The 56,710-nt window shown below is 59.0% G+C and carries 47 protein-coding genes and 2 pseudogenes (1 of these 49 cut by a window edge); 27 read left to right on the top strand and 22 right to left on the bottom strand.

Annotated features, from left to right (window positions below):
- The 4 genes in view from ccoP to VNT00_RS09445 are tightly spaced (at most 36 nt apart) and all read left to right on the top strand, a layout consistent with a single transcriptional unit that may run on beyond the window.
- Positions 1–670: the 3' portion of a cytochrome-c oxidase, cbb3-type subunit III gene (gene ccoP / locus VNT00_RS09460; protein WP_325586787.1), read on the top strand. It extends 254 nt beyond the left edge of the window; 670 of the gene's 924 nt are visible here — the last part of the coding sequence; the start codon falls outside the window, past its left edge; the stop codon is at positions 668–670.
- 21 nt (positions 671–691) lie between these two features.
- Positions 692–2,191, top strand: coding sequence for a cytochrome c oxidase accessory protein CcoG (gene ccoG / locus VNT00_RS09455; RefSeq protein WP_414650916.1), 1,500 nt, complete (start codon positions 692–694; stop codon positions 2,189–2,191).
- Between the two features lie 36 nt (positions 2,192–2,227).
- Entirely contained in the window at positions 2,228–2,464 is a 237-nt protein-coding gene (locus VNT00_RS09450) for a hypothetical protein (protein WP_325586785.1), read from the top strand.
- Positions 2,465–2,489: 25 nt separating this feature from the next.
- Positions 2,490–2,738: a hypothetical protein gene (locus VNT00_RS09445; RefSeq protein ID WP_325586783.1), complete on the top strand. Its 249-nt coding sequence runs from the start codon at positions 2,490–2,492 to the stop codon at positions 2,736–2,738.
- A 95-nt stretch (positions 2,739–2,833) separates the two neighbouring features.
- Here the strand turns inward: VNT00_RS09445 and VNT00_RS09440 are convergent, their stop codons facing one another.
- Both VNT00_RS09440 and VNT00_RS09435 read right to left on the bottom strand, forming a co-directional pair.
- On the bottom strand, positions 2,834–3,562 hold the full coding sequence (locus tag VNT00_RS09440) for a helix-turn-helix domain-containing protein (RefSeq protein ID WP_325586781.1): 729 nt from the start codon (positions 3,560–3,562) through the stop codon (positions 2,834–2,836).
- Between the two features lie 251 nt (positions 3,563–3,813).
- Positions 3,814–4,737 (bottom strand): LysR family transcriptional regulator, encoded by a 924-nt coding sequence (locus tag VNT00_RS09435; protein WP_325586779.1) that lies wholly within the window; start codon positions 4,735–4,737, stop codon positions 3,814–3,816.
- Positions 4,738–5,005: 268 nt separating this feature from the next.
- Here VNT00_RS09435 and clpB point away from each other — a divergent pair, with 268 nt between their 5' ends.
- Positions 5,006–7,597: an ATP-dependent chaperone ClpB gene (gene clpB / locus VNT00_RS09430; protein ID WP_325586777.1), complete on the top strand. Its 2,592-nt coding sequence runs from the start codon at positions 5,006–5,008 to the stop codon at positions 7,595–7,597.
- A gap of 109 nt (positions 7,598–7,706) precedes the next feature.
- Here the strand turns inward: clpB and VNT00_RS09425 are convergent, their stop codons facing one another.
- Together VNT00_RS09425 and glnE are read right to left on the bottom strand one after the other, a co-directional pair.
- Positions 7,707–8,387 carry an epoxyqueuosine reductase QueH gene (locus VNT00_RS09425; protein ID WP_325586775.1) on the bottom strand — a complete coding sequence of 227 codons (681 nt, stop codon included), beginning with the start codon at positions 8,385–8,387 and terminating at the stop codon, positions 7,707–7,709.
- Between the two features lie 130 nt (positions 8,388–8,517).
- Positions 8,518–11,295: a bifunctional [glutamate--ammonia ligase]-adenylyl-L-tyrosine phosphorylase/[glutamate--ammonia-ligase] adenylyltransferase gene (gene glnE, locus VNT00_RS09420; RefSeq protein ID WP_325586773.1), complete on the bottom strand. Its 2,778-nt coding sequence runs from the start codon at positions 11,293–11,295 to the stop codon at positions 8,518–8,520.
- A 103-nt stretch (positions 11,296–11,398) separates the two neighbouring features.
- On the opposite strand from glnE, the gene VNT00_RS09415 reads away from it, so the two are divergent.
- Positions 11,399–15,163 (top strand): YhdP family protein, encoded by a 3,765-nt coding sequence (locus tag VNT00_RS09415; RefSeq protein WP_325586771.1) that lies wholly within the window; start codon positions 11,399–11,401, stop codon positions 15,161–15,163.
- An 84-nt stretch (positions 15,164–15,247) separates the two neighbouring features.
- Here the strand turns inward: VNT00_RS09415 and gdhA are convergent, their stop codons facing one another.
- From gdhA to trxA, 3 genes are all read right to left on the bottom strand, one after another.
- Positions 15,248–16,588 (bottom strand): NADP-specific glutamate dehydrogenase, encoded by a 1,341-nt coding sequence (gene gdhA, locus VNT00_RS09410; protein WP_325586769.1) that lies wholly within the window; start codon positions 16,586–16,588, stop codon positions 15,248–15,250.
- A 160-nt stretch (positions 16,589–16,748) separates the two neighbouring features.
- Positions 16,749–18,005 carry a transcription termination factor Rho gene (gene rho / locus VNT00_RS09405; protein WP_325586767.1) on the bottom strand — a complete coding sequence of 419 codons (1,257 nt, stop codon included), beginning with the start codon at positions 18,003–18,005 and terminating at the stop codon, positions 16,749–16,751.
- 91 nt (positions 18,006–18,096) lie between these two features.
- Positions 18,097–18,423, bottom strand: a complete 327-nt coding sequence (trxA, locus tag VNT00_RS09400) for a thioredoxin TrxA (RefSeq protein WP_325586765.1) — start codon at positions 18,421–18,423, stop codon at positions 18,097–18,099.
- A gap of 27 nt (positions 18,424–18,450) precedes the next feature.
- On the opposite strand from trxA, the gene VNT00_RS09395 reads away from it, so the two are divergent.
- The 6 genes from VNT00_RS09395 (at position 18,451) to VNT00_RS09370 (ending at position 27,052) form a co-directional block, all read left to right on the top strand.
- On the top strand, positions 18,451–18,783 hold the full coding sequence (locus VNT00_RS09395; RefSeq protein WP_325586763.1) for a hypothetical protein: 333 nt from the start codon (positions 18,451–18,453) through the stop codon (positions 18,781–18,783).
- A 1-nt stretch (position 18,784) separates the two neighbouring features.
- Entirely contained in the window at positions 18,785–20,746 is a 1,962-nt protein-coding gene (locus tag VNT00_RS09390; protein WP_325586762.1) for a DNA topoisomerase IV subunit B, read from the top strand.
- Between the two features lie 3 nt (positions 20,747–20,749).
- A complete protein-coding gene (gene parC, locus VNT00_RS09385; RefSeq protein ID WP_414650915.1) occupies positions 20,750–23,053 on the top strand; it encodes a DNA topoisomerase IV subunit A in 2,304 nt (767 codons plus the stop codon).
- A 195-nt stretch (positions 23,054–23,248) separates the two neighbouring features.
- Positions 23,249–24,289, top strand: coding sequence for a CDP-6-deoxy-delta-3,4-glucoseen reductase (locus VNT00_RS09380; RefSeq protein ID WP_325586760.1), 1,041 nt, complete (start codon positions 23,249–23,251; stop codon positions 24,287–24,289).
- Positions 24,290–24,433: 144 nt separating this feature from the next.
- Positions 24,434–25,687: a D-amino acid dehydrogenase gene (locus VNT00_RS09375; protein ID WP_325586758.1), complete on the top strand. Its 1,254-nt coding sequence runs from the start codon at positions 24,434–24,436 to the stop codon at positions 25,685–25,687.
- A 9-nt stretch (positions 25,688–25,696) separates the two neighbouring features.
- Positions 25,697–27,052, top strand: coding sequence for an extracellular solute-binding protein (locus VNT00_RS09370; protein ID WP_325586756.1), 1,356 nt, complete (start codon positions 25,697–25,699; stop codon positions 27,050–27,052).
- A gap of 163 nt (positions 27,053–27,215) precedes the next feature.
- On the opposite strand, the gene VNT00_RS09365 is transcribed toward VNT00_RS09370, so the two are convergent.
- From VNT00_RS09365 to VNT00_RS17920, 4 genes are all read right to left on the bottom strand, one after another.
- Complete coding sequence (locus tag VNT00_RS09365; protein ID WP_325586754.1) at positions 27,216–27,626, bottom strand: hemerythrin domain-containing protein; 411 nt, start codon at positions 27,624–27,626, stop codon at positions 27,216–27,218.
- Positions 27,627–28,001: 375 nt separating this feature from the next.
- Positions 28,002–28,346, bottom strand: a complete 345-nt coding sequence (locus VNT00_RS09360) for a BrnA antitoxin family protein (RefSeq protein ID WP_325586752.1) — start codon at positions 28,344–28,346, stop codon at positions 28,002–28,004.
- Positions 28,276–28,542 carry a BrnT family toxin gene (locus VNT00_RS09355; protein WP_325586849.1) on the bottom strand — a complete coding sequence of 89 codons (267 nt, stop codon included), beginning with the start codon at positions 28,540–28,542 and terminating at the stop codon, positions 28,276–28,278. The genes VNT00_RS09360 and VNT00_RS09355 overlap by 71 nt, the downstream gene beginning before the upstream one ends.
- Positions 28,543–28,731: 189 nt before the next feature.
- Positions 28,732–29,418 (bottom strand): hypothetical protein, encoded by a 687-nt coding sequence (locus VNT00_RS17920; protein WP_325586750.1) that lies wholly within the window; start codon positions 29,416–29,418, stop codon positions 28,732–28,734.
- Positions 29,419–30,085: 667 nt separating this feature from the next.
- Between VNT00_RS17920 and VNT00_RS09345 the strand changes: the two genes are divergently transcribed.
- From VNT00_RS09345 to VNT00_RS09310, 8 genes are all read left to right on the top strand, one after another.
- Positions 30,086–31,228, top strand: coding sequence for a DegT/DnrJ/EryC1/StrS family aminotransferase (locus VNT00_RS09345; protein ID WP_325586847.1), 1,143 nt, complete (start codon positions 30,086–30,088; stop codon positions 31,226–31,228).
- Between the two features lie 106 nt (positions 31,229–31,334).
- Positions 31,335–32,387, top strand: a complete 1,053-nt coding sequence (locus VNT00_RS09340; RefSeq protein ID WP_325586748.1) for a Rieske 2Fe-2S domain-containing protein — start codon at positions 31,335–31,337, stop codon at positions 32,385–32,387.
- Positions 32,388–32,460: 73 nt separating this feature from the next.
- On the top strand, positions 32,461–32,667 hold the full coding sequence (locus VNT00_RS09335; RefSeq protein WP_325586746.1) for a phosphopantetheine-binding protein: 207 nt from the start codon (positions 32,461–32,463) through the stop codon (positions 32,665–32,667).
- Positions 32,668–32,681: 14 nt separating this feature from the next.
- Entirely contained in the window at positions 32,682–33,770 is a 1,089-nt protein-coding gene (locus VNT00_RS09330; protein WP_325586744.1) for a 3-oxoacyl-ACP synthase III family protein, read from the top strand.
- The gene (locus VNT00_RS09325; RefSeq protein ID WP_325586742.1) at positions 33,767–34,540 is read left to right on the top strand and encodes an SDR family NAD(P)-dependent oxidoreductase; all 774 of its coding nucleotides are present in this window, start codon (positions 33,767–33,769) and stop codon (positions 34,538–34,540) included. Before VNT00_RS09330 ends, VNT00_RS09325 begins: the two co-directional genes overlap by 4 nt.
- Positions 34,541–34,548: 8 nt before the next feature.
- Positions 34,549–35,184 carry an acetyltransferase gene (locus VNT00_RS09320; RefSeq protein WP_325586740.1) on the top strand — a complete coding sequence of 212 codons (636 nt, stop codon included), beginning with the start codon at positions 34,549–34,551 and terminating at the stop codon, positions 35,182–35,184.
- 5 nt (positions 35,185–35,189) lie between these two features.
- Positions 35,190–36,209: a ketoacyl-ACP synthase III gene (locus VNT00_RS09315; RefSeq protein ID WP_325586738.1), complete on the top strand. Its 1,020-nt coding sequence runs from the start codon at positions 35,190–35,192 to the stop codon at positions 36,207–36,209.
- A gap of 118 nt (positions 36,210–36,327) precedes the next feature.
- The gene (locus VNT00_RS09310) at positions 36,328–37,122 is read left to right on the top strand and encodes a phytanoyl-CoA dioxygenase family protein (protein WP_325586736.1); all 795 of its coding nucleotides are present in this window, start codon (positions 36,328–36,330) and stop codon (positions 37,120–37,122) included.
- Positions 37,123–37,244: 122 nt separating this feature from the next.
- Here VNT00_RS09310 and VNT00_RS09305 read toward each other — a convergent pair whose 3' ends face one another.
- From VNT00_RS09305 to VNT00_RS09290, 4 genes are all read right to left on the bottom strand, one after another.
- Positions 37,245–37,823, bottom strand: coding sequence for a class I SAM-dependent methyltransferase (locus VNT00_RS09305; RefSeq protein WP_325586734.1), 579 nt, complete (start codon positions 37,821–37,823; stop codon positions 37,245–37,247).
- 115 nt (positions 37,824–37,938) lie between these two features.
- Complete coding sequence (locus tag VNT00_RS09300) at positions 37,939–41,535, bottom strand: O-linked N-acetylglucosamine transferase family protein (protein WP_325586732.1); 3,597 nt, start codon at positions 41,533–41,535, stop codon at positions 37,939–37,941.
- Between the two features lie 191 nt (positions 41,536–41,726).
- Positions 41,727–42,935 carry a FliC/FljB family flagellin gene (locus tag VNT00_RS09295; protein WP_325586730.1) on the bottom strand — a complete coding sequence of 403 codons (1,209 nt, stop codon included), beginning with the start codon at positions 42,933–42,935 and terminating at the stop codon, positions 41,727–41,729.
- Between the two features lie 241 nt (positions 42,936–43,176).
- A complete protein-coding gene (locus VNT00_RS09290; protein WP_325586728.1) occupies positions 43,177–45,216 on the bottom strand; it encodes a hypothetical protein in 2,040 nt (679 codons plus the stop codon).
- A gap of 507 nt (positions 45,217–45,723) precedes the next feature.
- Here VNT00_RS09290 and VNT00_RS09285 point away from each other — a divergent pair.
- The 3 genes and pseudogenes from VNT00_RS09285 to VNT00_RS09275 form a co-directional block, all read left to right on the top strand.
- Positions 45,724–45,912: pseudogene (locus VNT00_RS09285) on the top strand (HigA family addiction module antitoxin); the annotation flags it as partial.
- A gap of 58 nt (positions 45,913–45,970) precedes the next feature.
- Positions 45,971–46,222: pseudogene (locus VNT00_RS09280) on the top strand (type II toxin-antitoxin system RelE/ParE family toxin); the annotation flags it as partial.
- Positions 46,223–46,224: 2 nt separating this feature from the next.
- On the top strand, positions 46,225–46,542 hold the full coding sequence (locus VNT00_RS09275) for a helix-turn-helix domain-containing protein (RefSeq protein WP_325586845.1): 318 nt from the start codon (positions 46,225–46,227) through the stop codon (positions 46,540–46,542).
- Between the two features lie 17 nt (positions 46,543–46,559).
- On the opposite strand, the gene VNT00_RS09270 is transcribed toward VNT00_RS09275, so the two are convergent.
- Positions 46,560–47,105, bottom strand: coding sequence for a hypothetical protein (locus VNT00_RS09270; protein WP_325586859.1), 546 nt, complete (start codon positions 47,103–47,105; stop codon positions 46,560–46,562).
- Here VNT00_RS09270 and VNT00_RS09265 point away from each other — a divergent pair.
- Positions 47,015–47,380, top strand: coding sequence for a BrnA antitoxin family protein (locus VNT00_RS09265; protein WP_325586726.1), 366 nt, complete (start codon positions 47,015–47,017; stop codon positions 47,378–47,380). The two genes, VNT00_RS09270 and VNT00_RS09265, sit on opposite strands and share 91 nt — an antisense overlap.
- 11 nt (positions 47,381–47,391) lie before the next feature.
- On the opposite strand, the gene pobA is transcribed toward VNT00_RS09265, so the two are convergent.
- Positions 47,392–48,573, bottom strand: coding sequence for a 4-hydroxybenzoate 3-monooxygenase (gene pobA / locus VNT00_RS09260; RefSeq protein ID WP_325586724.1), 1,182 nt, complete (start codon positions 48,571–48,573; stop codon positions 47,392–47,394).
- 293 nt (positions 48,574–48,866) lie between these two features.
- Between pobA and VNT00_RS09255 the strand changes: the two genes are divergently transcribed.
- Positions 48,867–49,766: a helix-turn-helix domain-containing protein gene (locus tag VNT00_RS09255; RefSeq protein WP_325586722.1), complete on the top strand. Its 900-nt coding sequence runs from the start codon at positions 48,867–48,869 to the stop codon at positions 49,764–49,766.
- Between the two features lie 110 nt (positions 49,767–49,876).
- Here VNT00_RS09255 and VNT00_RS09250 read toward each other — a convergent pair whose 3' ends face one another.
- The 3 genes from VNT00_RS09250 to VNT00_RS09240 all read right to left on the bottom strand — a co-directional run bounded on the left by VNT00_RS09250 (position 49,877) and on the right by VNT00_RS09240 (position 53,725).
- Positions 49,877–50,713 (bottom strand): fumarylacetoacetate hydrolase family protein, encoded by an 837-nt coding sequence (locus tag VNT00_RS09250; protein WP_325586720.1) that lies wholly within the window; start codon positions 50,711–50,713, stop codon positions 49,877–49,879.
- Positions 50,714–50,783: 70 nt separating this feature from the next.
- On the bottom strand, positions 50,784–51,953 hold the full coding sequence (locus tag VNT00_RS09245; protein WP_325586718.1) for an ABC transporter substrate-binding protein: 1,170 nt from the start codon (positions 51,951–51,953) through the stop codon (positions 50,784–50,786).
- 35 nt (positions 51,954–51,988) lie between these two features.
- Positions 51,989–53,725 carry an FAD-dependent monooxygenase gene (locus VNT00_RS09240; RefSeq protein WP_325586716.1) on the bottom strand — a complete coding sequence of 579 codons (1,737 nt, stop codon included), beginning with the start codon at positions 53,723–53,725 and terminating at the stop codon, positions 51,989–51,991.
- A gap of 190 nt (positions 53,726–53,915) precedes the next feature.
- Between VNT00_RS09240 and VNT00_RS09235 the strand changes: the two genes are divergently transcribed.
- Positions 53,916–54,824: a LysR family transcriptional regulator gene (locus tag VNT00_RS09235; protein WP_325586714.1), complete on the top strand. Its 909-nt coding sequence runs from the start codon at positions 53,916–53,918 to the stop codon at positions 54,822–54,824.
- 66 nt (positions 54,825–54,890) lie between these two features.
- Here VNT00_RS09235 and VNT00_RS09230 read toward each other — a convergent pair whose 3' ends face one another.
- Both VNT00_RS09230 and VNT00_RS09225 read right to left on the bottom strand, forming a co-directional pair.
- Positions 54,891–55,556, bottom strand: a complete 666-nt coding sequence (locus tag VNT00_RS09230; RefSeq protein ID WP_325586713.1) for a 3-oxoacid CoA-transferase subunit B — start codon at positions 55,554–55,556, stop codon at positions 54,891–54,893.
- Positions 55,557–55,567: 11 nt separating this feature from the next.
- Complete coding sequence (locus VNT00_RS09225; protein ID WP_325586711.1) at positions 55,568–56,266, bottom strand: 3-oxoacid CoA-transferase subunit A; 699 nt, start codon at positions 56,264–56,266, stop codon at positions 55,568–55,570.
- 229 nt (positions 56,267–56,495) lie between these two features.
- Here VNT00_RS09225 and VNT00_RS09220 point away from each other — a divergent pair.
- On the top strand, positions 56,496–56,710 hold a 215-nt coding region (locus VNT00_RS09220), incomplete at its 3' end, for a helix-turn-helix domain-containing protein (protein WP_325586709.1).

The following is a 56,710-nucleotide window of genomic DNA, read 5'->3' as shown; positions in this document are numbered from 1 at the left end:
TGGCAAGTATGCCGGCACGCTGGACTACAGCAGCGCCAAGGCGGTCAAGCAGGCGCAAATCGAACTCAACGACAAGATCAAGCCGTTGTACGAGCGCTATGCCGGCATGCCCATTCCACAAGTCGCCCAAGACACCGAGGCGCGTGAAATCGGGCAGCGCCTGTTCCTGAACAATTGCGCGCAGTGCCATGGTTCGGACGCCGCCGGCGGGCCCGGCTTTCCCAATCTGACCGATGCCGACTGGCTGTATGGAGGCGCGCCCGAGCAGATCATCCAGACCATCACCAAGGGCCGTCATGGCGTCATGCCGGCGTGGAGTGCCCAGATCAAGCCCGACGAGGCGGCCGCCATTGCGCAGTACGTGCGGTCCTTGTCCGGGCTGGCCAGCGACCCCTTGCGCGCCGTGCCGGGCAAGCGCGGCTTCGAGACGTATTGCGTCGCATGCCACGGCGCCGAGGGCAAAGGCAATACGGCGCTGGGCGCGCCCAACCTGACCGACAACGTGTGGCTTTACGGCAGTTCCGAGGCGACCATCGTCAAAACCATACTGAACGGGCGCAGCAACGAAATGCCGGCCCAGGAAGAGCGCCTGACCGCCGATCAGATCCGTATGCTGGCGGCCTGGGTCTGGGGACTGTCCAATCAGGGTGGCGCGGCATCGGCCGACTAGGTCAACGGAGCGACGAGCATCATGAGCAGTGAATTTCATGGCGATCCCGAAGGCGCGGCCGGCGTGCCGCCGGCATGGCAGCCGCCGGAAATGCCGAAGCGCGCGGCGGGCGGCGCCTCGCCCCAGGTCGAGGTGGCCCTGGCCGACGTGCGCAGCAAGATCTACCCGCGCTCGGTCTCGGGCATATTTGCCCGGTGGCGCATTGTCATGGTGTATGTCACCCAGATCATTTTCTACGGCCTGCCCTGGCTGCAGTGGGGAGGGCGGCAGGCCGTGCTGTTCGATCTGGGGGCGCGCAAGTTCTATTTGTTCGGCATGGTGCTGTGGCCGCAGGATGTCGTGTACCTGGCGGTTCTGCTGGTGGTCTCCGCGTTTTCGCTGTTCCTGTTCACCGCTATGGCGGGGCGCCTGTTTTGCGGGTATGCCTGTCCGCAAACGGTATACACCGAAATCTTCATGTGGGTCGAACGCAAGATCGAAGGCGATCGTCTGGCGCGCATCCGCCTGGACGAGCAGCCCTGGGGCTGGCGCAAGCTGCGCGTCAAGGCCGCCAAGCATTTCGTATGGATTGCCATCGCCCTGTGGACCGGCTTTACCTTCATCGGGTATTTCTCCCCCATCCGCGAACTGGGCGCGGGCCTGCTGGCGGTTTCGCTGGGGCCCTGGCAGTGGTTCTGGATGCTGTTCTACGCCTTCGCTACATGGGGCAATGCCGGCTTCATGCGTGAGGCGGTTTGCAAATACATGTGTCCGTATGCGCGCTTCCAAAGCGTCATGGTCGACGACGACACCTTCGTGGTCACTTACGACCATGTGCGCGGCGAACCGCGCGGCGGCCGCTCGCGCCGCATCGACCACAAAGAGGCAGGCATGGGCGACTGCGTGGACTGCAGCCTGTGCGTGCAGGTTTGCCCAACGGGCATCGACATTCGCGACGGCCTGCAGTACATGTGCATAGGCTGCGGGGCGTGCGTGGACGCCTGCGACCAGGTCATGGAGAAAATGCACTACGACAAGGGGCTCATACGCTACACCTCGGGCCGCGCCATTGTCGATCGCCTTACGCAAAGCCAGGCGCGCCGGCGGCTGATGCGTCCGCGCGTGCTGGCCTATATTGCGCTGCTGGGACTGATTGTGATCGGCTTTGCGGTGTCCCTGGCCTTGCGCACTACCTTGCGTGTGGACGTCATTCGCGACCGTGGCGCGCTGGGGCGTGAAGTGGCGGGCGGGCTTATCGAAAACGTGTACCGCCTGCAAATCATCAACACCGGCGAAAACCCTTTGGAAATCAAGCTGAGCGTCAGCGGGCTTTCCGAGCTGTCCATCGCCACGGTCGACCGGGGCGGCGACCATGTGCATGTCGAGGGCTCGTCCAATCGCCTGGTGCCTGTCCTGGTGCGGGCTCCGGCCGCCGACGTAACGCCTGGCCTGCATGAAATCAATATGCTGGCCGTTGCCCGTTCCCCCGACGGCAAGGAAGTCGTGGTGACCGAGAAGTCCAGCTTTTTCGTGCCTCGGTAACGTAAGGCCTGTTAACTGTTAATGGAGATAATGCCCATGTCTTCCCTTGGTTCTTCCCGCCCGTGGTGGCGTGAATTATGGCCATGGCTGCTGATCGCCGGCCCCGCCTTGACCATCGTGGGCTGTATTGTCACCATCGTGCTGGCCGTCCGGTATTTCGGCGATCAGCCGTTGACCGACGGCGCAGTGAAAAGAGGGCTGAAAGTAGAACATATCACTGCCGCGCCGCCGGCCCATGCGGTGGCGGTTCCGCCTTCGCGGCAGCCGCAATAAACGAGACGAACAGGAGGAAACACGGATGAACCGGCATGCCTTGATGTGGATACTTTGGCCTTCGTTCCTGATCGGCGCGGCGACCAGCGCAACAGTCTTCGCCATGATCGACCCGCTCGATCTGGTGCTGTTCGGCACGGTACAGATCAGCCGCCAGGCGGCCTACGCCTGCGGATTCTTTTTCTTCTGGCTGATGGCCGCGCTGTCCAGCGCATTGAGTTTGTTCATGGCCCCGCCTTCCGGAGCCAGGCCCGCGGACGGCTTCGAAGATTGAAAGCGCGGCGCCGGACGGCCCGGCGGCAAGGCTCGCAACGCTACAAGGCAAGTTCAGGCGCAGAAGTCAGGTGTGCGAATCAACCAAACGGCACACTAGCCGCAATCGGTGCCTGCCAGTTCCCGCAGGGCCGGCATGTCGAGCAACTGGACTTCGCGCTGTTGCACGCGCAGCAGGTTCTCGCGGGCGAAGCGCGAAAACAGGCGGCTTACGGTTTCCAGGGTCAGGCCCAGGTAGTTGCCGATCTCCTCGCGGCTCATGCGCAGCACGAACTCGCTGGACGAATACCCCAGCGCCGCGAGGCGCTGCGAGATGCTTAGCAAAAACGCCGCCAGGCGCTGCTCGGAGCGCAGCACGCCCAGGGACATGACCAGTTGCTGCGACCGTTTTATTTCATGGCTGGTGAGGCGCCGTAGCTGGTGCTTCAGCGAGGGAAGCTCGCTCATGATGCGGTCCATGTCTTCGATATGAGCCACGCAGACTTCGGTGTCTTCCAGCGCGACGGCATTGGACAACTGGTGTTTCTCAAGAAAGCCGTCCAGGCCGACGATTTCGCCCGGAAGCAGGAAGCCGGTTATCTGCACCTGGCCGTTGGCGTCTTCGAGCAGTGTCTTTATGGAGCCGTAGCGTATGCCGTACAGGGCCTCGGCCTTGTCGCCCTGTTGGAACAGCGCCTTGCCTTTGGGGATACGGATGCGTTCGTTGACGATTTTATCGAGCTGGGCGACTTCGTTTTCCGCCATGCCGGTAGGCAGGCAAAGCGTGTTCAACATGCAGGCCGAGCAACGAGGGGCTTCAGGAGCCAGCGAAATTTTCTTGGGCATACACGTCCTGGGAAACCGCCGGAAGCAACGGGAAACGGGTGGTTTTCATATTCCGGCACTGCCCCATTGTACCTCTTTGCTTTAAGGAGCTAGTCAGTTTGGCGTGACGGCCCGCAAATCATGCGGATTCCGTCCCGAGGGCCCGATTTCGTCCGGCCGGGGGCCCGAAAAAGGCGGGGCCGTGCCGCCAGGAGGGCGCAAAACGGGGCGATTTGACGGGCGGGTGGTGCAGGGAAGGGGGGAAGGGCCGATCATTGCGGATACGGCTGGCTTTCTTCCCAGTAAGCGGGCTTGGCATAGGTGGATTTGAGCAGGTCGACGAACGCCTTTACGCGCAAGGGCAGGTGTTTGCGCTCGGTCAGTATGGCGAATATGCCGTTGGCGGGGGCGGCGTATTCGTCCAGCACTGTGACCAGGCGGCCGGTTTTCAGGTCGTCGCGCACTTCCCAGAGCGAGCGCCAGGCCAGGCCGCAGCCGGCCAGAGTCCAGTCGTGCAATACCGAGCCGTCGCTGCAGTTCAGGCTGCCCTTGACCCGTATGGCCCGGACGTGGCCGTCCTGCTTCAGCAGCCAGCCTTTGGACTGGTTGCCCTGGTCGCCGAACGAGAGGCAGTTGTGCTGGGCCAGGTCGTCGGGCGAGTTGGGGCGTCCGAACCTTGCCAGATAGCTGGGCGACGCCACGATGACGCGCCGGTTGTCCGCCAAGCGGATGCCGATATGCTGCGAGTCGTCCAGGTCGCCGATGCGGATGGCGCAGTCGTAGCGCTCTTCGATGAGGTCGACCAGCCGGTCGCTGAGGTTGAGCGTGACCGTGACATTGGGGTGGGTGCGCAGAAAGCCGGGCAGAAGGGGGGCGACATGCCGGCGTCCGAAGCCGGCGGGGGCGCTAAGGCGCAAGTGGCCGCTGGGTTTGGCGCTGCCCTGGCTGATGCGGGTTTCGACTTCGGCCAGCTCGCGCAGAATGCGCTGGGCTTCTTCCAGCAGGGCTTCGCCTTCGGCGGTCAGGGAAAGCCGCCGGGTCGAGCGCAGCAGAAGCTTGATGCCCAGCCTGGATTCCAGGGCGCTGATGCGCCGCCCCATCATGGCTGGCGCAATGCCTTCCAGGCGGGCCGCCGCCGACAGGCTGCCCAGGCTGGCAACCGCCACGAAGCTTTCGAGTTGCTTGAATTTGTCCATAGACAATCGTTTTTTCCTCCCAAAGGGATTTTAAACAAATAGTTAAACAATGCGCCGGCTTTTTGCGCTATTTTTGGAAAGCCGTGGGCCGGGGTTTTCATACCGCAAGGATGACGTCGGGCCTGCGTGCTTCAGGCGGAGGCCGGGGGTTTCGACGCCAAGGCCGGGGGGAGTAAAGTAGTTGGTATTTCATATCTTGAAATTTTGCTGATTGGCCGCAAATAATGTTCATTCGGGCGGGATGCCCCCACTTCCAAAAGACATAACCATGCGATTCGATAAACTGACTACGAAGTTTCAGCAAGCCGTTGCCGACGCGCAGAGCCTGGCCGTCAAGCACGACAACCAATATATAGAACCGGTGCACGTACTGGCGGCCCTGCTGGCCGACTCCGACAGCGGCACTGGCAGCCTGCTGGCGCGCGCCGGCGTGGCCGTTAACCGGCTGGGCCCGGCGCTTAATTCGGCCATCGAGCGCCTTGGCCAGGTGCAGGGCGCCGAAGGCAATATCCAGATCGGCCGCGAGCTGCAGGCCGTGCTGGCGCGCACCGAAAAAGAGGCCGCGAACCGCGGCGATACGTATATCGCCAGCGAGCTGTTCCTGCTGGCGCTGGCCGACGACAAAGGCGAGGCCGGCACCATCCTGCGCGAGGCGGGCCTGCAGCGCAAGGCGCTGGAGGCGGCCATCGAGGCCGTGCGCGGCGGCGCCACCGTTTCGGACGCCGAAGGCGAATCCAACCGCGAAGCGCTCAGCAAATACACCACCGACCTTACCGAGCGCGCCCGCCAGGGCAAGCTGGATCCGGTTATCGGCCGCGACGACGAAATCCGGCGCACCATCCAGATCCTGCAGCGCCGCTCCAAGAACAACCCCGTGCTCATCGGCGAACCCGGCGTGGGCAAGACCGCCATTGTCGAAGGATTGGCCCAGCGCATCGTCAACAACGAGGTTCCCGAAACCCTGAAGGGCAAGCGGGTGCTGGCGCTCGACCTGGCCTCGCTGGTGGCCGGCGCCAAGTTTCGCGGCGAGTTCGAAGAACGCCTGAAGGCCGTGCTCAAAGAGCTGGCCCAGGACGAGGGCGGCATCATCGTCTTCATCGACGAGCTGCACACCATGGTGGGCGCGGGCAAGGCCGAGGGCTCCATGGACGCGGGCAATATGCTCAAGCCGGCCCTGTCGCGCGGCGAGCTGCATTGCATCGGCGCGACCACGCTGGACGAATACCGCAAGTACATCGAAAAAGACGCCGCCCTGGAGCGCCGCTTCCAGAAGGTCATGGTCAACGAACCCGACGTGGAGTCGACCATCGCCATTCTGCGCGGCCTGCAGGAACGCTACGAGCTGCACCACGGCGTGGCCATCACCGACCCGGCCATCGTTGCCGCCGCCGAGCTTTCCAACCGCTACATCACCGACCGCTTCCTGCCCGACAAGGCCATCGACCTCATCGATGAAGCCGCGGCGCGCATACGCATGGAAATCGATTCCAAGCCCGAGGTCATGGACAAGCTCGACCGCCGCATCATCCAGTTGAAGATCGAGCGCGAGGCCGTCAAGAAGGAAACCGACGAAAGTTCGCTGCGCCGCCTCAAGGCCATCGAGGACGAACTCGAAAACCTGCAGCGCGAGTACAACGACTACGAAGAGGTCTGGAAGGCCGAGAAGGCGGCTGTGCAGGGCTCGCAGTCCATCAAGGAAGAAATCGAGCGCACGCGCGCCGAAATGGCCGAGCTGCAACGCAAGGGCCAGTTCGACAAGCTGGCCGAGCTGCAGTACGGCAAGCTGCCCGAGCTCGAAGGCCGGCTGAGCGCCGCGGAATCCGGCAAGGAAGGCGAAGCCGCGAGCAAGCCGCGCCTGCTGCGCACCGAAGTCGGCGCCGAGGAAATCGCCGAGGTCGTGGCGCGCGCCACGGGTATTCCCGTGGCCAAGATGATGCAGGGCGAACGCGCCAAGCTGCTGGGCATGGAAGACTACCTGCACCAGCGCGTGGTGGGCCAGGACGAGGCCGTGCGGCTGGTGTCCGACGCCATCCGGCGTTCACGCGCGGGCCTTTCCGACCCGTCCCGGCCCTATGGCTCCTTCCTGTTCCTGGGGCCGACCGGCGTGGGCAAGACCGAGCTTACCAAGGCGCTGGCCAACTTCCTGTTCGACTCCGAAGAGCATTTGATCCGCATCGACATGAGCGAGTTCATGGAAAAGCATTCCGTGGCGCGCCTGATCGGGGCGCCTCCGGGCTATGTCGGCTACGAAGAGGGCGGCTATTTGACCGAGGCCGTGCGCCGCAAGCCCTATAGCGTGATCTTGCTGGACGAAGTCGAAAAGGCGCATCCCGACGTCTTCAACGTGCTGCTGCAGGTGCTGGACGACGGCCGCCTGACCGACGGGCAGGGCCGTACCGTGGATTTCCGCAATACGGTCATCGTCATGACGTCGAACCTGGGTTCGCAGCATATTCAAAGCATGGCGGGCCAGCCCTACGAGGTCATCAAGGAAGTCATCTGGGACGAGCTGAAAACCGCGTTCCGGCCGGAGTTCCTGAACCGCATCGACGAGGTGGTGGTGTTCCATGGCCTGGAGTCCAAGCATATCGAATCGATTGCGCGCATCCAGATCCAACGCCTGGCCGAACGCTTGGCGCAGCACGAAATGCGCCTGGAAGTCACCGATGCGGCGCTCGCCCAACTAGCGCGCGCAGGGTTCGACCCCGTGTTCGGCGCGCGTCCGTTAAAGAGGGCCATACAGCAGCACATCGAAAACCCGATCGCCAAGCTGATTCTGGAAGGCAAGTTCGGGCCCAAGGATGTGGTGCCGGTGGACTGGAAGAACGACAAGTTCGTTTTTTCCAGGACGCTGCAGTAAGCAGCCGGGGCGGCGGCGTCGCCGTATGGCAAAAGCGGTGGAAGCATGGCTTCCACCGCTTTTTTTTGGCCTTGGGCGCGGGCGGCCGCCTGGCTCGCTTATTGCGAGTTCATTTGGTTTTGGGCGGGTCGAGGTCGAGCTCGTCCTTGCCGTAGAACTTGACGCCGATGGTGACGGCCTCGCGCCCCTGTTCGCGGCGGTGGCGGTTGGTGTCGCGCAGCGAATAAATGCAGCCGCAGTATTCTTGTTGGTAGAACTCTTCGCGCTTGCTGATTTCTATCATGCGGGCCGAGCCGCCGCCCTTGCGCCAGTTGTACGTCCAGTAGACGAGGTCCGGATACCTGGCCGCCGCGCGTTCGCCGCAGCCGTTGATTTGCTTCATGTCCTTCCAGCGCGAAATGCCCAGCGAGCTTGTGATGGTGTCGAAGCCGTGCTCGTGCGCATACAAGGCCGTGCGTTCGAAACGCATGTCGAAGCACGCGGTGCAGCGCGCGCCGCGCTCGGGTTCGTTTTCCAGGCCCTTGACGCGCTCGAACCAGTTTTCCTTGTCGTAGTCGGCGTCGATGAACTCGATATTGTGTTCCTGCGCAAAACGGATGTTCTCGTTCTTGCGGATCTCGTATTCGCGGTCGGGATGGATGTTGGGGTTGTAGAAATAAATGGCGTAGTCGATGCCCGAGGCGGTCATGGCTTCCATGACTTCTCCGGAGCAGGGCGCGCAGCATGAATGCAGCAAGACCTTCTTGCGCGACTCGGGCAGGCTGAGGACGGGGCGTTGAAATTCGGACATAGCCGGTATTTTAATCCCCATCCCCGATAATCCCAAAGCCGGCGGCGTTCCCCAGGTTCCTGCATAACTCCCCGGAGGCGGGTTCAGGCCCAGGCCGGGGAAGGCTCCGCGGACGGGGGTACGCTTGGACTCAATCACCTATTACCGAGTCCCAGAGCGCGTTGACGGCGGCGCGCTCGTCGGGGTAGCGGTCCGGCGCGATCCGCGCTTTTTCCGCGCCCTGCAGCCGCAGTGCGTGCTGGGTCTTGCGGAACACCCGGTAGGCATCCGCGCAGCGTTCGGCCAATTCGGGGGAAATAAGCCCGGCCTTCGCGGCGAGCCGCAGCAGGGCGATATTGCCCAGGTTGTCCAGCAGTTCGGGATGCCGGGCGGAATGGCACAGCACCAGATACTGGATGACGAACTCCAGGTCGACCATGCCGCCGCGGTCGTGCTTCAGGTCGAAATTGCCCGACTGGTTGGGATGGCCGGCGCTGATCCTGGCCCGCATGCCGCGCACTTCTTCCTTGAGCTTGGTGGGATCGCGCGGCATGAGCAGGACGTCGCGCCGTATGGCCTCGAAGCGGGCGCCCGCCTGCGCATCGCCGGCGGCGAAGCGCGCGCGGGTAATGGCCTGGTGCTCCCAGGCCCAGGCATGCGCTTTCTGGTACTGGGCGAACGCATCCACCGACGCGGCCAGGACGCCGGCATCGCCGTCGGGGCGCAGGCGCAGGTCGATTTCGTACAGCCTGCCCGACGAGGTCATAGTCGACAGCCACGAGGCCATGCGCCGCCCCAGCCGGGCGTAGATCTCGGCGGCGTCGTCGCGGCCGTCGTCGTAAAGAAAGACCAGGTCCAGGTCCGAGGCGTAGCCCAGCTCCTTGCCGCCCAGCTTGCCGTAGGCGATGATGGCGAAGCGCGGCGGCTGAAGCGTGTCGAGGCTTCGGCCTTTGGGCTGCACCAGCGGCCAGACGCGATGCAGGGTTTCGGCCAGCAGCATGTCGGCCAGGGCCGAAAGCTGGTCGGCCAGTTTTTCCACGCTCAGTTCGCCCGCCAGGTCCTGTGCCAGCAACTGGAAGCTGATCTGGCGCTGTTGGTCGCGCATCAGGTTCATTTGCTGCTCGATATCGGGCTGGCCGTTGGGCAGCACGCAGGCGTCCATTTCCTGGTGCAACTGCTGGGCCAGTTGGGCGAAGTCGGGCGGGGTCATCAGCGAGCGCCATTCGATCAGGCCGTCCAGCAGCAGCGGGTACTGGCGCAGGTATTGCGAAGCCCAGGGGCTGGCGCCCACGATGCGGGCCACGCGTGCCAGGGTTTCCGGGTATTCGGCCAGCAGGGCAAGATAGGCGCTGCGCTGCGCGATCTGTTCGATGAGGTCGAACAGGCGGATGGCGGTTTGCTCGGGGTAGTCGGTCTTGGCCGCCGCGGCGACGGCCGATGGCAGCAGGGTTTCCAGGCGCTTGCGGCTGGTGGCGGGCAGGCTGCGTATGCGATGGCTGTCGAGCATCGACTCGATGCGCCGGGCCAGCGAGTCCGCGTTGCCGCCGAATACGGTGTCGAGCTGCTCCCGCAGGCTGGAGCATTCGGTTTCGCCAGCGCCGCCCCCGTTGTGGCCATCGTGGTCGGTTTCGCCCATGCCGGCAATGCGAAACGCGTCGCGGAACGTCTGGTTGACGAAAGCGCGATGCTCGGCCAGGGTGTGTTCGAAATCGTCCGGATCCATGCCCATGGCCTGCGCCAGGTCTTTGCGCAGTTGCGGCTCGTGTGGCAGCAGGTGGGTCTGCTCGTCCTCGCGGTATTGCAGCATGTGTTCGGTGCGCCGCAGGAAGGTGTAGGCGGCTTCCAGGCGCTGTTCGATGTCGCTGGAAACGACGCCCGCGGCTTCCTGCTTGTGCAGGGCCTTGAGCAGGTTGCGCTGCTGCAGCGAAGGCATGCGTCCGCCGCGGATGAGCTGCGTCAATTGCACGACGAACTCGATCTCGCGGATTCCCCCGTCGCCCAGCTTGACGTTATGGGTGGTGTCGATGCCGTTGCGGGCCATGGCGCGCCGCTGCCAGTCCTGGCGGATGCGTTCGCGCAGGGCGCGCAGGGCGGAAAGCGAGTCGAAGTCGAAGTACTTGCGGTACACGAAGGGGGTGCGCAGCGCCTCCAGCTGGGCCAGTTGATCGCCGGGATCGCTGTCGGCATAGGCTTTGCAGGGTATGGGCCTGGCCTTGAGCCAGGCGTAGCGCTCCCATTCGCGGCCCTGGGTGATGAGGTAGTTCTCCAGCGCGTCCAGGCTCCAGGCCAAAGGCCCCGAGTCGCCGTCGGGGCGCAGGCGCAGGTCGGTGCGAAACACCTGGCCGTGCGCATCGATTTCGGACAGCACCGGCATCATGCGCTGCGTGACCCGGCCATAGAACTCGTGATGGCTGATCTTGCGCCGCCCGGTGGTTTCGCCTTCTTCGCCGTACAGCATGATAAGGTCGACGTCGGACGAGACGTTCAGCTCTTTGCCGCCCAGTTTTCCCATGCCGATGACCAGCATTTCCTGCGGCTTGCCGGTGCTGGAGTCCATGGGCATGCCATGGGTCTCGGCCAGATCGGCGACGACGCTCTGATAGGCGCGAGCGATTGCCAGGTCGGCGAACAGGCTCATGGCCGACACGACCTCGGCAAGGGGCGCTTCGCCGTTGATGTCGCGAACCAGCAGCGTAAAGAACACGCGTTCGCGCGCCTGGCGCAGCAGCCGGCGGGTTTCGTCGATGGACGGGGCCGTTTCGCCGGGCTTCTCCCGCAGTTCGTCGAGCCAGGCGTGGATGACGGCCGGGGTGACGGGCTGGGTGCAGGCCTGGGCCAGCCACTGTTCGAATGCCGAGTTGGCCACGATCTTGCGGCGCAGCGCACCGGACCAGCGCAGGGCGCGATCCAAGGGGGAAGGGTGGGGCATGATGTTTACAAATAGTGAGGACGAGTGGCGGGATTTCAGGTATAAGTCTTGTACAAGTCGTCAAAGATACTGCAAATCCTCCTGCCCTGGCTAATTTCGATCCGTGCTGCAACTCAACACCTATATTCGCCTGCTCATCCGGATCGTATTGGTCGTGTATTTTCTTGCGGCGGGGGCGTTTCTGGGGGTGCGCTACTGGGTTCTACCCAATATCGACCAATGGCGGCCTCAACTCGCGCAGCAATTGTCCTCGGCAACGGGCATGCAGGTTCAATTGGGCCAGGTCAAGGCGAACTGGTCGGGGCTGAACCCCAGCCTGCAAATCCGCGACATCGATTTCACCGACCCGCACCAGCGCCAGGTTCTGCACCTGCCGCGGATCCGGGCGGTTTTAAGCTGGCGCAGCCTGTTTTCCCGGTCTTTGCAGTTCGTTTTGCTGGAAGCCTCCGGCCTGAACCTGCAGGTCCGCCGGGACGCAAACCATAAACTGTGGATCATGGGCCAGTCGTTCGAGCTGGACAAGCCGGATGCGGCCAGCGATGCCGGCGCAGACGGCGGCCTTGTGCTTTGGCTGCTGCGCCAGCCCCATGTGGCGCTGACCGACGCGGTGGTTCGGTGGGAAGACGCTACCCGTTCGAGCCAGTTTTTGGTTCTCGACCATGTCAACCTGGTTTTTCAAGGCGCTTCCGCTACGCCCAGCCTGGCGCTGCGGGCCGTACCGCCCAAGGGCTTGGGCGAGGCGTTCGAGCTGAGGGCAAACGTCGATCTGGGCACGCGCGACCCTTCGTCCCTGGCGCTGCAGGATTTGCAGGGCAGGCTTTACGTGCGTGTCGACAAAATGGTTCCCAAGAGCTGGAGCCCCTGGCTGCGCATTCCGCCGGGGCTGGAGTCCGGCGAAGTGTCCGCGCAGTGGTGGCTGGCTTTCCAGCACGGCCAGGCTGAAACTTTCACGTCGGACATCAACGTGAACCATGCGCGCTGGTCCCTGGACGCCACGACCGATGTGCAGGCGGAATCGGCCCGATGGTATGTAAGCGGCAAGGTTTCCGACTATGCCCGGCTTTATGCGGCCGTGTTCAAGGCTCCCGCAACCGGGGAGGCTGCGGGCGACGAATCCGCGGCGGCGAATACCTCGGGGGGCGATATCGATGTGGCCTTGCAGGCCAGCGACCTGCAGGTACGCGTCGACGATATGTTTGCCCACCCCATGCGCTTCGACCATATTGCCTTGCGCGCCGGGCTGGGCCTGCACGATGACCGCGATTTGCAGGCTGACGTCAAGCAATTGCGGCTGCTCAACCCCGATATGGATTTGGCCTTGCATGGAAGCTGGCGGCAAGGCGGATCGGGCGCGGCCGGTGTGGCCGACATTGCCGGCGAGTTCAAGCGGGCCTCGATGGATGCCATCGACCAATACATGCCCAATACCGTGAACATCGATGCCCGCGAGTGGCTGGCCAAGGGCCTGGTGGCCGGACAGATCGAAAACGCCAGGGTGGTGCTGAAAGGCGACCTGGAAAAATTCCCGTGGGGGAAGGAGCCTGCTGAAGGCGACTTCCTGATCGCGGGCGATTATGTCGACGGCATCATCGATTACCTGCCCGCCGAGGGAGCGCACCGCGGCTGGCCCCGCTTGACCGACATGCACGGCAAGGTGGCGCTGCATCGGGCGGATTTGCGCATCGTGGCCGATCAGGCGCGCATCTGGCCCACCGACAAGGCTCCCATCGTACTGCGCGATGTCCGGGCGCAGATTCCCAACCTCGAGCACCATTCCGTGCTGACCATACAGGGGCAAACGGCGGCGGCGGCCCAGACCTATCTGGCGCTGGCCGAACATTCGCCCCTGGGCAAGATGCTGGACGACCAGCTCGACGAAGCGACGGCGCAGGGCGACTGGGAGGTTCCTCTGTGGCTGCGGATTCCGCTGCTGAACAGCCGCGACAGTACGGTTCATGGAGCCATCAGATTCTCGGGGGGCTCGTTCAAGCTCATGCCTGAAATGCCTGCGCTGGACGATGTGGAGGGCAGCTTGCTGTTTTCCGATACGGGTGTCAGCGCCGACGGCCTGAGCGCCAACGTGCTGGGCGGGCCCGCCGTATTCAGCGGCGGTGTAGGCGGCAACCTCAAGGGCCTGTCCGTGAGGGGACAGGCAAGTTCCGATGCCTTGATGGATTATGTCGGCCTGGAAGGCATGAAGCGCCTGAAAGGCCAACTGCCTTATACGCTGACCTGGCGTCATGCCAAATCCACGGGTTCGGTGTTCACGGTGGATTCCACGCTGCAGGGGATGGCCCTGGATTTTCCCGTGCCCTGGGGCAAAGAGGCCGGGCAGGCCTTGCCGCTGCGCGTGCGCTGGGCCAGGGCGCAAACCAAAGGCCGCATGGCCCTGGATATTGCACTGGGACCGACCATCAAGGTGCGCCTGCTGCACAAGGATGGTGACAAGAAGGGCCCGTATTTCCTGGCCGGCAGCCTGGCGGTGGACACGGATGCTTCCTTGCCCGCCAGCGGCATGGACATCGCCGTCTGGGCGCCGTTCATCGACCTGGATGCCTGGAACGACGTGATCGACGATTTTTCCAAGCCCTTGCCGGGCAGTTCGCCGCCGCGCAGCCGCCCGCTTTTGCCGGACGTGCGGCAGGCGCAGGTTCAGGCCAAGCAACTGCATCTGAAGGGGCTGGCGCTGGATGCGGCCACGCTTACCGCGACGCTGCCCGAGCCGGGGCGCTGGCGCTTCGACATCGATTCCACGCAAACCACGGGAACCGTGTTCTGGAACGAGGCGCAGGGCAAAACGCCCGGCAGCGTCGATGCGCGTTTCCAGCGCCTGGAGCTGGGCTCGGCGGACAAGGCCGAGGTGAATCCCGACAACCCCGATGACGAGGCGCAGATACCGGACGACGCCCTGAGCGATATTCCCGCCGTGGACCTGCAGGTGGACAAGCTGGTGTTGTACGGCCGCCTGGCCGGCAGTCTGGTGCTGCGGGGTGTGAGCCAGGAGCGGGGCAGCTTGTGGCGGCTGGACAAGTTGAGCCTGGACAGTCCCGCGGCGAAAATCAGCGGCACCGGCCAATGGCGCCTGAAAGGGCCGGATCGAGGCGTCGTGCTGGACGCCCGGGCGGATATAGGCAATCTTGGCGATTACATGGACCAGCTGGGATTTTCAGGCATCGTGAAGAACGGGAAGGGCGCCTTGAAGGGGAAATTCACCTGGCGCAACATGCCCTGGAAATTCGACATCGCCGACTTGAACGGCCAGGTGGACGCCAGCCTCGAGGCGGGGCGTTTCAGTTCGGTCAGCTCCCGTTCGGCGCGCCTGCTGGAACTGCTGTCCCTGCAGTCCATTCGGCGCCTGGCGACGCTGAGCATCAATCCGGCCAATGTTTTCAAAGAGGGCTTTCCGTTCGACAAGCTGTATGGAACCTTGCACATCCAGAACGGCACCATGGCGGTCAACAACTACCACGTCGATGGGCCCGCGGGCAATATCAGCATAGGCGGAGACATCGATCTGCAGCACGAGAGGCTGAACTTGCAGGCCATGGTGGTGCCCAACCTGGACATGAGCGGCGCGACGATTGCGGCGGGCATCGCCATCAACCCCATCGTGGGGCTGGGCGCGTTTGTGACGCAATGGCTGCTGCGCAACCCCCTGTCCAAGGCCATGGCCGTGCACTACCACGTATCGGGCGATTGGGACGATCCCAAGCTGGACGAGGTGTCCAGCGAGCCCGAGAAGGCCGCCAAGGCGCAGGCTCCGGCCAAGGCGGAATCCGCCAGGCCGGCGGAGAAGGCGGCCGGAACGCCTTCCGTCGGGGATACGGCGGATAGCTCACCGGCTGGAGCGGCGCAAGCCGCAAAATAAAAACCGGCTTGCGGGGACGCCGCAAAGCCGGTTCCGGTGCGGCCCAGGGACTTTACATGCCCAGGGCCTTGGTAATTGCCGGGCTTAGTAAACGCCCTGGGCCAGCATGGCGTCGGCTACCTTGACGAAGCCGGCGATGTTGGCGCCGTTCAGGTAATTGACTTCCTTGCCCTGGGCGCCGTAGCGCACGCAGTTTTCATGGATGTTGCGCATGATGGCGCGCAGGCGGCCATCGACTTCTTCACGGGTCCAGGAAAGGCGCAACGCGTTCTGGCTCATTTCCAGGCCCGAAACGGCCACGCCGCCGGCGTTGCTGGCCTTGCCCGGCGCATACAGCACCTTGGCGCCGATGAAGGCGTCGCAGGCGTCCAGGCTGGTGGGCATGTTGGCGCCTTCGGCCACGCAGCGCACGCCGTTCTTGATGAGCATCCTGGCGTCTTCCAGTTCCAGCTCGTTCTGGGTGGCGCAGGGCAGGGCGACGTCGACCGGCACGTGCCAGGGGCGCTTGCCGATTTCGTAGGTAAGCTTGTGTTCCTTGGCGTAGGTTTCGATGCGGCCGCGGCGGTTGTTCTTGAGTTCGATGAGCGCTTGCAGCTTGTCGTGGGTGAAGCCCGCGGGATCCACCACGCAGCCGTGCGAATCGGAAACCGTCACCACCTTGGCGCCCATCTGCAGGCATTTTTCGATGGCGTATTGCGCCACATTGCCCGAGCCTGAAACCGAGACCGTCAGGCCATCGAGCGACTGGTTGGCATGCTTGAGCATTTCTTCGGCGAAATACACCGTGCCGTAGCCGGTGGCTTCGGGGCGGATGAGGCTGCCGCCAAAGGTGATGCCCTTGCCGGTGAAGACGCTGGCTGCCGAATTGGAGAGCTTTTTCATCATGCCGGCCATGAAGCCGACCTCGCGCGCGCCCACGCCGATGTCGCCCGCGGGCACATCGGTATCCGGACCCAGGTGGCGGTACAGTTCGATCATCAGGGCCTGGCAGAAGCGCATGACTTCCCCATCGGACTTGCCCTTGGGGTCGAAGTCGGAGCCGCCCTTGCCGCCGCCCATGGGCAGGGTGGTGAGGGCGTTCTTGAACGTTTGTTCGAAAGCCAGGAATTTCAGGATGGAAAGATTCACCGAGGGGTGGAAGCGCATGCCGCCCTTGAAAGGGCCGATGGCCGAGCTGTGCTGGATGCGGAAGGCGCGGTTGGTCTGCACTTTGCCCTGGTCGTCGACCCAGGACACGCGGAACTGGATGGCGCGTTCGGGTTCGACCAGGCGCGAGAGCAGGCCTTGTTCGGCGTAGCGGGGATTTTGTTCGATGAACGGCCACAAGCATGTCATGACTTCTTTGACGGCCTGCATGAATTCGGGCTGATTCGGGTCGCGGGCTTGAACTTGGTCCAGAAACTGATTGAGCGTGGGTAGTGTCATCGAAGGTACTCTATGTTGTTTGGTTCGTGCCGGTGGATGAAAGTCCGGCCGGGGTTGAGGGGCGTCTGCCGTGTTCGTCCGGCTTGCGGCAGCGTGGAAAGTCCGGAGCGTGCAGGCAAAAAGCCTCTCGAGCGAGAGGCTTTAGCGGGCTTGCGCCCGGTTACTTTTTCATCATGTCGAAGAACTCGGCGTTGTTCTTGGTAGCGCGGATCTTGTCCAGGATGAATTCCATGGCGGCCACTTCGTCCATTTCGTGGATGAACTTGCGCAAGACCCAGACCTTCTGAAGCAGTTCGGGCTTGATGAGCAGCTCTTCGCGGCGCGTGCCCGATTTGTTCAGGTTGATGGCCGGGTAAACGCGTTTCTCGGCCAGGCGGCGTTCGAGGTGGACTTCGGAGTTGCCGGTGCCCTTGAACTCTTCGTAGATGACTTCGTCCATGCGGCTGCCGGTTTCAATGAGCGCCGTGCCGATGATGGTGAGCGAGCCGCCTTCCTCGAGGTTGCGGGCCGCGCCGAAAAAGCGCTTGGGCCGCTGCAGCGCGTTGGCATCGACACCGCCGGTAAGCACCTTGCCCGAGGCCGGCACCACGGTGTTGTAGGCGCGGGCCAGGCGGGTAATGGAGTCGAGCAGGATGACCACGTCTTTTTTCAGTTCGACCAGGCGCTTGGCTTTTTCGATGACCATCTCGGCGACCTGCACGTGGCGCGTGGCGGGTTCGTCGAAGGTCGACGCCACGACTTCGCCGCGCACCGTGCGCTGCATTTCGGTGACTTCTTCGGGGCGTTCGTCCACCAGCAGGACGATCATGGTGGCGTCGGGGTAGTTGGTGGTGATGGCGTGCGCAATGTGCTGCATCATGACCGTCTTGCCCGACTTGGGGCTGGCCACGATGAGGGCGCGCTGGCCTTTGCCCATGGGGGCGAAGATATCCAGGATGCGGCCGGTGGCGTTTTCCTCGCTTTTGATGTCGCGTTCGAGCGTCATGACCTGATTGGGGTGCAGTGGCGTCAGGTTCTCGAACATGATGCGGTGCTTGATGGCCTCGGGCTGCATGCCGTTGACCTTGTCGACCTTGACCAGGGCGAAATAGCGTTCACCGTCTTTGGGAACCCGCACTTCGCCCTCGATGGAGTCGCCGGTGTGCAGGTTGAAGCGGCGGATTTGCGAAGGCGAAATATAGATGTCGTCGGTGCTGGCCAGGTAAGAGGTGTCGGGCGAGCGCAAAAAGCCGAAACCGTCGGGCAGAACCTCGAGCACGCCGTCGCCGAAAATCTGTTCGCCTTGCTTGGCGCGGCGCTTCATGATGGCAAACATGATTTCCTGTTTGCGCAGGCGGCTTGCGTTGTCGATTTCCAGGCTGGCGGCCATTTCCAGCAGCTGCGAGACGTGCAGAGCTTTTAGTTCAGTGAGGTGCATGAGAAAGGAGAGGGGGGGAGTTGGGCCGGGGCGGAAGAGTCGAGCCCCAAACTGGCTCGCAAGCCCGGGAAGGGCTTGCGCACAAAAGTGGTTAAACGGATTCGTCGAGGAAGCTGGCGAGCTGCGACTTGGACAGGGCGCCGACCTTGGTGGCGGCCGCCTTGCCGTCCTTGAACAGCATGAGTGTGGGAATGCCGCGCACGCCGAACTTGGCGGCCGTGTCGGGGTTTTCGTCGACATTGAGCTTGGCGATGGTGACCCGGCCCTGGTATTGCTTGGCGGCTTCGTCAAGAAGCGGCGCAATCATTTTGCAGGGGCCGCACCACGCCGCCCAGTAGTCCACAAGAACCGGGCCGTCGGCCTGAAGCACGTCGGCCTCGAAGGAGGCGTCGCTCACGTTTCGGATTAATTCGCTCATGATTTGGATGATGTAGATTGAAAGTGAATGCTTGCTGCAAACCACACGTACAGCTATACGATATACGAAGAAGAGGCAGGGCCGCAACACAAGGCGTATTGGCGTGCCGCCGGGCTGGTTCGCATGCTTGGCTTCGGGGGGCCGAACCGAACTGCGCGAACCTGTTCAGCAGCGTTCTGGCAATTGTGGCCGGGCGGCATGATTTTACTTGTTGACGACAAGCATACCATTGTCGGCGGCGGCCTGCATTACCCTTGCCTTTTACCTGTGTATTTATGGACACATTTTAGCCGATCCGCAGCGGGATCGCGCGACATCCGTAAAATAAGGTTTTCGATCCACGAATTTTTTTGGGGATAACTTGGCTACACCACGCTACGACGAAGCTTCAATCCGGGTTCTGAAAGGGCTGGAACCGGTACGCCAGCGGCCCGGCATGTACACACGAACCGAGAGCCCCTTGCATATCGTGCAAGAGGTCATCGACAACGCGGCCGACGAGGCGCTGGCCGGGTTCGGCCAGCAGATCGACGTCACGCTGCACACCGACGGCAGCATTTCGGTCGAGGACGACGGCCGGGGCATTCCGGTCGGCCTGCATCCCGAAGAGCAGGTGCCGGTCGTGGAAATCGTGTTCACCCGCTTGCACGCCGGCGGTAAATTCGACAAAAAGGCCGGCGGCGCCTATGCGTTCTCGGGCGGCCTGCACGGCGTGGGCGTGTCGGTTACCAATGCCCTGTCCACGCGGCTCGAAATCACCGTGTGGCGCGACGGCCATGAATACCAGCTGGCATTCGCCGACGGCGAGGTCGAGCGGCCATTGCGCGAAACCGGCACGGTGCCGCGCAAAAAGACCGGCACGCGCGTGCGGGTCTGGCCCAACCCCAAGTATTTCGACAGCGCCGTCGTGCCGGCGGCCGATCTGGTGCATTCCCTGCGCAGCAAGGCCGTCCTGCTCAGCGGCGTCAAGGTCTCGCTGACCCTCGAAAAAACCGGGGAGGCCCGCCAGTGGCTGTATGCCGACGGCCTGCGCGGCTACCTGAATGAAGCGCTGGGCGATGCCGAGAAAATCGTGCCGCTGTTCGAGGGCCGCCAGTACGCGGGCGACGATGACGAGTCGTTCGCCGAAGGCGAGGGCGCGCAATGGGCCGTGGCCTGGACGGTGGACGGCAACGTGGTGCGCGAGTCGTACGTCAACCTCATTTCGACGCCGGCGGGCGGCACGCACGAAGCGGGGCTGCGCGACGGTCTGTATAACGCGGTCAAGGCCTTTGCCGAGTTGCACGGCCTCATTCCCAAGGGCGTCAAGCTATTGCCTGACGACGTGTTCGCGCGGGCCAGCTTCGTGCTGTCGGCCAAGGTGCTCGACCCGCAGTTCCAGGGCCAGATCAAGGAAAGGCTCAACAGCCGCGATGCCGTGCGCCTGGTCGGCGGCTACGTCAAGAACGCGCTCGATCTTGCCTTGCATGCCAATGTCGAGGCGGCCAAGAAGCTGGCCGAAAGCGCCATCCGCCAGGCCCAGGCGCGCACGCGCTCGGCCCAGAAGGTCGAGAAGCGCAAGAGTTCGGGCGTGGCGGTGCTGCCCGGCAAGTTGACCGACTGTGAATCCACCGACTCCTCCCGCACCGAGGTGTTCCTGGTGGAGGGCGATTCGGCCGGCGGTTCCGCGAAAATGGGGCGCGACAAAGAGTTCCAGGCGGTCCTGCCGCTACGCGGTAAGGTGCTCAATTCCTGGGAGGTCGAGCGCGACCGCCTGTTCGCCAACAACGAAATCCACGATATTTCAGTGGCCATCGGGGTGGATCCGCACGGGGCGGACGATAACGTCGATTTGTCGGGCCTGCGCTACAACCGCATCTGCATCCTGTCCGATGCTGATGTCGACGGCTCCCATATCCAGGTCTTGCTGCTTACCTTGTTCTTCCGGCATTTTCCCAAGCTCATCGAGGCCGGCCATGTGTATGTGGCGCGTCCGCCCTTGTTCCGGCTGGACGTTCCGGCGCTGGGCAAGCGGCCGGCGCGCAAGCTGTACTGCCTGGACGAGGGCGAACTGAACGCCGCCCAGGACAAGCTGCGCGGCGAAGGCGTGCGCGAAGGCTCCTGGAGCATCAGCCGCTTCAAGGGCCTGGGCGAAATGAGCGCCGAGCAACTGTGGGACACCACCATGAATCCCGATACCCGCCGCTTGATGCCGGTGGGTTGCGGCGAGGCGGGGGTGGAGGCCACCGTGCGCATGTTCGACATGTTGATGGGCAAAGGCGAATCCAGCCAGCGGCGCAGTTGGCTTGAAGAAAAAGGCAATCTGGCCGAGGTGGATATTTAAATTATGGATGCAACACAAGCAGGTTTGTTCGACAGCCCGAGCGACGGCGAAAGCCTGACGCTGGCTGCCTATGCCGAGCAGGCATATCTGGATTACGCGGTTTCGGTGGTGCGCGGCCGCGCCTTGCCCGAGGTGGCCGACGGCCAGAAACCCGTGCAGCGGCGCATACTTTACGCCATGGACGCCATGGGACTGGGCCCCAACGCCAAGCCGGTGAAGTCGGCGCGGGTGGTGGGCGACGTGCTGGGCAAGTACCATCCGCATGGCGACCAGGCGGCCTACGACGCCATGGTGCGCATGGCCCAGGACTTCACCTTGCGCTATCCGCTCATAGACGGACAGGGCAATTTCGGTTCGCGCGACGGCGACAACGCCGCCGCCATGCGGTACACCGAGGCCCGGCTGACGCCGTTCTCGCGCATATTGCTGGACGAACTGGACGAAGGCACGGTCGATTTCATTCCCAATTACGACGGCAGCCAGAAGGAGCCCCAGCTTCTGCCGGCACGCCTGCCTGTCATGCTGCTGAACGGCGCGTCGGGTATCGCCGTGGGCATGGCCACCGAAATTCCGTCGCACAATCTGCGCGAAATCGCCCAGGCCTGCGTGGCCCTGCTCAAGAACCCCAAGCTGGACGACGAAGAACTGTTCCGGCTGGTGCCGGGGCCCGATTTCGCCGGTGGCGGGCAAATCATCTCGGCGCCCGAGGACATCGCCCACATCTACGGCACCGGGCGGGGCTCGATCAAGGCGCGGGCGCGCTGGCAGTTCGAAGACATGGCGCGCGGCCAGTGGCAACTGGTGGTCACGGAATTGCCGCCGGGCACGTCCTCGCAGAAAATCCTCGAAGAAATCGAAGACTGCACCAACCCCAAGGTCAAGACCGGCAAGAAAAGCCTGACCAGCGAGCAGCAGCAGGTCAAGGCATTGATGCTGGGGCTGCTGGATGCCGTGCGCGACGAATCCGGCAAAGAGGCCGCGGTGCGCCTCGTGTTCGAACCCAAGACCAGCCGCATCGATCGTGACGAATTCGTCAATACCCTGCTGGCCCGGACCAGCCTGGAAGGCAGCGTGTCCATAAACCTGGTGTGCATAGGCACCGATGCGCGTCCCGGACAGCGCGCCTTGCGGCAGGTACTGGCCGACTGGCTGGCCTACCGGACCCACACCGTCACCCGCCGCACCCAGCACCGCCTGGACAAGGTCACGGATCGCATCCATGTGCTGGAAGGGCGGATGGTGGTGTACCTGAATGTCGACGAAGTCATCCAGACCATCCGCGAGTCGGACGAACCCCGGGCCGCCCTGATGCAGCGCTTCGACCTTTCCGAGCGCCAGGCCGAGGACATCCTGGAAATGCGCTTGCGCCAGTTGGCGCGCCTGGAAGGCTTCAAGATCGAAAAAGAGCTGGCCGAGCAAAAAGAAGAGCAGGCCAAGCTTGCCGAACTGCTGGCCAACCCCGCTTCGCTCAAGCGCCTGATGATCAAGGAAATCGAGGCCGATGCCAAGCAATATGGCGACGACCGGCGCACCCTGATCGAGACGGCCGAGCGCGCCGTGGTGGAAACGCGCGTGGTGGACGAGCCGGTTACCGTCATCATGTCGCAAAAGGGCTGGCTGCGCGCCCGCCAGGGGCATGGACACGATGCCTCCCAGTTCAACTTCAAGACCGGCGATGCGCTGTACGACGCCATCGAATGCCGCAGCACCGACAACCTGGTGGCGCTGTCCAACACCGGGCGGGTCTACACCGTGGCGGTATCCAGCCTGCCTTCGGCGCGCGGCGACGGCCAGCCCATTACCTCCATGGTCGATGTCGAGCACGGCACGCGCATCGTGCACATGGTGGCGGGCGCCGACGCGCAGCGCTACGTGCTGGGCACGCAGGGCGGTTACGGCTTCCTCACCACGCTCAAGGATCTCACCACCCGCCAGCGCGCGGGCAAGCAGTTCGTGTCGGTGGAAGAGGGCGATGCCCTGCTCAAGCCGCTGGCGCTGAGGGCGGACGATGCGCAACTGGCCATGCTCAGCAAGAAAGGCCGTTTCCTGGTCATCGATCTGGCCGAACTGAAGGTATTGTCGGGCGGCGGGCGCGGCACCATCTTGATGGGCCTGGATGCGCCGGACGTCATTGCGCAATGGGCGGCCTTGGGGCCGGCGGGCCTGGTTGCCAGCGGGGTGTATCGCAACAAGGAAACGGAAATCGCCCTTGGGCCGCAGGACCTGGCTGAGTACGCGGGCAAGAGGGCGCGCAAGGGCAAGACCTTGTCCGTCAAGGTCAAGCAGCCTGTTTTGCGAGCGGCCTGACCGCCGTCGCGCCCGAGGGGCATGCCGCCGGGGTGTTCCACGGGCAAAATATGCTTTCTTGATGGGCTGCGACGGGGCGCGGGCGAGGCCTGGGCAGCCCTTGCGCGGGCGGGGCTGCCTGGCGGCGGCCAGCATTGGCCGGCAAAGGCTTAAAATGGAAAGGTTTGTTGTGTTGAACCCTGTTTAAAGAATGTCATGAGCTTCAAGGTTACTGTTCAGTCCACACGCCACGAATTCACGGTTCAGCCGGGGGCCTCGGTGCTCGATGCCGCCATGGAGGCGGGCATAGTCCTGCCCTACAGTTGCCGCAGCGGCGCCTGCTCCACCTGCAAGGGCAAGGTGGTGTCCGGATCGTTCGAGGCAGGATCGTGCCCGGCGCAAATCCTTTCCCCCGAAGAGCTGGCCGAGGGCTATACCCTGTTCTGCCAAGCCAGGCCGACTTCCGACATGGTCATCGAAGCGCGCGAGATCCGCATGGCCAGCGATATTCAAATCCGCAAAATGCCGGTGCGCGTCATGGGACTTGAAAAGCTCGGCGACGACGTGGCGGTCGTGACGCTGCAGATGCCGCCGGCCGAGCCCTTCCGGTATTACGCCGGGCAGTATATTGAGTTCATCCTCAAGGACGGCCGCCGCCGCAGCTATTCCATGGCGAACCCGCCATCGGCCGACAACAAGGTACAGCTGCATGTGCGGCACATGCCCGGCGGCGCTTTCACCGACCATGTGTTCGGCGTCGGCGCCACGCAAATGAAGCTGCGCGAAATCCTGCGGGTCGAGGGCCCCTTTGGCTCGTTCTTTTTGCGCGAAGACAGTGACAAGCCCATAGTGTTCCTGGCCAGCGGCACCGGGTTCGCGCCCATCAAGGCCATTGTCGAAAACATGATGCGGCAAAACATGACGCGCAAGGCGGTGCTGTACTGGGGAGGGCGGCGGCCCGGAGACCTGTACCTGGATGCCCAGGCCAGGCAGTGGGCCGAACAGTGGCCGGGTTTTTCCTATGTGCCGGTGGTCTCCGACGCCTTGCCCGAAGACGGCTGGACAGGCCGCAGCGGCTTCGTGCACCTGGCCGTGCTCGAGGACCTGCCCGACCTTTCCAACCACCAGGTGTATGCTTGTGGAGCACCCGTCATGGTGGAAAGCGCGCGCCGCGATTTCGTCCGGCAGGCCGGCCTGCCCGACGAGGAGTTCTTCGCCGATGCGTTCACCAGCGCAGCGGATGCAACGCCGGCATAGCAAGCGCTTTGGGCGGGCCCAAATGGGACGGGACGGAAAGGCAGACTGGGCAAATCCGAGTCCCTGACGCGCAAATCCCGTCGCCTTGGCGGACGGGCGTGGCGGGCGATCGGCAAAAGCCATTGATGTGTAAAGGTTGGAACCATGAAAGTAGCGGTATTGGGTAGCGGGATTATCGGAACAGCAACCGCTTGGTGGCTGAACCAGGCAGGGCACGACGTGGTGGTCATCGACCGGGAGCCCGGGCCGGCCCAGGAAACCAGCCGGGCCAACGGCTGCCAGATATCGGTGTCCTATGCGGAGCCCTGGGCCAATCCCCAGGCGCCGCTGCAGTTGCTCAAATGGCTGCTGCAAAAAAATGCGCCCCTGTCGTTCCGGCCCCAGTTCGACTTGCGCCAATGGGGTTGGGGGCTGGCCTTTCTGCGCGAGTGCCTGCCCAGCCGCCTGGCTCCCAACATCAAGGCCATGGTGGCCATGGCCGAATACAGCCTGCACACCTTGCAGGGCATGCGCGCCGACCTGGGCATCGAGTACAACCATCTGGAACGCGGCATTCTCAATTTCTACCGGGACGACGAGGCGTTCGACGCTTCGCAGCGGGCGGCCGGAGTCATGCGCAACTTCGGGGTCGACCGCCGCATCGTTGGGCCGGACGAGATCGTGGAGATCGAGCCGGCGCTGGCATCGATCCGGCACAGCATCGTGGGCGGCGACTACACCCCCGAGGACGAAAGCGGCGACGTCTACCTGTTCACGACCGCATTGGCCGAGCACGCCCGCCGGGCCGGCGTGGAGTTCCGCTTTTCCACCCAAGTCAACCGTTTGCTGGCGGCGGGGGGGCAGGTGCAGGGGGTGGAAGTGGTCAAGCCCGATGGTCTGTTTCAGACCATTACCGCCGATGCCTACGTGGCCGCCCTGGGGTGCTGGACACCGCATCTTGTGGCGCCATTGGGAGTGCCTTGCCGGGTGTATCCGGCCAAGGGCTATTCGGCCACCTTCGATATCGTGGACGAATCGGCGGCTCCCAGCGTCAGCCTTACCGACAGCGCCCACAAGGTGGTCTACAGCCGCCTGGGCAAGCAATTGCGCATGGCCGGCGTGGCGGAGCTAAGCGGCTATTCCCGGGCCCTGAATACAAACCGTTGCGAAAATATGTCAGCTTTGGCGCGCGGTTTGTTCCCAACCGCCCTTGATTTTGATAATGTTCAGTTCTGGTCGGGCTTGCGTCCGTCAACCCCTTCCAATGTCCCGATAATTGGCCGAACACGTATCTCCAACCTGTACCTGAACACCGGCCACGGCACACTGGGCTGGACGATGGGCGTGGGTTCCGGGCGCGCGCTGGCCGATATTGTTTCAGGCAATACCCCCGAGCCTGTTTTTCCTTTTATAGGTTGATAGCAATTCATGAAGATACATCGGCTTTTTAGCGTGCCCAATCTGGCGCGCACGCTGTCGCTGGCCAGCGTATTTACGTTTGCAGGCATGCCGCAGGTCTACGCCGCCACCGACATTCAGGTCTGGCATTCGCTGAATGAGCACAACGCCGGCGTTTTTGAAAAGCTGGTCAAGCAGTTCAACCGCGACCAGGACGACGTCAAGGTCACGGTCAAGGCGTTCGACACCAACAACGCCATCGAATCAGCCCTGGCGGAAAGCGCCAAGAGCAAGAAAACCCCCAATCTCGTGCAGCTCGACAACAACCGCAACCCGGATGCCATCGCGCAGCGCCACTACATTCAGCCTCTATACAGCCTGCTGGCCAAATACCCCATCAAGGACGCCAAGTGGTTCGTGTCGCCTGACGCCGGGTTCATGCGCGACGGCAAAGGCCGCATGCTGGCCTTGCCGTACATGGTCGAAGTGCCCGTCATGTTCTACAACGTCAGCGCCTTCAAGAAGGCGGGCATCGTTCCGGCGCAGCCGCAGCGTTCTTGGCCCGGCCTGCAGGACCAACTGGTCAACCTGGCCAACAAGGCCACGCGCAACTGCCCGCTGGTCACCGACGAGCCGGTTTCCATCAACCTGGAGAACCTCGCCGCGGTCAACAACCAGCGCTACGTAGCCGTGGAAACCGTGGCGGTGCATAGCAACAGCAAAGGCAAGAAAGCCAAGGTCAAGACCAAGGTCGAGCCCGCTTTCATCTTCGATTCCGTGTACGTGAAGCATTTGTCGCTGATGATCAGCTGGGTGCGCAGCGAACTCATGCTCAAGCCTGACCAGGAGGGCGTGGCGGTCAAGCGTTTCGCCAACAACGAATGCGCCGTGCTGATGTCCGATTCCAGCCATCTGGGCGCCTTCCGCGACAAGAACGTCCTGGATTTCGGCGTGTCGGGACTGCCTTATTACCCCGAAGTCACGTCCAAGCCCGGCAATCCCTTTGTCGACGGCGCCGGCTTTTGGACGACCAGCGGCCATTCCGCCGCCGAGGACAAAGCCACGGCGCAATTCCTGGCCTGGTTGTCGCAAACCAAGAACGCCGCCACTTGGTACCAGAACACCGGCTACCTGCCGCTGACCCAGCAGGCGTTCAACAGCACCGACGCTTCGTACTACAAGAACCTGGGCGACTGGCGCAACCTGGTTGCCGTGTACGCCAACCCCCAGGTGCTGACGTCGCGCAGCTTCAATGTCAGCAACTACCCGCAAATACGAGCCATGTTCCACCAGCAGCTCGATCGCGCGCTGAATGGCCAGGAACCCGCCGTGCCGACGCTTAGCGCCGCCTCGGCCGAAGCCGACCACTTGATGCAGGCAAAATAAGCGGCTGGTTTTATGTGGCAATGCAAGGGCCGATGATGTCCCTTGCATGTGGCCGCCCTGATTGCCGGTTGCTGGGCGGTGCGGCGTTCAGCTCAAGCCGAATCTTGATATGCCTGGAGCCAGGTTCAGGCCTCGATTCGGGTTCAGTCTCGGGGACTCGGCCTCAGGCCGCTTCAATGGCAGGGTAGAACTCCGCGTTCTCTCTTTGCATGCGCTGGTACACCATTTTCAGCACCGTATTCGCATCGTGGCGAAAGCCTTCCGCTTCGCGGGCCACCTGCGTGGGCGTGTTCCAGCGCCGCGAAAAGGCCGTATAGGCCTGCGCAATGTCCTTCATTTCATCCTGGTAGGCGCGCCCCATGGCGGCCAGCTCGGCATGCGCGTTTTTCTGCAGTGAGGGGTAAAGGACCCGATCTTCGATGGCCAGGTGAACCTTGATGATGGAACTCAACGCAACAACCTGGCCGGCGATAAGCTCGGCGTTTTCCGCAATGCCGGCCTTGGCATAGTTGCGCAGGGCGGCAATGCCCTCCAGAATTTTCTCGTGCTGGGCCTTGAAGCTGTCGATGTCCATGCTTGTTCCTTATGTTGCGCCGTCGAGTACTACGAATCCGGAAAAAAACGATTGCGCGCTTGTTTTCGTTTCATGTGTTTGTACCCTGGATAGGCAGGGCGTCGGATCGTATTTCGTTAAAGATGTATATTAAATATATCTTTATTGAATGGCAAGCGCTGCGGAATTCTAATGGGCTTAAGTGTGCCGTGTTGAAGCGGCTGCTTGCTTCGAAAGTTCGATTCCTTGCCCGAAGGCGTAGAACAGCGCCTGAAAGCCGCTACCCCTGCTCAAATTGGAAATCTGGTCGCTGAATATCCTGGATGCTGCGATCATGCCCGACAGCAAGTAGGGCTTGTTCGCATCGGGCGTGATGCTGTTGGCCGTGTTACTCGATTACCTGGACGATCGGGTTTTAAGCCAGTCTTTCAATGCCAGATCCATGCGTGTTTGCCAGCCTGCACCGCCTTCACGGAATTGCTTCAGCACGTCGCGTGAAAGGCGAATTGTGATGCGTTCTTTGGTAATGTCAGCGGGCGGGCGGCCAATTCGGGATTTTGGTTTCGCTTGCTTCCATTGCGTGTCAGTTAGCGGCATGGCGTCGGGATCCGTGGCGGCCGCGGCGGTAATGGCAAGGTCTTCGTCAGGCGTTGGAATAATGGTTTGAGGTTTAAGTTTCGGCATAGCGTTTGATTTCTCTAATGTTTGCTTTACGCAAACTGATGATGCGCCGGTTGTCATCGCGTTCTACGAATACGATGTAATGCAGGCGATGGCCGATGTAACCCAGGCCTGCTATTCGCAATTCTCCGTAGTCTTGCCGACAGTCAGGCCACATAACTGATGTTGACCACTCGAATCTGCCAGCATCGGCAAGTGAGACGCCATGTTTTCCCAGATTTTGCCTGTCCTTACGAGGATCAAAGATAATCCTCATGGCTTTATTGTATGCACAATAAGTTTCGAGAGCAATCCCGCTTGCCATGACCTGATTGCATACATTGATTATTCCGGTTGCCAAAACGATATTCACAATACAGCAGGCAATGAGAGAGTGTGTCTGGTTGTCGACAAATATGTCTATGCGGAAACTTCCTGTTTTTTTGGATTAATGTCAGATTGCATATTACAAGGCGGCTGGTGTTGGGCTGCGCCTGGCCGGCTTATCGCCAACACGGCTTGTCATTGAGCCTCGCGTTTTTTCCTGCACGTTAAAATCAGCCGCTGATTCCGGTAACCTGTATGGTGTTTTGATTTTTCGATGAACTGTTTTAAATGCAATCATGAAATCCAGCGTTCGGACAAGTTTTGCCCGAACTGCGGAAAAGACCTGCGTCCCAAGCTGCGGCGGCAGCCCGCGCAATCCCCCGAGAAAGAGCCCTTTATCGGAGACGGCGCCCGGTTCCATGGGCGTACCCACCCAGAGCAAACCCCGCGCCTTGCGTTTCCCAACGCCGAAACCGATGCCGCCTACGAGCGCGCGCTTCAGGCACGCATTGCCAAGAACCGCAGCCAGCGCACCACACTTGTCGTCGCCCTTGCCGCCGTGGTGCTGGTCGTGACTTACGCCGCCGGCATACTGACCGGCTTTTGGCCATGGGTGGCGGCGCTGGCCGTTTGTGCTTTGCTGTTTCTTCCCGTAGACAGCCTTCTGCGGGAAAGCGAATACCGAAGCCTGCCTCATGCCGTGATGGACAATGGCCGCCCGCGCTGCATACATTGCGGCAACAAGGGCATTTACATTCGCGGCCGCTACAGATCGAATTTGAAGACACACGAATGCACCCGCTGCAATCGGGAACTGTTTGTTCACTATGAGTAAGGGGTGAATGCCGTTTGTGTTCAGGGCGGACGGTGTTGCTGTTTAGCTAGGAGCACAACGGGGGGCTGGAGGACGTATACAAACTCATTCAACCGTGTATAACTCGGAATGCCTGCAAGACCGTGAACTGCGCTGTACATTCGCAAGTTGGGCGCATCACGTGCTGCTGCCGTGCGTATCGTCCCAGGTGCTGGTTCCACCTGGGACGATTGACTGGAATTACGGAAATGTTGGCAGACCGATCACGATTCTGGACGCATCAGGGAAGAATGGCAGGGCGTCAGGAAGGCTAGCAAAATGTTTTTCATTGGGGAGTGACGAGTTTCGACACGCTTGCTGTGACCTGCAGAGGTGGTAAACAGGTGCAATTGTTTATGTGGGAGCGCGTTTCTTTAGCCACTTCAGCGTACTTCTCTTAAGAAATCACGCTCCTCCTTTTAAATGGCGCTCAAAATCGGGGAAGATTGAGCTTTGCAAGCGGCAATAGCTAAGCGCATTTCCCCTCATTCCTGCCTGTTCACCCCATAGTTCCACCGATTGCCCGGCGGTGGCCCTTGCTATGCTTTGGCTATTCTTTCCAAAATCCATTGCGCCAATGAATAGCATTGTTCCAGCAAATAATTTCGATATTCAAAGCTTTGAATCGGCTGGCAATGGCATGGAAGAAGCTGTGGGCGGGCGCCGCATCAATGTAACCCAACCATATTTGCCTCCCTTGGAGGAGTTCATCCCTTATTTGCGGCAAATTTGGGACAGCAAAATGCTGACCAACGGCGGCCCCATGCATCAACAGCTGGAGCAGGCGCTTTGCGAATACCTGGGGGTTGAATATATATGCCTGTTCAATAATGGCACGACAGCCTTGCTAACCGCGCTGCAATCACTACGGATAACGGGCGAGGTCATTACCACCCCGTATTCGTTCGTGGCGACTGCGCATTCATTGCTGTGGAATGGGATTAAGCCGGTATTTGCCGATATCGATCCGGACACTTTGAACCTCGACCCCAAAAAGATCGAAGCAGCCATCACCCCCCATACTACGGCGATCATGCCGGTGCACTGCTATGGCAATCCATGCGATGTGGAGGCGATCCAAGCCATTGCCGATAACTATAACCTTCGTGTCATTTACGATGCGGCTCACGCCTTTGGTGTGGAAGACGAGGGCGGAAGTATTTTGCGGCATGGCGATTTAAGTGTATTGAGCTTTCATGCGACCAAGGTATTCAATACCTTTGAAGGGGGCGCCATTGTGTGCCCGGATGCCAAGACAAAGCTGCGTATAGATAGATTGAAGAACTTTGGGTTTGTGGATGAACTTACCGTGGTTGCCGCCGGCATTAACGGCAAGATGAGCGAAGTGAATGCTGCGTTTGGTTTGCTGCAGCTAACGCACGTGGATCGGGCAATTAGGCGCCGCCGGGAAATTGCCCGCATTTACGATAAGCAATTAAGTGGGGTTATCGGAATTCTTCCTGTTGGTGATGCAGGGCAGGCAAAGGCCAACTATTCATATTATCCCATACTGGTTGAAGACGATTATCCACTAAGCCGAGATCAGTTGTTTGAAGCGTTATTGGACAAAAATATCTACGCTCGGAGATATTTTTATCCCTTGATAAGCGAGTTTCCGATGTATAGAGGCATGGCCTCGGCTTCATGTGAGAACTTACCAATAGCGGACAGGTTGGCGAAAAAAGTATTGTGTTTGCCGATTTATCCAAACTTGAATCAACTTGAGATTTCGAAAATATCGAGTATCGTACGCGGGCCGATGGATGAGTCAAAGAAGAACTGAGTGTATTCGATGATTGGAATAATGAAAGACTGTCAAATTTTATAGGGCTATATATTTTAATATTTGCTTTTAGTGAGTATATGGCTGAAGGAAGGTTGATAGCTAAGTGGCAATTCAATACACAGATATGGCATGCGAAACGATTTCGATTGCAAATAAACTTGTAAGTAAGTATTGGCATCCAATTTGCTTAAAAAGTGAAATCTTTAATAATAATGATTTCATGAGATTTGAGATCCTAGGTTTTGAGTTAATTGTCTACAATGATAACGGCCATATTATTGTTTTTGATAATTTATGCCCGCACCGAGGGGCTCGGTTTTTCATGGATGATGCAGGCAAAGAGCCGATACGTTGTAAATACCATGGCTGGGGATATTCCAATGGTCGCTTGAATATAGCGAATAAGAAGAGCTTTACGAGGTGTGATGTTACTGCGGCGGATCTCAATAAATTTCATGTGGATTTTTGCGGGGATTTTATTTTTTTTGCTGTGGATCCAATACAGTCGTTAAAAAAGCAGCTAGGAGGCCGTATATACGATTCTCTTGCAGAGATATCTTCTCAATTGAGTGGTTGCAGCGATGTAAATAGATATTTTTTTGAAAGCGCTTGGGCCATTGCGCTTGAAAATGCGTTAGAGCCATACCATATTCCGCTTATTCATGTTGATACATTAGCGACATTACAACTTACTGAAGGGGAAAATTTTTTCCTTGGCAATAATTCTATCTGGCATTCTCGGATAGGTAATGAAAGATTGGATAAGCGCTTAAGAAGCATGAAAAAGTATTTTTCTACTGGAAATGCGCTTGAAGGCTATTCGAGTATTTTTATTTTTCCATTTTCCATGCTTTCTTCTACGTATGGGTTTTCGTATTCGCTACAGAATTTTTTTCCATCTTTACAGGATAACCAAACTTACTTTACCAGTAGGCTTTACTCAGCGTTAGCTGCAGATTCTCGTTATCAAGAAGTTGTGGATGCATTCATCCAATCAACGGCTAAGATGAATCGAAAAATTTTTGAAGAGGATCACCAGGTGTGCAAACGTATTCCAGCTCGAACTTGGACGAGCAAGCCGCCTAAATATTTCAGCGACCTTGAGGAAAAAGTCTTGCATTTTAGAAAGTCCTGCTCTGTTTGGGCAGATATATAAGCCTGACTTTTCTCTTGGTGTTTTGACGTCATAACCGTTATGAACGTCTACTTTGTTTTTATGGAAATCGATCATGACAGATTCAATTTTAAGCTTAATCGAAGAGGCCATGGAGGCCGATGAGGGGTGCATCCAATTGGGACAGCCCTTGGAGTGGGATTCGTTGGCGGTAGTTGCTTTCATGGCGCTCGTGGACGAACGCCTGAATAAAAGCCTTTCAGCAGACAAGCTGAATCGTTGCGAGACAGTCGATGCTGTGGTGGAGTTGGTAAGCGCTTAAAGGTAAAAGAGGCTATGCAGAACACAACTGCGGCGTTGGGTGCGGGTCAAGCGCGCTGGGTAAAAAATGTCAGGATATCTGGAATGGCTTGTGCCGTGCCAGAGACTGTACACGAAGTTTTGGATCTGGCTGACCAGTTTGGTATCGATGCAATAAAAAAAATTATCGCCAGCACTGGAGTCGAGCGCCGGCGCGTTGTTGCAGACGGATGTGCTTCCGACTTGTGCGCTGCCGCTGCACAACGCTTATTCAGCGATCTAGATGTGGATCCTGGTAGTGTCGATGCATTGATTTTCGTGTCGCAGACACACGACTACACATTGCCTGCCACAGCGTGTGTGTTGCAGGAACGACTTGGATTGCCTGTAAGTGCGGCGGCGTTCGATGTCGCTCTTGGATGTTCCGGTTATGTTTATGGCTTGTGGCTAGCCGCGTCGTTATTGTCTTCAGGTGGTAGCCGGCGTGTATTGCTATTGGTAGGCGACACAGTTAGCAAACTTGTTGCGAAAACAGATCGTTCCGTTGCTGCCCTTTTTGGGGATGGCGGCTCGGCGACTTTGCTGGATCATGATGAAAGCGCGGCACCTCTCCCTTTTGTTTTAGGAACTGATGGCCGTGGCGCGAATCATCTTATCGTTCCAGGAGGGGCTTTTAGAGACCGTCAAGGTACGCAAAAGACGCTGGATGACTCCGATGTCCGCGGACGGTTTGATCTATATATGAATGGTGCGGAAATTTTCGCGTTTACGCTGAAGCGTGTTCCGGAGCTTGTTGCCGCACTGCATGGCGCTACAAATACTTCCAGCCATGAAATCGATAAATATGTATTTCACCAGGCAAATCGTTTTATGTTGCAGCATCTGGCCAAACGGATGAAATTGCCTGTAGAAAAGGTAGTGCTGAATGTGCAAAATTTCGGCAACACAAGCTCGACCTCCATTCCCTTGGCCATGAGCACAGCATGCGTTGAGCAAGGTGGCCGCACCAACGGATGCTATATGTTGGCGGGATTTGGGGTTGGATATTCCTGGGCTGGTTGTGTCGCGCAGTTGAATGATATGTGGATTAGCCCGTTGACCATTATGCCGAAGGTGGGCCAATGACGGAACAGAGCAGCAACACTCCTTTTTCGCTGATGGATCGGCACATATTGGTAACTGGGGCATCTTCAGGTATTGGACGCCAAGTAGCAGTTTGGCTTAGCGAGCAGGGTGCGCGAGTCGTGCTGACTGCGCGTGATTCTGAACGTTTGCATGCAACGCATGACATGCTCGAGGGTGAAGGGCATCGCATCGCTCCCTTCGATTTTCTGTCTGACATCGATGTGTCGATGTGGCTAAAGGAGCTTGCAAAAGATGCTTCGCCTTTAGATGGCATGGTACATGCGGCTGGAGTTCAAACACCTAGGCCTATTCGGGCAAGCTCATTGAATTATTGGAACACTCTGATGAGCACGAATGTGACTTCGGCGTTCTCATTGATCAAGGCTTTTCGCCAGAAGGGGGTTTGCCGCCAAGGTTCGAGCATCGTTCTACTGTCATCGGTAATGGCGCAAGCGGCGGAGCCAGCGTTGCTAGGTTACTGCGCCAGCAAAGGAGCCATTGAATCCATGGTCAGGGCCGCCGCTCTAGAACTGGCTCCCGAGGGCATTCGAGTGAATGCTGTCACCCCTGGGGCTGTGCGGACCGAAATGGTCGATTCACTTAAAGGTTTGGTGGGTGAGGGCGCGATGAGAACAATAGAGGAAAAGCACGCGTTAGGTTTGGGAAGCCCATTGGATGTGGCGTATGCCGTTCACTATTTATTATCTCCCGCTGCACGATGGGTTACTGGAACTTCTCTTGTGGTTGATGGCGGGTACTTGGCCGCGTAGGGATAGGGATGAAAAAGCTCTATATCGTGGGTGCAGGAGGCTTTGGCCGCGAAGTGTATGCGTGGCTGTGTGATTGGTGTAATGTCAATCCGGACTGGATTATTGTTGGCTTTGTTAACGATATTGCCAGTGCGCTTGACGAATTCCCTGGGCTCCCGCCGATTGTTTCAACAATTGATGGTTTCCAGCCGCAGGAGAATGCGTGGCTTGTATGCGCAATAGCAGATCCTGTTGGGAAAAAAGACGTGGTTAAGCGACTTCGTGGAAAAGAAGTACCGTTCTTCACGCTGATCCATCCGTCGGTAATTGTGGGGCAGCGCGCCAAAATTGGAGAGGGCGTCGTGATTTGCCCTCGAACTGTTGTGTCGTCTGATCTGCATATTGGTGACTTTGCCACCATTAATTCAGCATGCACTATTGGGCACGATACCTCTATCGGGGCTTATAGCACGCTTAGTGGACATTGCGACGTAACCGGGGGCGTCGTCTTAGACGAGGGAGTGTTCATGGGGTCACATGCAGTGGTGCTACCCAAAGGGCATGTTGGACATGGTGCGAGTGTGGGAGCTGGAAGTGTAGTCTTGCGTAAAGTTGCGCCTGGGGAGACTGTTTTTGGCGTGCCGGCTAAACGGATTTCGAGGTGAGATAGATGGGTTTGCATGCGCGTATCCAGGCGATCGAGTACGTATTGCCAACAAATACTTTAACCAATGAGGATTTGGCTCGCGAGTATCCGCAATGGGATGTAGAGAAAATTTTCGGCAAGACTGGCATACATACCCGGCATGTAGTAGATGCTGGCCAGTGCGCCTCTGATTTGGCGTTTGGTGCGTGTGAAAAACTTTTCAAGAACTCATCAATAGGACGAGAACAGATAGACTTTTTGATTCTGTGCACACAAAGCCCCGATTATGCGTTACCAGCGACAGCCTGCGTGCTGCAAGACCGCTTAGGTCTTCCTGTGACATGTGGCGCCTTCGATTTTAACCAGGGTTGTTCTGGCTTTATCTACGGGCTTGGTATAGCGAAAGGCCTGATCGAGTCTGGCCAAGCTTGCAATGTGTTGTTGGTCACCGCGGAAACGTATAGCAAATACATTCACCCTGGCGATAAAAGTGTTCGTACATTATTTGGCGATGCCGCGGCGGCAACCTTGGTCAGCGCTGTGAAGGGCGATGCTCCATTTTTAGATCGCTTTCGGTATGGTACTGATGGATCCGGAGCAGATAATTTGATAGTGCCTATGGGCGGTCATCGTCAGCCTGTTATGCGTAGTACCGCTCCGATAGAGCATACGGATAGTAGCGGAAATGTACGCACAGATGCTCATTTATATATGAATGGGCCGGCTATTTTTGAGTTTTCGATGTCGCGCGTGCCTCAGTTATTTTCTTCATTGTTCGGTGAAAATTGTCGTGTTGACGACATCGATTTTTTTGTGTTTCATCAAGCCAATAAATTCATGTTGGAGGCTTTGCGCCGTCGTTTGCATATCCCTACGGAAAAATTTGTTGCGGAATTTTCCCACTGTGGGAACACGGTTTCGTCCACAATTCCCATTGCATTGAAAGAGCACCATGCCAAGGGTTATCTTCGCGAAGGTCATAAGGTCGTAGCTGTCGGATTTGGGGTGGGCTATTCGTGGGGAGGATGTGTTATTCACTGGTAGCTTTTATATAGAATCTACGAGAATTTTTATCATAAATAATGTGTTGGCATGATTGCTGAGAATCGTATGGCCAAATACATATTAATTTGATTTGGAGGGCTGATTTAAGCCTTTATATATGATTAGCATCAAGATGCCGCTGGCTAAACTGAACAAGCTCATTCGAGAAGAAACATTTTCGAGCGAGGAGATAAATGAAGAAATCCTGGATGAGCTAGGTTTTTTCGTTTTGAGGAACTTCTTTTCAGAGCAACTGGTTGGAAAATATAAAAAATATTATGACGACTATAAGGTTAGCCCGGAATTTGATCGGACTCCATATCATCTGACAGAGGTTAAATTTTCTCTTGAAAACCCCCTTGCGGGAATGCTATTTGAAAACGAGTTCAAGGAACTGGTGGCGAGATTCTTTGATGGTAATGTTGGGTTATATAACATCCGGATTGTAAAAAAAGACCATGACGATAAATCTCCGGTTTTTCTACATCAGGATATTGGATATCAATACGGCTCTTTCAACAGATATTCTGTCTTTATTCCATTAACTGAGTGCAATAACGATAATGGGGGATTAATCTTTATTCCAGGATCACATAAGTTTGGATACCTTGGCGATGTCGGCGAGATAAATGACATTTTGCCGAAAGATCTCGCAAGAGCTGCGCCTAAAATATTTCCTAGTGATCTTGTTGTCATGAATTCATGTTTATGGCATATGTCAGGGCAAAATCACACTGGTAAAGAGCGCGTTTATTATGATATTCATATAAATCACGCGGCTGACCCCGCTAGCAAGCTAGTTATTCTCGGAGAGGCGAACCGGGAATATGAGCTCAACTATGACAGGGATTTTGTTTTTAAGAGCTCCAGAACGCAACGCCTACAAAAGTTTTATCAATCTACCAAGACCTAGTCGAGGCAGCCATGAGTAGTTGCTGGCGAGGGCTTCACCGCAGTTCAAGGTAAAAATTTACGATGGCAGCCGAGGCATTTGAGCTACGCAAGTGGACGGTATTTCAAATGCCTGGTTGAAGGCTAGATATATCGAAATACCAATTCGCTATCTAGCGTAGCCTTGTTTTTATTGCATTTCGCAGCAACATTATATTTTATGGGGAATAGTTCCCGCTCGGGTGTTTCAAGGCTATCGATCTCTATAATATCGAAGTCACGCAGCAACGCTTTCCAGCCATGTTCTGTGATACGCCAACAGTCTGGGATTGGCCCATGTATCCGCCAGTTCAGAGGGGCAGATATTAATAAATATCCGCCGTCTTTCAGGATCCTCCGTATTTCCTTCACGGCGTCGAAAGGGTTTAGCGTATGCTCTATGACTTCCATGCAAACTACGCAATCGTATGTGCTGTCCGGAATATGATGATTGGTTTTTGTGATGTCCCCAATAATTGTCGGACTATAGGTATCGACGATATCCAACGTATCAATGGCAAAATTCCCAAAGCTTTCTGAGACGAGAGACCGATCTTGTGGGCCAACCTCCAACAGCTTCCCACTTTCGTGTCTGAGGCTTATAGCCCATTTCTTCAGAAAATCATTTAGATGTTCGCGGGCTGGAAGGAATGTATCGTTATCAAACTTGGATGGGGTAGCCATAAATATTACTTTATTGGTGTTGATTCAGTTAATGGTGGCAATGAACATGCGTGCTTAAGGCTCCGTGCTTAGCCTTGGTGGCTAGGTGTCTCGATGCCGCATGTCATTCGTATTTTCAATGTATGAGCTTGGGCATAGGCAATGCTGGCGCTTCCTTTGAGCAATAGTGGTTCCATAGAGTGCGTAGCGCCTCTTCCAGGCTTTTGGCTATACCCGCCGAGCTATCTAGAGGTGATGTGGCGATGCGGCTGCGCATGTTTGCCCGGATTTGCTCGAGCTCTGAAAGATTGTTACTCCAGTAAACTGCTTTTCGTATGTATTGAGTTTTGCCGTCAGCAATAAAATCATCTAAGCCTACTTGGCTCATTAGGCTTGCACCAGCTCGGGCGGCTAGCGTTTGTCCGGCAAGTGTAAGTGTTGGAACTCCCATTTGTAGTGCATGATGGGTAGTGGTGCCTCCGCCATATGGAAAGGCATCCAACATCAGATCTATCTGATGATGAAGCTTCAAATATTCATGCATGTTGGTACGCTCCCGTAAGATTAATCTCTCGGGGTCGATGGAGAGTTTTTCGAATCGCGCTAGTGTGTCTCGTTTCATCGTCGAGCCGTGCATGTGTCCAATAACAAGACGTGCATCCGGTATTTCCTGGAGAATCTGGCACCACGTAGTGATAACCTCGTTATTGATTTTGCTTATGCGATTGAAGCTGCCAAAGGTTATGTACCCGGTTTTTAATGCAGGTAGAGAATTAATATCGGACGCGTTAACCGCCGATTGGAATGGCGCTACACACGGTATGCGCAACAATTTTTCGGAGAATTGATCATCAAGCACACCCTCGGGCGCCCAATAGTCATCGGCCAGGTAATAATCCATTGCCTTCAATCCAGTAGTACCCGGATATCCAATCCAGCTGATTTGTATGGGTGCTGGTTTTAGGGCAAACATGGGCAGCCGGTTGTGCGCCGTATGGCCTGAAAGATCGAACAGAATGTCTATTTCGTCCTGTTGGATTTGTTTGGCCAGCTCTTGATCGCTTAATGAGCGCACTTTTTTCCAGCTTTTGATGTGGGCTTTTAATCGTTGGCTCACACTATCTTCAGATGGGGTGTTGCTATAGGCATAGAGCTCAAATTCACGCTTATTGAACGATTCCCAAATAGGTGCGATGAAACTGGCGACAGCGTGATTGCGCAAATCTCCCGATACAAATCCTAGGCGTAATATTTTCTGTGGATCACTCGGAGTTCCGTGAGCCAACGGCAGGGTTTGTTTTTTTATGCTTTTTTCCACGCGCCGCCCAAATGCACGATGTTCTTTGAAGAGCTCGGAGGGCGTAATGTCGGCGTATTGGGACAGCACGAACAATAAGTTGCTGTATGCCGCGAAGTTGTCTGGCTGCGCATTGATAACCTTTCGAAGACACTCGATGGATTCGGCCAGATTGCCCTGATCGCCCAGTACCGTGGATAGATTATTGAGGGCGCCGGGGTCGGTTGGATCGGTTATTAGTGCATTGCGATAGCAAGTTTCCGCTAATGATGTTTTGTCCTGGCTGCGGAGTAGGTTTCCAAGGTTCAGCCAGTTGGGAATGTGCGAGGGATCGATCGTCAGTGCATGCCGAAGAACAGCTTCGGCGCATTGCATTTCATTCAGCAGTTGCAGGGCGGCGCTTAAGTCGGCGTAAATTGAGGTGTTTAAGGGCTGTAAAGATAATGCCTTGAAGAGTGGGCTGACGCTTTGTGCCGTTTCTCCAATCTCCCCCAGAATAATGCCCAATATATGCCAGCTGGTAGCGTAATAAGGGTACTTGGCAGTCAGATCGCGGGCGATAGGCTCCGCTTCGGAAAACCGCTGCTGCCTTCGCATGGCTTGAATTTTATTGAAGGTATTGACCGCTTCTGGTTTTGGTTGTTGGCTGAAGAACTCCTTGGTGTTTGCTGTTGCGGGCTTTTCCCCCTTGAGCAAAAAATTTGATTCGGAGCGTTGGTTCCCCGATGCGTGAAGGTATGTCAGATACGGGTTTAAATATTGCAAGCGGTTAACAGACGGCAGGAGATCGGTCCCCAACAGAGTCTGAAAGAGCTCCAACCATGCCGTGTGGGATCCTAGCAATGCGCCTTGTGATCGTAAGGCACTCATCAGGTCGGCAAGCTGGGCGGCTTGCGATTCGGCTGCATCGCGTGGTTCTAGTGCCGACAAGTCGGTGTACGTATCTGTTGGTTCTGATTGTGGTGTGTCGGTGGCCAGGTTCAGCAGTTTTTTTGTGCTGAGTGAGCCATTGATTTTTTCAAGTAGTCTGCCTTGTAAGGGCGTCAAGCGCAACTGCAGTGGGGCATGCCACAGGTTGAAGCCATTTATGGATATGTTTTCACTGTTGCTGGATTGGGCAAAGTTGTTTAGGTCGATAAAAGGCTGCAGCGCATGATTTTTGGCGTGGTTATATGGGCCTTCATCCAGGCTGTAGTGCAGGGCGCCTAGCTTGAACAGGTTTTCCAATGCACGCTGTATGCCTTCGGCGGCATGTTGGGCTTGCTCTGGTTTCAACCATGCTTCAATATCTTGGGCAGAGGCAACAAGGTTTTCGTAGCTTAGGTTGGCCGGCCAAACGTTGGCCAGGGTGTGGCAAATACGGATTTCAAGTGCGTCGGTAATATCAAAGGTGTTGCCTAGTGGATTAAAGAACTTGGCGGGTTGCCCTGCTGCGTTGCTGAATGTGCTTTGTTTAAGGCAAGCCGCCCAGTTCAGACCGGCAAGCCGATTAAGGTCGGGGGCACTTAAAATGTCCGCTGCCCTTTCCTGATGTACGAACAGGCTATTTCTGAATTCGCGGCCGATGGCAAAGTCCAGGTACTGCTGCTTCATGAGCTTGGGCTGGCCCAGGCTTATAAGGCTATGGTTAAGTTGCACATTTTGGCCATGGGCAACCGACATTTCGCCTTGCGGCTCCGCATCGCCCACGTATGCCAACCCGGCTTGTGCAGCGGTTTCCGCAAACTCTATGAAGTAAAACGAGGCGGCGGTGGCTTGCAGGAACTCGCCGTTAAGGTAGTAGTCGGGGTGCTGGTTGATTTTTTCCACGGCCGCTTTCAGCGAGGCCGCCTGGGGGTTATGGTTGGCCAAGCCGTCGGACATGGGGTTCAGCATGGCGGCGGCCCCGGCTAGCACTTCTTCCATGGTGCTGGCGGAATGATTGTGCAATTGCATGGCATCGCGCAGCGTGTCGCCGGCCTTCCAGCCGGGGTAGGTGTTATAGCTGATATAGGCAATGCCAAGCGGCGAGAGGTTTTCGCGGCAAATCCGCAGAATGGCTTCGCGCAGGACAGAGGGCGCCCAGGTGAATTCGTCGTGAACGATGATGTAGTCGAAGGTGCCGAAGTCCTGGTCGATTTCGGTGAATAGCTTGTTGTGCAGTTCCAGGTTTTTGGCGCTCAAATCCTGTGCCAGTTTTTGCCCATGCTGTATGTTTTCCGGCCATAAATCCACACCGACTACATGGGCGTTGGGGTATGCCAGAGCAAAGGGCAATAGGTTTCCGGCCGTTTCGCAACCCAGTTCCAAAACCCGCGCATTCTCCAGCGCAGCCGTTTCTATCCCGTATAGATGCGCCACTGCCCGAAGATGAATGGGTGAGGCGCATGGAACCGGTTTGGATAGCCGTAGTGTGGATGTGGTGTCGGGTTGCAAAAGAGGGCTGGGCGCGTTCAAGCCGAACTCCAAAGAATAAGTTGGGTATCGTTCAGCTTAGCATCTGGCGTAAAAACTCAATGCGGCGAATAACGAGGAGGTTTTAGGCTAGTTATGGCTGCGATCAGCCAAAAAAAACCAGCCACAAAGGGCTGGTTTTTGAGGGTCGGAACTCCAGTTGGCTGAAGTTCCAGCGGGATGCGCTTTGCGAATTAACGCAGCAGCGACAGCACGGTTTGAGGAACTTGGTTGGCCTGGGCCAGAACCGAAGTACCTGCTTGTTGCAGGATCTGTGCGCGAGTCATGTTCGAAACTTCGACGGCGTAGTCGGCGTCTTCGATACGCGAACGTGCCGACGACAGGTTGGTGACCGTGTTGTTCAGGTTGGCAATCGTGGATTCGAAGCGGTTTTGAACGGCACCCAGTTCGCCGCGCAGCGCGTCGACTTGGGCCAAGGCTTTGTCCAGCGTACCCAAAGGATTGGAAGTCGAGCCTTGTACGATATTGGCGGTATCGAAGTCCAATTTAAAGGTTGCGGTACCGGTTGTGGTCGTGGTGTCTACAGAGCCATCTGTTGCCGTGGGGTTCACTGCAACATAAACGGTTGCAGCGCCAGAGTCGACCGTTATACCCTTGGCTTGCAAGGTTGCAGCGTCGGTGGCATTGATGCTGCTGATGTCAAATTTGGCATACCAGTTGCCGTTCTTGTCGGAGACGACGGTGCCGGTGGAAACGTTTGCTGCACTTGACAGGCCCAGCTTGCTGGCCAGGTCGCCACTTGTGGAGCCCGATGCCGTCGAAAGAGCCGCGGCGGTAACGCTTGTGGTGTCGCCAAAAACTTTCTTGGCTGCGGTGGCGTCAATGCCGTTGATGTCGGAGGATTCGCCTTGCGGGCCGCTGACATTGAAAGAGCCCAAGCCCAGCGTGTTGCTGTCGATTTGCTTGAGGTTGATGGAGATGGTTTCACCGTCGTTGGCGCCGACTTGAATCTTCAGCTCGTTGTCCTTGGCCAGGACTTTCACGCCGTTGAATTGCGTTTGTTCCGACACGCGGTTGATTTCGCTAAGGCGCTGTCCGATTTCGTCCTGGATGGATTTCAGGTCGGAGGCCGAGTTCGTGCCGTTGGTGGCTTGAACCGACAGTTCGCGGATGCGCTGCAGGTTGTTATTGATTTCGTTCAACGAACCTTCGGTCGTTTGAGCGATCGAGATACCGTCGTTGGCGTTGCGGGTGGCTTGCGTCAGGCCTTTGATGTTGGCCGTGAAGCGGTTGGCAATGGCTTGACCAGCGGCGTCGTCTTTGGCGCTGTTGATGCGCATGCCGGACGACAGGCGCTCGATGGCGGTGCCCAGAGCCGATTGGGACTTATTCAAATTGCCTTGGGCAATCAGGGAAAGCGAGTTGGTGTTAATAACAGCCATGGATAACTCCTAGGTATGAATACGGCGAAACACTGCTTCGCCTCTGGTTGCCAAGAAGAATTAGAGTTTGACGCTGCGTCCCGGGGGCGGGTTTGGGCGGAAATCAAGCCGTAGTTCTTCCTGTTCCTTCGCATTAACGGCCCAGGGAGGAATTACTTTAGGGGAGGGAGCAGGTGTATTGCCGGATGGAGCGACGCGCGCCGGGCGGCGCGCGTCGAAGTGGCTGGCGAGGCGGTTTTAGTTATTTGTAGGCATCTACCACGGGGGTATAGATGGAAGTCTGGTCGAGCTTGTCGATGGTAAGGGTGCCGAAGTTGCCATTGGTGCCGTCCGCATAGAAGTCATAGTCGGCTTGCACGGTTGGGATCTGCCTTACGATGGCGCCGTGATGGAACATGCCGAAAGCGCCTTCGGTATCGGTGTCGCCGGGAGTCTGCTTCCAGACTTTGTCGTCGAACTGGAAGTGCATGGCGCCGAGTACTTGCTGGGGATTGGCTTTTTGGTAGTCGAGCACGCTTTGCAACTGATCATGCACGTATTGCTGGCTGTAGTCGGGTTTTGCGCGGCTGTAGCCGATTTCCGTGAACAGGATGGGAGCGCCGAATTGCTTGTAGGTCAGCGGGATCCAGCCCTCGCCCGTACCTTCGGCGTTGGCGGTGAGGTACACCTTGTCGTTGTAGGTGTTGGCGCATAGCATGAGCCGGTCTTTGTATGGGGCGGTTCGGGGGTCGGTCAGCAATTTGTTGAACTGGTTCCAGCCCGGCAGGTTCTGGCCGCCCGGCCCGAAAGGCTCGCCCCGGGGGACGAAGGTTACCGGTATGCCCACGGGAACGGTTTTGCTGAATCCTCGTTTGTCGGCTTCCTGCAGGAAGCGCGCCACCAGGCCGATTGCCGGAACGTAGTGGATGCCGCCGTCTTCCGAGGGGCTGTCCAGTTCGTTCGAGATAATGACGCCGGCGATGGCAGGGTGCCAGTCGGTGCCGGCCTTATTGCCGAAGTTGCGGCTTGAAAAATAACCGGGAACCTGTTCATCCCAGACGGTCGAGCTTTGCTTGGGCAGCCAATTGCTGATGGGCACGACCACTTTGATGTTCAGGCTGTTGGCGTAATCGAGGAACTGGCTGTGGTCGTTGCGGGGATCCCAGTCGTAGAGGCGGATCAGGTTGATGCCTAGATTCTTGATGGTCTGCAGGTCGTTGCGGCAGTCAGGCGCGCAACTGTTGGTGAGGAAGGACTGGGTTCCCCATAGCGATCCCATTTGCTTGCGGGCGATGTCGCTGCCGAAGTACAGGGAGCTTGAGTTGGCCGTGGATGGGTCGTAGCCCTGGCCGAATGCCTGATAGGCCGTGCCTTTGCCGGGCAGGGGGAAACGCGAGAACGCGCCCGAGTCGATGCTCAGGACAGCCTGCTTGATCGTCTCCAGCGCCCCGGCGGTCTGGCCCAGAAGCGTAGCGGTATAGCTGGCCTGCCCCGAGGCCTGGTTGTAGACCGGATCGGTAAGGGTCAGGAAATATAATTTCAACTCGCCAGCGGCGGTGGTTCCGAACAGGGCGGCATTGGGCGGGCTGTCTTTGAAAACGTACGGCCATTGAGGGAAGAAATACGACATTGGCCGGCTGTCGGAGTATTTCCCCGGCGCGTTGTCCACCCAGAACATATCGGGGCCTGCATCGCTTAATACGACTTTGAATTGATTGGCGGCACCGGTCGGTTGCAGGGTCGCTTGCTCGGCGTATTGGATGTAGGACGACACGGGTTTGTCGTCCACGGCGTTGTTCAGCACATTGAGCGTAACGTTGTTGAACGTCTGGGCTGACGTAAGGTCTTGAGCCAGCGTTTCATTCAGGAGTTCCGCCTGGAACGTGAGTGTACCGGCGTTTTCGTTGTATGAAGGGTTGGATAAGCTTACGTAAACCCCTTCGAGCTCGTTGTCGCCCTCCAGTTGGAATTGGGCTGTGGCGTTGGGGTTGACATTGCCGTAGGCGTCGCGCCAAACCGTGGTTACGTAGTCTTTGATCGGTGTGGCCCCCACCTCTTGCCCCGGCCGGTCGGTGTACCACAGCGCATTGGATCCGGGGTTTTTCAGTGTGAGCGTCCAGGTGGCGCTGCCGGAGCCCTGGGGCCCTGGCGTCAATTGCCCGCTATCGGCCGCCAGCATGTAGATTTTGGTGGAATATTGCTTGCCGGCATCGCTGCCGGTGTTGTCGTCGCTGCTGCAGCCGACCAGCATCACGCACCAGGCCAGCATGGCCGTCCAGGTTAAAAAGCGGTTAAGTTTCAAGATATTGCTCCATTATTTGACATTGTTTTCGGAAAAATCGTTAAAACTTCTTTGAGGAAATGGCTTCTTGCGGATCGGGATATCGGCAACGGCAGACACGCCCGCGCGCGTCGTTCGTACGGTGACGGCCGCAGCATATGTCATTTGAGCGATCTGATTGGTCGAATGTGGGGCGCCGGGCCCCGCATTCGGCCGGCACGGAACCGGTCCAAGACACATTACCGTTTGAGTTTTTTGAGTGTGGGATGCGGAGCCCGGCCTCGCCCTGGTGCGACAGCCGAAAACCGCTTTGGGTTGGTTCCCCTGAAAAGCGCAGCGTGGTTTATTGTTTGCTGAAATGCAGGCTTATTTCTTTTTGGCATATGGTATCCGCATTGGAACTCAACAAAAACTAGGGTTTTCTAGTGGGCTGTTTGGCCGGTTCGCGCCTACTCGATCGACTCGTTCTGGACGAAAGAGGGGGCTGCACAGGTTGAAGTAGTCGACTACTATTAAACAGGTACTGAAATGAAAGCAGTCAATGGAATGCGCCCGGTTCACCCAGGGGAAATCCTGTGTGAGGACTTCTTGAACCCCCTGGGTTTGAGCCAGCATGCCTTGTCGAAAACCTTGCATGTGCCGCCGGCCAGAATCAACGACATCGTCCTGGGGCGGCGCGGCATTACGCCCGATACGGTGTTGCGGCTGGCTGCGCACGCGACGTTGTATTGCGTTGTGGCGGTGCTTTCAAGAAGATGGCCCAAGAACTTTATAATTGGGCCGTACGCCCGGCTCCGCGAAGCCATGGAAAGGCATGGGCTCGGGGATATACGAGCTTGTCGAGAACCATCGGGGCGATACTTTTCGTGCGGTCTATGTTGTTCGGATCGCGGATGCGGTGCATGTTTTGCATGCGTTTCAGAAGAAATCGAAGTCGGGCATCGCTACGCCGCAATCGGACGTGGCCCTGATCGAGAAGCGATGGAAGGTCGTGCTCGCCCGTTATGGGCTGAACAGGAGGTCATGACGATGCATAAAGATAGCAGCCAAGGTACGGCCAATGTGCTGGCCGACCTGGGCTTTGACGATGCGCGAGAATTGTCGGCGAAGGCTGCGCTTGCTGTCAAGGTTAACGATTTGATCGACAAACGCGGCCTCACCCAAATGGAGGTGGCCACGATTATTGGTATGGCACAATCCAAAGTGTCCCAGATCCGCCGTTACAAGCTCCAGAATATTTCACTTGAAAGGCTGATGCAGGCATTGGTGTCGCTTGGCCAGCATGTCGAGATTGTCGTACAGCCTGCGCAGCGCGCGTATGAGCCAGGCATTACGGTTGCGGTGTGATGCCAGGCCCAACCTGTTTACGTCATCGGCTGTGACGGCGGATTTGTCTTGGTCGGCGAGCGCCGTGGCCCCCGGTGTTGCAGCTTTTTTTGCAGGCGGGAAGATAAATGATCAATGCCGACCGTCCGATCGAACATTTCTTTCGTCCACTCGGGGTTCTCGCTGTCGATCAGCGTGGAAATGGGCTTGGCGGATCGCTTGTTCATAGCGGCGTACCTCTCGTAAATTCGCCTTGCGAAGGCCGGTTCCAGTTTCGGGGGCAGCGCCATCATCCAGTCTATCAGGCGAAATAATCGCAAAACATGTTCGCGGCCATAGCCGTATTGGTACATCAAGCGCACGATCCGGGTTTTGGAGGCCAGGCGTTGCTGGCCGCTTTGACGGGTTTGCTGAGCCTGGAGTTGGGCCATGACCACGACGGCAAACGGGTTGTGCGCGGCGTGCTGCGTCAGTTCGTTCCAGCACGTCAGCCATGAGGCCAAGAGTACGACAGGAAACCGAAATTGGACACGGCATATGTTCAGGTTGTTCTGAGTTTCCGTATGTACCAGGATCCACAGCACATGTTGACCCTTGTGCCGCAGGCGCACGAGTATGGGCTGACGAGGACTTCCGGCGCGCACGGCCGGCGCATGAAGTCTTGCCGGCCATCGTGGGCGAAGCGATGGCGGCTGAAATGCTCAGGCCTCGTGGACGCCCACGATCGGCAGCGCCCAAGCTGCATCTGAATGTTCGCCTGGATGCCGACGTGGTGCGTGCCTTCAAAGAGGGCGGCCCCGGCTGGCAGACCCGCATGAACGATGTATTGAAGGCGTGGGTGCGCAAGCGCGGCATGTAGCCGCCTGCGGCTTACTCGATCGGCTCGTACGGCAACCCGACGTAGTTTTCGGCAATATTGGTCAAGCCGGCTTCCGAGTTGGTGTAGTAGTCCAGCTCGGCCAACTGGATGCGCTGGCCGAAGCCGTCGTCCGAGAACTTGTGCAGCATGCTGGTCATCCACCACGAGAAGCGCTCGGCCTTCCAGACCCGGCGCAGGGCCAGTTCGGAATAGCGGTTCAGCAGGTCGGTGCGCTGTTCCTTGTACACCTTGATCAGGATGTGGGAAAGGTAATGCACGTCGCTGGCGGCCAGGTTCAGGCCTTTGGCGCCGGTGGGCGGCACGATGTGGGCGGCGTCGCCCACCAGGAACAGGTTGCCGTACTTCATGGGTTCGGTCACGAAGCTACGCAGCGGCGCAATGCTTTTCTCGATGGAGGGGCCGGTGACCAGGCGGTCGGCCACGGGCTTGGGCAGGCGGGTTTTCAGCTCTTCCCAGAAGCGGTCGTCGGACCAGTCTTCCACTTTTTCGTCCAGGCCCACCTGCACGTAGTAGCGGCTGCGTGTCAGCGAGCGCTGGCTGCACAGGGCGAAGCCGCGTTCGTGGTTGTTGTAGATGAGTTCGTGATCCACCGGCGGGGTGTCCGACATGACGCCCAGCCAGCCGAAGGGGTAGACGCGCTCGAAGGTCTGGATCTTGTCTTTGGGGACGGACTGGCGCGAGACGCCGTGAAAGCCGTCGCAGCCGGCGATGTAGTCGCATTCCAGCTCGACCGTCTTGCCGTCCTTGACGAAGGTGACGCGCGGCTTGTCGGTGTAGAAGTCGTGCAGTTGCACGTCGGACGCTTCGTAGATACTGACGCCGCCTTCTTTGGCGCGGGCTTTCATGAGGTCTTCGGTGACTTCGGTCTGACCGTACACCATCACCGTCTTGCCCTTGGCGTATTTTTTGAAGTCGATGCGTTTTTGCTGGCCGTTGAAGGCGAGCGAGACGCCTTCGTGCACATGGCCTTCGCGATCCATGCGCTCGCCGGCCTTGGCTTCGCGCAGCAGGTCGACCATGCCTTGCTCGAGCACGCCGGCGCGGATGCGGGTCAGCACGTATTCGGGCGATTTGCGCTCGAGGATGACGGTGTCGATGCCCTGGTGATGCAAGAGCTGGCTGAGCAGCAGGCCCGAGGGGCCGGCGCCGATGATGGCGACTTGTGTTTTCATGGAAAGCCTCTTGTGGACGTGTCGTTTTTTTGCGGCATCCGCGCGCGCCGCGGTTTGGCACGAGGAAGGGTATGCAATATGCAAGGCTTCCTTATGCGTTCGATGCTGTTATGGTGCGTCCGGGAGGAAGAATTTGGAATGGATAAATTCGTATAATAATTGTACTTTTCGAATATTTTTTGAGATGTGATTTCGATAAGCCCGTGAAATTGCTAAGAATAGGGGTTAACCCTTAGTCTGAGGCCATGTATAAATGGCATGTCAGCAGGGCCCAATCACGAACAGGAGCAGTCATGGCGGCAGCCGATAGCGTATCCAAGGTTCCCGTCTATAAATTGTACGGCGAGCACGAGCAGTGGCTGACGCCCGACATGGTGCATTGCGAGTCCATCGCCGACCGCAGCAAATTGCACGATTGGCAAATCAAGCTGCATCAGCACCATGGCCTGATCCAGCTTTTGTATTTGCGCGGCGGCAGCGCACGGGTGTGCCTGGACGGCGAGTATTTCGACATGCAGCCGGGGCAGATCGTGGTCGTGCCGCAAATGTGCGTGCATGGCTTCAAGTTCGCGCCCAATGCCATCGGGCATGTGGTGACGTTGGCGCTTCCGCTGGTGCAAAAGCTTACGCAGGACATCGGCGACGCGCAGGCGGTGCCGGCCACGCCGCGCATCTATCAGGTCGGCGACGGGGACGATGCCGGGAAAATGAACATGGGCTTCAGTTCGCTGCACGCCGAATACCTGGGCAATGGCGCGCACCGCAATGCTCTCATGGAAGCCATGCTGATCGCGATTCTGGTGTGGCTGAGCCGGCACGAGGCCTATGCCAGCGGCGAGCCGGCCAGGGAGGGCGACCGGGGGCGGCAGTACTTCCGCCATTTCTGCCAGATGATCGAAGACGACTACGCGGGCCAGCACTCGGTGGAACACTACGCCAGGCGCATCGGCATTACCGCCGCCTACCTCAATGTGCTGTGCCGGCAGTATGTGGGCCAGTCGGCGCTGGAGCTGATTCACCAACGGGTGGTGCTGGCCGCCAAGCGCAATCTGGTCTACACCTCGATGACCATCAGCGTGGTGTCGTACACGCTGGGGTTTTCCGACCCAGCGTATTTCACGCGCTTTTTCAAGCGCCAGGTGGGCTTGTCGCCCAAGGAATTCCGCAAGCGGGCCGCGACACTGCTGGAGTGATCGCGATTGGCGGCCCGGAAAAAATCAGCCCCTTGGGCCGGGTGGCCGAAAGGGGCTGGTGCGGCGGCTGGCCTGCGCGCGGGTTGGTGAAGACCCCGCCGCAGCCGGGTTTAAACCACTTTCTGGGTTTGCGTGCCGAGCTGGTCGATGCGCAGTTCGACGACGTCGCCTTTCTTCAGGAATTGCTGGGGCTTCATGCCCAGGCCCACGCCGGAAGGTGTGCCGGTAATGACCACGTCGCCGGGTAGCAGGGTCATGAACTGGCTCAGGTAGGAAACAATGGTGGCCACCGGGAAGATCATGTCGGCCGTGTTGCTGTGCTGCTTGACCTGGCCGTTGACCTTGAGTTCCATTTCCAGCTTTTGCGGGTCGGGAAGCTCGTCGGTGGTGACCAGCCAGGGGCCGATGGGGCCGAAGCTGTCGAAGCTTTTGCCCTTGGTCCATTGGCCATTGCGCTTGGCCTGCCAGTCGCGTTCGGAAACGTCGTTGGCCAGGCAGTAGCCGGCCACGTATTTCAGCGCGTCTTTTTCGCTGACTTTTTGCGCCTTGGTGCCGATGACCAGGCCCAGCTCGATTTCCCAGTCGGTGTTGACCGAGTTGTCGGGCATGATGATGTCGTCGTTGGGGCCGCAGAGCGAGGTCAGGGCCTTGGTGAAGATGACGGGCTCTTTGGGGATTTCCATGCCGGCCTCGGCGGCGTGCGCGCGGTAGTTCAGGCCGATGGCCATGAATTGGCGCGTGCCGGCCACGGGCGGGCCCAGGCGCACGTTCTTGTCCACCACGGGCAGTTTTTCCAGATTGACGGCGGCCAGGGCCTGCAGGCGCTCGGGGGCCAGGTATTCGGGGGTCAGGTCGGGAACGAGCAGCGACAGGTCGCGGATATTGCCCTGGGCGTCGAGTGCGCCGAGCTTTTCGGCGCCTGCCGCGCCATAACGAAGTAGTTTCACAGTAGCTCCAATTTTATTAGGTGGGGAACCATGTATTGTGCACCATAATCATGCCGGTGCCATCCAGCGTTCATTTGGCCACGGGGTTTTTGTAGTTCTTGAGGGAGTCGTCGATCTCCACGTTTTGCAGTTTGCCGTCCACGCGCTCGGCCTTGCGGATGTAGATGGTCTGGGTGATGTCGCGGGTTTCGGGGTCGATGGTGATCGGGCCGCGGGGGCTGTTGAACGACAGGCCGCGTACCGCTTCCATGAACTTCGCGGGCGAGGCGTCACCCTTGGTTTTCTTGAGCGCTTCTTCGATCAGGTGCATGCCGTCGTAGCCGGCCACGGCCATGAAGTTGGGGCGCTCCTTGGGATAGGCTTTGTAGAAAGCCTGGGTAAAGGCCTTGTTCTCGGGCGAGTTGTGCGCCTCGGAATACTGGTGCGCGGTGATGACGCCGATGACGTTGTCGCCGATGGCGTCGATGCTGTCCTCGCTGGTCAGGTCGCCGGTGGCGATGACCTTGATGCCGGCGGCGGCCAGGCCGCGCTCCTTGAAGCCCTTGAAGAAGGCCACGGGCGCTTCACCGGCCGGCAGGAACAGGAACACCGCATCGGGCTTGGCGTCTTTCACGCGCTGCAGGAAGGGGCCGAAGTCCGGGCTTTTGACGGGCACGCGGATGGCGTCCACGACCTTTCCGCCGGCGTCGGTAAAGCTTTGCGTGAAATAGCGCTCGGCGTCATGCCCGGGGCCGAAGTCGGCCACCACGGTCACGACCTTCTTCAGGCCATTCTTCACGGCCCACGGGCCCAGCGGCACCGTGTATTGCGGCACCGCCGCCGAGGTGCGCACGATATAGGGCGATTTGCTGGTCAGGCTGGCCGTGCCGGCGTTCATGACGATCATGGGTTTCTTGCCGTTGGTGGCGACGGGGGCCGCGGCCAGCGCGCCGGGCGTCATGGCAAAGCCCGCCAGTATGTCCACTTTGTCGCGCACGATCAGTTCCTGGGCGGCGCGCCGGCTTTCTTCGGGAGCCACGCCGGTGTCGTCCTTGACGATCAGCTCGACCTTGCGGCCCGAGAAGGTGTCGCCATGCTGCTTCAGGTAAAGGTTGACGCCGTTTTCAATATTGTGCCCATAGGGGGAAAAGGGGCCGGACAGTGGCAGGATAAGCCCGATTTTCAGGGGCTCGGCGGCGAAGGAGGTCGAGGTGGCGGCCAGGCCCAGGCAAAGCGCGGCCAGGGTACGGGTGATTTTCATGGTTGTCTCCTTGAGGGTCTGTTTCAATAAAGGGTTTAGGGTTTGGCCAGGCCCAGCGATTTGCTTAAAGCCCGGCCGAATTCGGCGTCGATCCGGTTGCCGCGCCATGCGATGTGCTGGTCGGGGCGTAGCAGTACGAAGTCCGCGCCGTAAAGGTCGCGGGCCTCTTCCGAGGCTATGGTTTGTTCGGAAACAGGACAGCCTTGCGGCAAGCTCGCAAGATCCGCCCCGGCCTGATGCGCACCGCCGCCCAGGCGCAGCAGCGTGAAGCCGGAACCGAAGCGGTCGTACAGCGAGGATCCGTCTTTTAGCCAGACGTGTGGCGCGCGATGGCCCGGCCGGCCGCTCGGCAGGTACAGGTTGGCGGTGTCGGGCGGCGGCGAGCCGGCCTCGGCGCAAACCAGCGGCGAGTCTTCGTAGCGCGTGCCGAGCTGCACGCCCGGAATCACGAATTCTTTATGGCCGTGGAAGTTCAGGTGGGCGCCGATGGATCGGCGGGCGGCTTCGCCTTCGGCCGTTTCGTCTTCCAGCGCCTTGGGCAGGCGCACGTAGCCGATGCTGTCGGCGAATTGCCGGGCGAAATCGGTGTTGCGCGCGGCCACGGGCTTGCGCTCGGCTTCGTAGCTGTCGGCCAATATGCCGCCGCCGAAACCCTTGACCAGCGCCTCCAGCTTCCAGGCCAGGTTGGCGGCGTCCTCGATGCCGGTGTTGTAGCCCATGCCGCCGGTGGGGGTGAACAAATGCGCCGAGTCGCCGGCCAGGAAAATCCGGCCTTGCCGCATTTTTTCGGCCACCAGGGCGAAGCCCGCCGTCCAGGTCGTGCTGCTGATCAATGTGAACGGGATGTTGACGTTTGTTCCGATGGCCGTGGCGATGCGCTGGCCAACGTCGTGGTCGCTGGGTTCGGCGTCGCCCTGCAGCTGGATGTTGATGATGAAGCCGCCGCGCCCGTCGACCGAAACGATCAGCGAGCGCTGTTCGTGGTTCAGCGTCCAGTACTGCCAGGCGCGCCCGCCCTGGACGGCGGCATTGAGTTCGGGAGCGCTGAAGTAGGTGGCCGCCATGCGCCCGCCCATGAACTCACGTTTTTCCCCGCCCGAGCCCGTGTAGTGCAGGCCCATCAGGCTGCGCACGGTGCTGCGCGGGCCGTCGCAACCGATCAGGTATTTGGCGCGGCACTGGGTTTGCCGGCCGTCCAGGGTGGATACCACGGTGGCGGTGACGCCGTCTTCGTCCTGTTCCAGGCTTTGCACGCTGGAGTCGTAGTGCACCTGGGTACTGGCATAGCGTTTGGCGGCCTTGAGCAGGACGGGCTCGACGTAAAGCTGGGAGCAGCGATGCGGCAGTTCCGCCGTGGGCCACAGGAACTCGTAGTCCTTGGCCCTGGAAACAGCGTCGGAGGAGCAGGGCTGGGAAAGCCTGGCCAGTTGGTGTCGCGACAGCCGGGTGTAGTAGGCCACGTCGGTGACGTGATCGCCGGGCAGCCCCTGGCTGCGCACTTCGGCGGCAATGCCCAGGCGGCGGTAGTGTTCCATGGTGCGGGCGCTGTTGGCGTTGGCCGCCGGGTGGGTGCAGGTTCCGGACTTGTTGTCGAACAGCTGCACCGATACGCCACGCATGCCGAGTTCCGCGGCCAGGAACAGGCCCACCGGGCCGCCGCCCACCACGATGACGTCGCAGTCGTACTTCATTTCCATCTCTCCTTCGTGCGGCGGCAGGGCCTGTTGCAGCTGGGTAAACATGCGCGCGGGCACGCAAATAGCGTTGTCCATTGAATGGAACGCTCCCAGTGTGCCGTCAGGAGGTCTATGTGTCTATATAATGATTTTAATTTTCTATATTAATAAGATTCATAGATGTTGCGGTTTGGCGATGTGGGTTGTCGGCGTTCGGACATGGCGGCTCCGGCCGAGCCTCCTGGCTGATCCGCGTCAGTACTGTTGTGTGTCAAGGGGGCATGCCATGGATTTGCAAGACCTGAACTTCCTGTATTTGATGGACGCGCTTTACCGTGAAGGCAGCGTGTCGCGCGCGGCGCAAAAACTGAACCTGACACAGCCGGCGGTCAGCCACGGGCTCAACCGCTTGCGCGCCAAGTTCCAGGATCGCCTGTTCGTGCGGGTGGGGGCGGGCATGGCGCCCACCCCCTTGGGCGAGCGTATCGCCATGGGCGCTCGCCGCGCCCTGGATCTGATTCAGGCCGATATTCTCGACGCCCCGCAGTTCGATCCGCTGCAGGCCAAGAACACGTTCGTGGTCGGGATGACCGACATGGGCGGCACGATCATCCTGCCCCGGGTCGTTCAGCTGCTAAGCATCAAGGCGCCGCAGATGCGGGTGGTGCCGGTTGCGCTGCGCCCGCACGAAGTGAACGACATGATCGAGAGCGCGGCCGTCGATTTGGCCTGGGGGTTCTTCGGCCACTTGAACCGATCGCTTTACCAGCAGACCCTGTTTCGCCGACCGCTCATCGGCATCCGCCGCAAAAGCAGGGCGAAGCGGGCGGTGCTGAGTTTCGAGGAGTTCGTCGGCGCCCTGCATGTCTTTGCCACCGCCACGGCCGTGACCAACGATTTGCTGCAGCAGAAAGTGAAGGAGCGGGGCGGTGTGCTGCAGGTGGCGCTGGAGTGCCCCTATATTCTGGCGGTGCCGGCCATTGTCGCCAATTCGGACTACGTAGCCACGGTGCCGGACGAACTGGCCCGGCTGTTCTCGCGCCTGGCCGAAATCGAGACCTTTCCGCTGCCGCTGGAAATGCCCGACGTGCTCGTCAAGCAGCATTGGCACGCCCGCAATAATGACGACGTGGCGCACCGCTGGTTCCGTTCCTTCGTGGCCGACAGCTTCGCCGCCCAGCCGCGCATCGAGTAAATGGCGGCCCGGCGGCAAAAAAACCGGCCTGGGCCGGTTTTTGGGGGGAAGGCCGGGCGGCGCCGATCAGGTGCGTGCGTCGGTGAGTTTGACGGGGGTGAGCTTTTGCAGATCTTCGAAGCTCAGGCCGTCGACCAGGTCGATGACCTGGGCGCCTTGGGGAGCGAGGTCGATGACGGCGACGTCGGTGTAGATGCGGCTGACGCAGCCGATGCCGGTGACCGGGTAGGTGCAGGCGTCGACCAGCTTGGATTCGCCGGTCTTGGTCAGCAGATCCATCATGACGTAGGTTTTCTTGGCGCCGATGGCCAGGTCCATGGCGCCGCCGACGGCCGGAATGGCGTCGGGCGCGCCGGTGCTCCAGTTGGCTAGGTCGCCCTTGACCGACACCTGGAAGGCGCCCAGCACGCAGACGTCGAGGTGGCCGCCGCGCATCATGGCGAAGCTGTCGGCGTGGTGGAAGAAGCAGCCGCCCGGCAGCAGGGTGACGGGCTGCTTGCCGGCGTTGATGAGGTCGTAGTCTTCTTCGCCTTTGGCGGGCGCGGGGCCCATGCCGATGACACCGTTTTCGCTGTGCAGGATGACTTCGCGGTCGTCGGGCAGGTGGTTGGCCACCTTGGTGGGCAGGCCGATGCCCAGGTTGACGACGGCGCCGTCGGGGATGTCCTGGGCGACGCGCGCAGCGATCTGGTCACGGGTCCAGGCGGGTGTGGAAGTAGTGGTTTCGCTCATTTGTGTGTTCCTTAGGCCGCTTTGAAGCCGGCGGGGCCGGTGGCGGTACGGGGTACCTTGACGATGTGCTTGACGAAAATGCCCGGCGTGACCACGGTTTCGGGGTCGATGCTGCCGAGTTCCGCGATGCTGTGCACCGAAGCGATGGTGGCCTTGGCCGCCGTGGCCATGACGGGCCCGAAGTTGCGGGCGGTTTTGCGGTAGACCAGGTTGCCCCAGCGGTCGCCGGTTTCGGCCTTGATGAGGGCGAAGTCGGCGAAGATGGGATGCTCGAGCACGTACTGGCGGCCGTTGATTTCGCGCGTTTCTTTGCCTTTGGCCAGTTCGGTGCCGAAGCCCGTGGGGGTGAAGAAGGCGCCGATGCCGGCGCCGGCGGCGCGGATGCGCTCGGCCAGGTTGCCTTGCGGAACGAGTTCGAGTTCGATCTTGCCTGAACGATAGAGCTCGTCGAAGACATAGGAATCGGCCTGGCGCGGGAACGAGCAGATGATTTTGCGCACACGGCCGGTCTTGAGCAGTGCGGCCAGCCCGATTTCGGCGTTGCCCGCATTGTTGTTGACGATGACCAGGTCTTTGGCGCCTTGGGCGATGAGGCCGTCGATAAGCTCGGCGGGCTGGCCGGCGCCGCCGAAGCCGCCGATCATGACGGTCGCACCGTCGTGGATTTCGGCCAGGGCCTGCTCAACGGAGGGGGAAATTTTGTTGATCATGTTTTCCGTACGAATATTTTATTGAAAATCCGCGTGTAAGTTCTTACAATGAACAGTTATTCGTATATAGAACTTGCTTCGTCAAGGATAAGGTTCTGGCCTGGGCTTGTCAATCATGGGCATGCGCGGCAGCGGGTCTTTGGGCCTTGTAAGACCTTATAACGCCTTCAACTATAGTCGCCAAAACAGGCGGCGGCCAGTTGCAAGACAAGCTGGCCGTGAAACAACGATGAAAAACATTTCCACCGCAGCGCGGGGCGAAGAGGCAGCCCGCCCCGCCGATTCCTCCGAGACCGAGACTTCCGGCCCCAAGCCCGGCGACAGCTATGTGCGCTCGTTTGCGCGGGGGCTGGCGGTATTGCGCAGTTTCGGCGCCGACGCGCAGGCCCAGACGCTGACCGAGGTGGCCGAACGCTCGGGCCTGACCCGCGCCGGCGCCCGCCG

Source organism: Eoetvoesiella sp., from assembly GCF_035555955.1.
GTDB lineage: Bacteria > Pseudomonadota > Gammaproteobacteria > Burkholderiales > Burkholderiaceae_B > Eoetvoesia.
Note: the sequence above shows the minus strand (reverse complement) of the source record. Positions and strands in the feature narration are given on the sequence as shown.

What these genes read in the sequence shown, in the direction of transcription:
- VNT00_RS09335 (WP_325586746.1), top strand. Translation starts at nt 32,461, where the DNA reads ATGACAGATTCAATTTTAAGCTTAATCGAAGAGGCCATGGAGGCCGAT.
- VNT00_RS09320 (WP_325586740.1), top strand. Translation starts at nt 34,549, where the DNA reads ATGAAAAAGCTCTATATCGTGGGTGCAGGAGGCTTTGGCCGCGAAGTG.
- parC (WP_414650915.1), top strand. Translation starts at nt 20,750, where the DNA reads ATGGATGCAACACAAGCAGGTTTGTTCGACAGCCCGAGCGACGGCGAA.
- VNT00_RS09310 (WP_325586736.1), top strand. Translation starts at nt 36,328, where the DNA reads ATGATTAGCATCAAGATGCCGCTGGCTAAACTGAACAAGCTCATTCGA.
- rho (WP_325586767.1), bottom strand. Translation starts at nt 18,005, where the DNA reads ATGCACCTCACTGAACTAAAAGCTCTGCACGTCTCGCAGCTGCTGGAA.
- VNT00_RS09245 (WP_325586718.1), bottom strand. Translation starts at nt 51,953, where the DNA reads ATGAAAATCACCCGTACCCTGGCCGCGCTTTGCCTGGGCCTGGCCGCC.
- VNT00_RS09445 (WP_325586783.1), top strand. Translation starts at nt 2,490, where the DNA reads ATGAACCGGCATGCCTTGATGTGGATACTTTGGCCTTCGTTCCTGATC.
- VNT00_RS09360 (WP_325586752.1), bottom strand. Translation starts at nt 28,346, where the DNA reads ATGACAACCGGCGCATCATCAGTTTGCGTAAAGCAAACATTAGAGAAA.
- VNT00_RS09380 (WP_325586760.1), top strand. Translation starts at nt 23,249, where the DNA reads ATGAGCTTCAAGGTTACTGTTCAGTCCACACGCCACGAATTCACGGTT.
- VNT00_RS09225 (WP_325586711.1), bottom strand. Translation starts at nt 56,266, where the DNA reads ATGATCAACAAAATTTCCCCCTCCGTTGAGCAGGCCCTGGCCGAAATC.
- VNT00_RS09305 (WP_325586734.1), bottom strand. Translation starts at nt 37,823, where the DNA reads ATGGCTACCCCATCCAAGTTTGATAACGATACATTCCTTCCAGCCCGC.
- gdhA (WP_325586769.1), bottom strand. Translation starts at nt 16,588, where the DNA reads ATGACACTACCCACGCTCAATCAGTTTCTGGACCAAGTTCAAGCCCGC.
- VNT00_RS09235 (WP_325586714.1), top strand. Translation starts at nt 53,916, where the DNA reads ATGGATTTGCAAGACCTGAACTTCCTGTATTTGATGGACGCGCTTTAC.
- VNT00_RS09240 (WP_325586716.1), bottom strand. Translation starts at nt 53,725, where the DNA reads ATGGACAACGCTATTTGCGTGCCCGCGCGCATGTTTACCCAGCTGCAA.
- VNT00_RS09230 (WP_325586713.1), bottom strand. Translation starts at nt 55,556, where the DNA reads ATGAGCGAAACCACTACTTCCACACCCGCCTGGACCCGTGACCAGATC.
- VNT00_RS09275 (WP_325586845.1), top strand. Translation starts at nt 46,225, where the DNA reads ATGCATAAAGATAGCAGCCAAGGTACGGCCAATGTGCTGGCCGACCTG.
- VNT00_RS09395 (WP_325586763.1), top strand. Translation starts at nt 18,451, where the DNA reads ATGCTTGCTGCAAACCACACGTACAGCTATACGATATACGAAGAAGAG.
- VNT00_RS09345 (WP_325586847.1), top strand. Translation starts at nt 30,086, where the DNA reads ATGGAAGAAGCTGTGGGCGGGCGCCGCATCAATGTAACCCAACCATAT.
- VNT00_RS09440 (WP_325586781.1), bottom strand. Translation starts at nt 3,562, where the DNA reads ATGCCCAAGAAAATTTCGCTGGCTCCTGAAGCCCCTCGTTGCTCGGCC.
- VNT00_RS09255 (WP_325586722.1), top strand. Translation starts at nt 48,867, where the DNA reads ATGGCGGCAGCCGATAGCGTATCCAAGGTTCCCGTCTATAAATTGTAC.
- trxA (WP_325586765.1), bottom strand. Translation starts at nt 18,423, where the DNA reads ATGAGCGAATTAATCCGAAACGTGAGCGACGCCTCCTTCGAGGCCGAC.
- VNT00_RS09450 (WP_325586785.1), top strand. Translation starts at nt 2,228, where the DNA reads ATGTCTTCCCTTGGTTCTTCCCGCCCGTGGTGGCGTGAATTATGGCCA.
- VNT00_RS09365 (WP_325586754.1), bottom strand. Translation starts at nt 27,626, where the DNA reads ATGGACATCGACAGCTTCAAGGCCCAGCACGAGAAAATTCTGGAGGGC.
- ccoG (WP_414650916.1), top strand. Translation starts at nt 692, where the DNA reads ATGAGCAGTGAATTTCATGGCGATCCCGAAGGCGCGGCCGGCGTGCCG.
- VNT00_RS09370 (WP_325586756.1), top strand. Translation starts at nt 25,697, where the DNA reads ATGAAGATACATCGGCTTTTTAGCGTGCCCAATCTGGCGCGCACGCTG.
- VNT00_RS09315 (WP_325586738.1), top strand. Translation starts at nt 35,190, where the DNA reads ATGGGTTTGCATGCGCGTATCCAGGCGATCGAGTACGTATTGCCAACA.
- VNT00_RS09265 (WP_325586726.1), top strand. Translation starts at nt 47,015, where the DNA reads ATGAGGCCAAGAGTACGACAGGAAACCGAAATTGGACACGGCATATGT.
- glnE (WP_325586773.1), bottom strand. Translation starts at nt 11,295, where the DNA reads ATGCCCCACCCTTCCCCCTTGGATCGCGCCCTGCGCTGGTCCGGTGCG.
- VNT00_RS09325 (WP_325586742.1), top strand. Translation starts at nt 33,767, where the DNA reads ATGACGGAACAGAGCAGCAACACTCCTTTTTCGCTGATGGATCGGCAC.
- VNT00_RS09295 (WP_325586730.1), bottom strand. Translation starts at nt 42,935, where the DNA reads ATGGCTGTTATTAACACCAACTCGCTTTCCCTGATTGCCCAAGGCAAT.
- VNT00_RS09425 (WP_325586775.1), bottom strand. Translation starts at nt 8,387, where the DNA reads ATGTCCGAATTTCAACGCCCCGTCCTCAGCCTGCCCGAGTCGCGCAAG.
- VNT00_RS09375 (WP_325586758.1), top strand. Translation starts at nt 24,434, where the DNA reads ATGAAAGTAGCGGTATTGGGTAGCGGGATTATCGGAACAGCAACCGCT.
- VNT00_RS09330 (WP_325586744.1), top strand. Translation starts at nt 32,682, where the DNA reads ATGCAGAACACAACTGCGGCGTTGGGTGCGGGTCAAGCGCGCTGGGTA.
- clpB (WP_325586777.1), top strand. Translation starts at nt 5,006, where the DNA reads ATGCGATTCGATAAACTGACTACGAAGTTTCAGCAAGCCGTTGCCGAC.
- VNT00_RS09355 (WP_325586849.1), bottom strand. Translation starts at nt 28,542, where the DNA reads ATGAGGATTATCTTTGATCCTCGTAAGGACAGGCAAAATCTGGGAAAA.
- VNT00_RS09435 (WP_325586779.1), bottom strand. Translation starts at nt 4,737, where the DNA reads ATGGACAAATTCAAGCAACTCGAAAGCTTCGTGGCGGTTGCCAGCCTG.
- pobA (WP_325586724.1), bottom strand. Translation starts at nt 48,573, where the DNA reads ATGAAAACACAAGTCGCCATCATCGGCGCCGGCCCCTCGGGCCTGCTG.